47 protein-coding genes and 1 other RNA gene (1 of these 48 only partly in view) are annotated in these 57,671 nt (G+C 64.1%); 21 read left to right on the top strand and 27 right to left on the bottom strand.

Going from position 1 to position 57,671, the window contains the following annotated elements:
* Nucleotides 1-44 precede the first annotated feature (44 nt).
* Entirely contained in the window at nt 45-575 is a 531-nt protein-coding gene (locus CFB17_RS06695; protein ID WP_088560649.1) for a TetR/AcrR family transcriptional regulator, read from the bottom strand.
* Nucleotides 576-729: 154 nt separating this feature from the next.
* On the opposite strand from CFB17_RS06695, the gene CFB17_RS06700 reads away from it, so the two are divergent.
* Complete coding sequence (locus tag CFB17_RS06700) at nt 730-1,134, top strand: nuclear transport factor 2 family protein (RefSeq protein ID WP_088560650.1); 405 nt, start codon at nt 730-732, stop codon at nt 1,132-1,134.
* Between the two features lie 17 nt (nt 1,135-1,151).
* On the opposite strand, the gene CFB17_RS06705 is transcribed toward CFB17_RS06700, so the two are convergent.
* The gene (locus CFB17_RS06705; RefSeq protein WP_243389801.1) at nt 1,152-2,048 is read right to left on the bottom strand and encodes a 2-hydroxyacid dehydrogenase; all 897 of its coding nucleotides are present in this window, start codon (nt 2,046-2,048) and stop codon (nt 1,152-1,154) included.
* Here CFB17_RS06705 and CFB17_RS19585 point away from each other — a divergent pair.
* On the top strand, nt 2,013-2,159 hold the full coding sequence (locus tag CFB17_RS19585) for a hypothetical protein (protein ID WP_243389807.1): 147 nt from the start codon (nt 2,013-2,015) through the stop codon (nt 2,157-2,159). The genes CFB17_RS06705 and CFB17_RS19585 overlap by 36 nt on opposite strands.
* A gap of 379 nt (nt 2,160-2,538) precedes the next feature.
* Here the strand turns inward: CFB17_RS19585 and thpR are convergent, their stop codons facing one another.
* On the bottom strand, nt 2,539-3,144 hold the full coding sequence (gene thpR, locus CFB17_RS06710) for an RNA 2',3'-cyclic phosphodiesterase (protein ID WP_207761962.1): 606 nt from the start codon (nt 3,142-3,144) through the stop codon (nt 2,539-2,541).
* A gap of 15 nt (nt 3,145-3,159) precedes the next feature.
* Between thpR and CFB17_RS06715 the strand changes: the two genes are divergently transcribed.
* From CFB17_RS06715 to CFB17_RS06730, 4 genes are all read left to right on the top strand, one after another.
* Entirely contained in the window at nt 3,160-3,951 is a 792-nt protein-coding gene (locus CFB17_RS06715) for a tetratricopeptide repeat protein (protein WP_088560652.1), read from the top strand.
* 76 nt (nt 3,952-4,027) lie between these two features.
* Complete coding sequence (locus CFB17_RS06720; RefSeq protein WP_088560653.1) at nt 4,028-5,347, top strand: outer membrane protein assembly factor BamB family protein; 1,320 nt, start codon at nt 4,028-4,030, stop codon at nt 5,345-5,347.
* Nucleotides 5,348-5,500: 153 nt separating this feature from the next.
* Entirely contained in the window at nt 5,501-6,883 is a 1,383-nt protein-coding gene (gene der, locus CFB17_RS06725) for a ribosome biogenesis GTPase Der (RefSeq protein WP_088560915.1), read from the top strand.
* Between the two features lie 10 nt (nt 6,884-6,893).
* Nucleotides 6,894-8,936, top strand: a complete 2,043-nt coding sequence (locus tag CFB17_RS06730) for an FUSC family protein (protein WP_165769465.1) — start codon at nt 6,894-6,896, stop codon at nt 8,934-8,936.
* A 500-nt stretch (nt 8,937-9,436) separates the two neighbouring features.
* Here the strand turns inward: CFB17_RS06730 and CFB17_RS06735 are convergent, their stop codons facing one another.
* From CFB17_RS06735 to CFB17_RS06765, 7 genes are all read right to left on the bottom strand, one after another.
* Entirely contained in the window at nt 9,437-10,147 is a 711-nt protein-coding gene (locus CFB17_RS06735) for an SDR family NAD(P)-dependent oxidoreductase (protein ID WP_088560655.1), read from the bottom strand.
* Nucleotides 10,144-11,625, bottom strand: coding sequence for an amidophosphoribosyltransferase (gene purF, locus CFB17_RS06740; RefSeq protein ID WP_243389775.1), 1,482 nt, complete (start codon nt 11,623-11,625; stop codon nt 10,144-10,146). Before purF ends, CFB17_RS06735 begins: the two co-directional genes overlap by 4 nt.
* A 29-nt stretch (nt 11,626-11,654) precedes the next feature.
* The gene (locus CFB17_RS06745; RefSeq protein WP_165769466.1) at nt 11,655-12,302 is read right to left on the bottom strand and encodes a CvpA family protein; all 648 of its coding nucleotides are present in this window, start codon (nt 12,300-12,302) and stop codon (nt 11,655-11,657) included.
* An 88-nt stretch (nt 12,303-12,390) separates the two neighbouring features.
* Nucleotides 12,391-13,791, bottom strand: a complete 1,401-nt coding sequence (radA, locus tag CFB17_RS06750; protein WP_088560658.1) for a DNA repair protein RadA — start codon at nt 13,789-13,791, stop codon at nt 12,391-12,393.
* Between the two features lie 11 nt (nt 13,792-13,802).
* Nucleotides 13,803-14,594: an ABC transporter ATP-binding protein gene (locus CFB17_RS06755; protein ID WP_088560659.1), complete on the bottom strand. Its 792-nt coding sequence runs from the start codon at nt 14,592-14,594 to the stop codon at nt 13,803-13,805.
* Between the two features lie 22 nt (nt 14,595-14,616).
* A complete protein-coding gene (locus CFB17_RS06760; protein WP_088560660.1) occupies nt 14,617-15,390 on the bottom strand; it encodes an MlaE family ABC transporter permease in 774 nt (257 codons plus the stop codon).
* Nucleotides 15,391-15,461: 71 nt separating this feature from the next.
* On the bottom strand, nt 15,462-16,979 hold the full coding sequence (locus CFB17_RS06765; protein WP_165769467.1) for a replicative DNA helicase: 1,518 nt from the start codon (nt 16,977-16,979) through the stop codon (nt 15,462-15,464).
* Nucleotides 16,980-17,411: 432 nt separating this feature from the next.
* Between CFB17_RS06765 and CFB17_RS06775 the strand changes: the two genes are divergently transcribed.
* A complete protein-coding gene (locus CFB17_RS06775; RefSeq protein ID WP_243389776.1) occupies nt 17,412-17,870 on the top strand; it encodes an MmcB family DNA repair protein in 459 nt (152 codons plus the stop codon).
* A 62-nt stretch (nt 17,871-17,932) separates the two neighbouring features.
* Here the strand turns inward: CFB17_RS06775 and CFB17_RS06780 are convergent, their stop codons facing one another.
* Nucleotides 17,933-19,006 (bottom strand): siderophore-interacting protein, encoded by a 1,074-nt coding sequence (locus tag CFB17_RS06780; protein ID WP_165769468.1) that lies wholly within the window; start codon nt 19,004-19,006, stop codon nt 17,933-17,935.
* Nucleotides 19,006-21,081 carry a TonB-dependent siderophore receptor gene (locus CFB17_RS06785; protein ID WP_088560663.1) on the bottom strand — a complete coding sequence of 692 codons (2,076 nt, stop codon included), beginning with the start codon at nt 21,079-21,081 and terminating at the stop codon, nt 19,006-19,008. The genes CFB17_RS06780 and CFB17_RS06785 overlap by 1 nt, the downstream gene beginning before the upstream one ends.
* 408 nt (nt 21,082-21,489) lie before the next feature.
* Between CFB17_RS06785 and CFB17_RS06790 the strand changes: the two genes are divergently transcribed.
* A complete protein-coding gene (locus tag CFB17_RS06790; RefSeq protein WP_088560664.1) occupies nt 21,490-23,835 on the top strand; it encodes a glucose/quinate/shikimate family membrane-bound PQQ-dependent dehydrogenase in 2,346 nt (781 codons plus the stop codon).
* Between the two features lie 16 nt (nt 23,836-23,851).
* Here CFB17_RS06790 and nudC read toward each other — a convergent pair whose 3' ends face one another.
* A complete protein-coding gene (gene nudC / locus CFB17_RS06795; protein WP_088560665.1) occupies nt 23,852-24,772 on the bottom strand; it encodes an NAD(+) diphosphatase in 921 nt (306 codons plus the stop codon).
* A gap of 158 nt (nt 24,773-24,930) precedes the next feature.
* Between nudC and ffs the strand changes: the two genes are divergently transcribed.
* From ffs to truA, 7 genes are all read left to right on the top strand, one after another.
* An RNA gene (gene ffs / locus CFB17_RS06800) (signal recognition particle sRNA small type) lies at nt 24,931-25,021 on the top strand.
* A 143-nt stretch (nt 25,022-25,164) separates the two neighbouring features.
* A complete protein-coding gene (locus CFB17_RS06805) occupies nt 25,165-27,063 on the top strand; it encodes a DNA polymerase III subunit gamma/tau (protein ID WP_165769469.1) in 1,899 nt (632 codons plus the stop codon).
* Nucleotides 27,060-27,383 (top strand): YbaB/EbfC family nucleoid-associated protein, encoded by a 324-nt coding sequence (locus CFB17_RS06810; protein WP_088560667.1) that lies wholly within the window; start codon nt 27,060-27,062, stop codon nt 27,381-27,383. The genes CFB17_RS06805 and CFB17_RS06810 overlap by 4 nt, the downstream gene beginning before the upstream one ends.
* 39 nt (nt 27,384-27,422) lie before the next feature.
* A complete protein-coding gene (recR, locus tag CFB17_RS06815; protein WP_088560668.1) occupies nt 27,423-28,022 on the top strand; it encodes a recombination mediator RecR in 600 nt (199 codons plus the stop codon).
* Between the two features lie 50 nt (nt 28,023-28,072).
* A complete protein-coding gene (def, locus tag CFB17_RS06820) occupies nt 28,073-28,585 on the top strand; it encodes a peptide deformylase (protein ID WP_088560920.1) in 513 nt (170 codons plus the stop codon).
* Nucleotides 28,582-29,529, top strand: coding sequence for a methionyl-tRNA formyltransferase (gene fmt, locus CFB17_RS06825; RefSeq protein WP_088560669.1), 948 nt, complete (start codon nt 28,582-28,584; stop codon nt 29,527-29,529). The genes def and fmt overlap by 4 nt, the downstream gene beginning before the upstream one ends.
* A complete protein-coding gene (truA, locus tag CFB17_RS06830) occupies nt 29,511-30,260 on the top strand; it encodes a tRNA pseudouridine(38-40) synthase TruA (RefSeq protein ID WP_088560670.1) in 750 nt (249 codons plus the stop codon). Before fmt ends, truA begins: the two co-directional genes overlap by 19 nt.
* Nucleotides 30,261-30,281: 21 nt before the next feature.
* Here truA and CFB17_RS06835 read toward each other — a convergent pair whose 3' ends face one another.
* Entirely contained in the window at nt 30,282-31,145 is an 864-nt protein-coding gene (locus tag CFB17_RS06835; protein ID WP_088560671.1) for a DMT family transporter, read from the bottom strand.
* 154 nt (nt 31,146-31,299) lie between these two features.
* Here CFB17_RS06835 and CFB17_RS06840 point away from each other — a divergent pair, with 154 nt between their 5' ends.
* The gene (locus tag CFB17_RS06840; protein ID WP_243389777.1) at nt 31,300-32,670 is read left to right on the top strand and encodes an aminotransferase-like domain-containing protein; all 1,371 of its coding nucleotides are present in this window, start codon (nt 31,300-31,302) and stop codon (nt 32,668-32,670) included.
* Between the two features lie 28 nt (nt 32,671-32,698).
* On the opposite strand, the gene CFB17_RS06845 is transcribed toward CFB17_RS06840, so the two are convergent.
* From CFB17_RS06845 to dapD, 3 genes are read right to left on the bottom strand one after another with little or no spacing between them, the layout of a single operon-like run.
* A complete protein-coding gene (locus tag CFB17_RS06845) occupies nt 32,699-33,307 on the bottom strand; it encodes a hypothetical protein (protein WP_088560673.1) in 609 nt (202 codons plus the stop codon).
* Nucleotides 33,304-34,476 (bottom strand): succinyl-diaminopimelate desuccinylase, encoded by a 1,173-nt coding sequence (gene dapE, locus CFB17_RS06850; protein WP_088560674.1) that lies wholly within the window; start codon nt 34,474-34,476, stop codon nt 33,304-33,306. Before dapE ends, CFB17_RS06845 begins: the two co-directional genes overlap by 4 nt.
* Nucleotides 34,476-35,318 (bottom strand): 2,3,4,5-tetrahydropyridine-2,6-dicarboxylate N-succinyltransferase, encoded by an 843-nt coding sequence (gene dapD, locus CFB17_RS06855; RefSeq protein ID WP_088560922.1) that lies wholly within the window; start codon nt 35,316-35,318, stop codon nt 34,476-34,478. The genes dapE and dapD overlap by 1 nt, the downstream gene beginning before the upstream one ends.
* 122 nt (nt 35,319-35,440) lie before the next feature.
* Here dapD and CFB17_RS06860 point away from each other — a divergent pair, with 122 nt between their 5' ends.
* Nucleotides 35,441-36,871, top strand: coding sequence for an FAD-binding oxidoreductase (locus CFB17_RS06860; RefSeq protein WP_088560675.1), 1,431 nt, complete (start codon nt 35,441-35,443; stop codon nt 36,869-36,871).
* Nucleotides 36,872-36,933: 62 nt separating this feature from the next.
* Here the strand turns inward: CFB17_RS06860 and hisE are convergent, their stop codons facing one another.
* The 6 genes from hisE to CFB17_RS06890 form a co-directional block, all read right to left on the bottom strand.
* Nucleotides 36,934-38,175 carry a phosphoribosyl-ATP diphosphatase gene (hisE, locus tag CFB17_RS06865; protein ID WP_088560676.1) on the bottom strand — a complete coding sequence of 414 codons (1,242 nt, stop codon included), beginning with the start codon at nt 38,173-38,175 and terminating at the stop codon, nt 36,934-36,936.
* Nucleotides 38,172-38,936, bottom strand: coding sequence for an imidazole glycerol phosphate synthase subunit HisF (hisF, locus tag CFB17_RS06870; protein WP_088560677.1), 765 nt, complete (start codon nt 38,934-38,936; stop codon nt 38,172-38,174). The genes hisE and hisF overlap by 4 nt, the downstream gene beginning before the upstream one ends.
* Complete coding sequence (gene hisH, locus CFB17_RS06875) at nt 38,933-39,529, bottom strand: imidazole glycerol phosphate synthase subunit HisH (RefSeq protein WP_088560678.1); 597 nt, start codon at nt 39,527-39,529, stop codon at nt 38,933-38,935. The genes hisF and hisH overlap by 4 nt, the downstream gene beginning before the upstream one ends.
* Entirely contained in the window at nt 39,529-40,110 is a 582-nt protein-coding gene (hisB, locus tag CFB17_RS06880; RefSeq protein WP_088560679.1) for an imidazoleglycerol-phosphate dehydratase HisB, read from the bottom strand. The genes hisH and hisB overlap by 1 nt, the downstream gene beginning before the upstream one ends.
* Nucleotides 40,111-40,234: 124 nt before the next feature.
* Nucleotides 40,235-41,164 carry an ATP phosphoribosyltransferase gene (gene hisG / locus CFB17_RS06885; RefSeq protein WP_165769470.1) on the bottom strand — a complete coding sequence of 310 codons (930 nt, stop codon included), beginning with the start codon at nt 41,162-41,164 and terminating at the stop codon, nt 40,235-40,237.
* Between the two features lie 166 nt (nt 41,165-41,330).
* Nucleotides 41,331-46,604 (bottom strand): beta strand repeat-containing protein, encoded by a 5,274-nt coding sequence (locus CFB17_RS06890; RefSeq protein WP_165769471.1) that lies wholly within the window; start codon nt 46,602-46,604, stop codon nt 41,331-41,333.
* Between the two features lie 282 nt (nt 46,605-46,886).
* Here CFB17_RS06890 and cobO point away from each other — a divergent pair, with 282 nt between their 5' ends.
* On the top strand, nt 46,887-47,546 hold the full coding sequence (cobO, locus tag CFB17_RS06895) for a cob(I)yrinic acid a,c-diamide adenosyltransferase (protein WP_322112128.1): 660 nt from the start codon (nt 46,887-46,889) through the stop codon (nt 47,544-47,546).
* Nucleotides 47,546-49,030, top strand: a complete 1,485-nt coding sequence (locus tag CFB17_RS06900; RefSeq protein ID WP_207761963.1) for a cobyric acid synthase — start codon at nt 47,546-47,548, stop codon at nt 49,028-49,030. The genes cobO and CFB17_RS06900 overlap by 1 nt, the downstream gene beginning before the upstream one ends.
* 42 nt (nt 49,031-49,072) lie before the next feature.
* Here CFB17_RS06900 and cbiB read toward each other — a convergent pair whose 3' ends face one another.
* Nucleotides 49,073-50,065 (bottom strand): adenosylcobinamide-phosphate synthase CbiB, encoded by a 993-nt coding sequence (cbiB, locus tag CFB17_RS06905; RefSeq protein ID WP_088560683.1) that lies wholly within the window; start codon nt 50,063-50,065, stop codon nt 49,073-49,075.
* A gap of 163 nt (nt 50,066-50,228) precedes the next feature.
* Nucleotides 50,229-50,609 carry an NADH:ubiquinone oxidoreductase subunit NDUFA12 gene (locus tag CFB17_RS06910; RefSeq protein WP_243389778.1) on the bottom strand — a complete coding sequence of 127 codons (381 nt, stop codon included), beginning with the start codon at nt 50,607-50,609 and terminating at the stop codon, nt 50,229-50,231.
* 653 nt (nt 50,610-51,262) lie between these two features.
* On the opposite strand from CFB17_RS06910, the gene CFB17_RS06915 reads away from it, so the two are divergent.
* Together CFB17_RS06915 and CFB17_RS06920 are read left to right on the top strand one after the other, a co-directional pair.
* Entirely contained in the window at nt 51,263-54,880 is a 3,618-nt protein-coding gene (locus tag CFB17_RS06915) for a vitamin B12-dependent ribonucleotide reductase (RefSeq protein ID WP_088560926.1), read from the top strand.
* A gap of 407 nt (nt 54,881-55,287) precedes the next feature.
* Entirely contained in the window at nt 55,288-56,514 is a 1,227-nt protein-coding gene (locus CFB17_RS06920) for a BaiN/RdsA family NAD(P)/FAD-dependent oxidoreductase (protein ID WP_322112129.1), read from the top strand.
* A 50-nt stretch (nt 56,515-56,564) separates the two neighbouring features.
* Here the strand turns inward: CFB17_RS06920 and CFB17_RS06925 are convergent, their stop codons facing one another.
* Together CFB17_RS06925 and CFB17_RS06930 are read right to left on the bottom strand one after the other, a co-directional pair.
* Entirely contained in the window at nt 56,565-57,119 is a 555-nt protein-coding gene (locus CFB17_RS06925; RefSeq protein ID WP_165769472.1) for a sigma-70 family RNA polymerase sigma factor, read from the bottom strand.
* 148 nt (nt 57,120-57,267) lie between these two features.
* A protein-coding gene (locus tag CFB17_RS06930; protein ID WP_088560686.1) for a sensor histidine kinase crosses the window boundary here: on the bottom strand, nt 57,268-57,671 show its final stretch. It continues 1,336 nt past the right edge of the window; only the last 404 of its 1,740 coding nucleotides appear in the window; its start codon lies beyond the right edge, outside the window; the stop codon is at nt 57,268-57,270.

Here is a 57,671-nt window from a genome sequence, read left to right on the forward strand (position 1 = left end):
CAATGCCCGCTCAAACCCGTTGACCATCGAGTGGGAGTGAGGGGCTATTTGCATGCTTTGAGCGCTGGTTCGAGCAGCAAGGTCAGTTCCTGGCGCGTGGCGCCGTCGCGAGCCTGAAATGAGATCATCTGCATCACGCCGTGAATGAACGCCGCCATCTGCTGCGTATCCGTGCCCGCACTAAGCTCTCCCTCTCTCCGGCCACGCTCGATTCGCGCCGCGATTAGCTCGCGAGTCTTTCGCCGCTTATCCATCAGGTGCCGCCTCGCGCCTTCGTTGGCGGGCAGGTCATTCACCACGCCCAGGACAAGAAGGCAGCCGCCTGGACGCCTGGACAACGCCACGTCGATGCTTGCCACGAGCATGGCTCGGAGACCTTCGCGAACGGTCGGCGCACTCTCAAGAAGCTGCATGGGAACAGCTCCCACGGTCGCAACGTAGCGGTCGACCGCTTCGCAGAAGGCGGCTTCCTTCGATCCAAACGCCGCGTAGAAGCTGGGCGGCGCTATGCCGGCGGCCGAGGTCAGCTCCGTAAGCTGAGCACCCTCGTACCCTCTCGCCCAGAAGACCTCCATCAGCGCTTCTAACGCGCCTTCTCGATCAAAACCGCGCGGTCGTCCACGAGAGCCCATATGGATCCAATTATGTAAAAGTCACTACATTATTGATTGATCGAGCAGACCGACCAGGATATCTATTCTATAAATATCACTACAAAATTAGGTTGTCATGCAGGTCTTGGAGCCGTTGGCCGTCATCAAAGAGTTCTTCTCGCGGGCAGCGAATGCGGAGAACGTGGAAGAGATCGCGGAGCTTATCAGTGATGACGTCGATTGGTACGTCGCGGGCGATATAGGGCAAGTACCGTGGATCGGGCGCAGGAACGGCAAGTCAGGCGCAGCCAACTTCTACGCGCAAATCCGTGCTGAAATCACCTCCGAACGCTTCGAGCTGAAGGACATGTTGGTGCAAGGGAACCGCGTGCTCGCCATAGGGGAACTTGCGTCTCGCGTGAATCGAACCGGGAAGCTGATCGAATCCGAGTTCATCTTCGATTTCGTCGTAGAACAGGGGGTGATTACGCGCTTTCGCCTCTTCGAGGACAGCTTCGCGGTAGCGCAAGCATGCGTATAACCCGTCAACGCATCGAATTACCCGACTGGGGTTAGCACCGGGCGGCCGCCGAAATGCGCCAGCAGGTTGTCCAGGACAAGCTGGATCGTCGCTTGCACGGCTTCTGGCGAGCGGCCGGCGATATGGGGGGTGAGAATGACGTTCCTCAGCTCCGCCAGTCCGCTTGGCACAATTGGCTCTCCCTCGACCACATCAAGAGCAGCGCCGCCAATGCGGCCATGCTTCAGGGCGTCAATCAGGGCAGCTGTATCCACCACGCTGCCCCGCGCGATGTTGACGAGAAAACCATCGGCACCAAGGGCATCGAGCACAACCGCATCCACGAGGTGCCTCGTCGTTTTGCCACCGGGTATGGCGACGACCATAAAGTCCGACCACGCGGCCAGGGCCGCTGGCGTGGGGAGGTAGAGCCAGGGCGATCCGTCACGACGCCTGCGGCTGTGATAGGCGATCGTCATGCCAAAGCCTCCGGCTCCCCGCCGGGCGATCTGCTCGCCGATATTCCCTAATCCGAGAACACCCAGCTTCTTGCCGGAGATCATGGGGCGCGACTCACGGGACCCCGCCCACTCGCCGCGTCTCACCGCCGCATCAACCTGCACGACACCACGCGCGATCGCCATGAGCAGGGCCATCGCATGGTCCGCAACCGAAGCGTCATTGGTGCCAGGACCATGGGTGACGACAATGCCTCGTGCTTCGGCAGCAACCATGTCGACATTCTCATAGCCTGCACCGAGGGCGCAGATGATTTCGAGTTTTGGCAAGGCAGCTATCTCACCAGCGCTGAATCCCGTCGAACCGTTCGTCAGCACGGCGCGGATGCCGTCACCCCTCGTCGTTATGATCGTCGCCCGTTCTGACGCATTGGATGCATAGTGAACTTCAAAGCCTTCGGCCTCGATCTGGCACAAGCTTTCGGGTGCAAGCTCGGTGGCGACAAGGAGAGGGATCGGCATATGTGGACCTTGCTCAGCGGGCGGCACTGGAACGACCGAACGTTTTTCGAGGGCAATCGCCAATGAGGCAAAAGTTAACCTGGTGAATTGATATTACATATATTGCTTGTGGTAACGTCGGTCCTTGACGGTAAGGAAAACTCCCGAGGATGCCCATAGACGCACCAAGCTGCATTCCAGCGAGCGTCAGCCGGGAGCGACTGGAGCTAGTGGTTTCGCTGTCCATGCCGCGCAAGGGCACCTGGTCTGGGTGATCCGAAATGGGTCTTCAACCTTGGCTACTTCCTGACCGTGGCCGAAGAGCTCCAATTCGTTCGTGCCCCGAAAAAACGCATGTCCATCGATCCGGGCCGTCGCGAAGCAGCAAAGAGCGGGAACACAACCTCTCTCGTGCCCCAGTCAATGCTTGCCGCGCCTGCCCCCGCCTCGAGGCGGCAGCTAGAGCTCAGGCGCGCTCCATGACGCCGCTGACGAAATCATAGGATGCCTCCAGTAGATGGAGGGCGCCTTCGGGGCGCAGCTGGCTCGAATAGAGGTTGAAGGCCGAGACCGGGAAGGCAATGCTGCGAAAGAGCGCGCGGCGGGCGAACCAGGCAGCAAAGCGCGGCTCGGGCGAGGCACTGGTCAGCCGTCCGAGCGTGACGTGCGGAACGAAATTCCGCCTCTCTGGCGGTACTCCGGCTTCCCTTAAGACGCGCTCGATACGGCGCCGCAATGCCATGAGGTGTTGATGGCACCCCTCCTCCAGACCTGCCCAGAGCGTATGCGGCAGACCGCGCGGCGGAAAGACACCAAGCCCCGCGAGACGAAGCTCGAAGGGTGGCGCGACGACGCTCGAGAGAAATTCGCCGATCTCATAGAAGGTCGCGTGGTCGACCTCGCCGATGAAGCGCAGGGTCAGATGGAAATCATCCACGGGCGTCCAGTGGACCCCCGGCAGGCCGACGCAAAGCGGCTCCAGCGCCACTTGAGCTTCCTCGGGCATGGGCAAGGCGATGAAGAGGCGGGGCATGGCCTTCTCCGGCTGCAAATTCATGGCCTTCGGCTGCAAGACTAGGCGTCCTTCATGGCCTTGCCAAACCCCGAGCAGTTCCATAAGGCTCTGCGGGCCTTGAAAAATTGCCCGCGGCATCGCCCCGGGCTCCATCGAACGGACGTCTTCTTGCAGGCCGAGGAACTCTATCGCGAGGTCGACGAGGAGCTGCAGCGGGAAAAGCTGCTGTCTCTCTGGCGCCGCTATGGCAAGCTCGCGATCGCCATCATCGTCATCGCGCTTTTGGCCGTGGGCGGCTATTTCGGCTGGCGCTATTACCAACAGCGGCAGGCGCGTGCCGCCGCCTTTGCCTATGCGGCGGCGCAGGAAACGCTGCAAAAGGGCGATGCCAAACAGGCGGGTCAGGATTTCGCCGGCCTGGCGTCCGGCAGCGGCGGCTATGCCGCCCTCGCCAGCCTGCGCCTTGCGCAAGTGCGCCTCGGTGCCGACGATACGAACGGCGCCATCACGATTCTCGACCAGTTGGCGGACAACGGCTCGGCCGATCCGATCTTTCGCGCTGTTGCCGCCTTGTCCTCCGTTTCCTTGCAGATCGATGCCGGGGATCCCGCGACACTGAGGGCGCGGCTGCAAAAGCTGATCGATGCCGGCGGCCCCTGGCGCTTCAACGCGCGTGAAATGCAAGCGCTGCTCGACATCCGGACAGGCAATCTCAAAGCTGCCGAGGAGAGTTTCGATGCCCTTTCAAGCGACGCTGACGCCCCCCAGGATCTGCAAAGCCGTGCCGCCGAACTGCGCGACGCACTGAGCGCGAAGCTCAAGGCTGAGCCCTCGACGAACCCGACACCACCGGCTACCGAGTGAACCCCAGCCAACACGTCACGTCGGCGAGCTGCCGTTCATCCGCCAAGCGCGGTTCCTGATCCTGGAGCTTTCAACCATGCCATCCCGTCGCCGTCTGCTCCTGGCCACCGCCGCCGCTCTGCCCCTGGGTGCCTGCGGCTGGCTCGGCCAAGATGAGGGACCGCCGCTGCCAGGCGTGCGCAAGTCCGTCCTCATGACCACGCCCGGTCCGGTAGCGGACGTAGCCGCGGCCGGGGTGAGCATCGATCTTCCCGCACCCAACGCCCAACCGGAATGGCCGCAGGCCTTCGCCAATCTCGCCCATGTGACCGGGCGCGCGGCCGGTACGGGCACTTTAAGCGAGGCCTGGTCGACCAGCATCGGTGCCAGCGCCTCCTCGAGCTACCCGCTCCTGGGTTCGCTCGTCGCTGCCCAGGGTCGGATCTTCGGCGTCGATTCCGAGGGGCGGGTCACCGCGCTCGACGGCTCGTCGGGCAAAGAGATCTGGTCGCAGCATATCAGCCGGCTCGGCGACAGTGACCGTGTCGCCGGTGGTGCGGCCGCCTACGACAACGGCCTCCTCTTCGTGACCTATGGCAATGGCTGGGTCGTGGCGCTGGATGCCAATGACGGCAAGGAGGTCTGGCGCCGGCAATTGAATTCGCCGCTACGCAGCGCGCCCACGGCGGCACCGGGCAACGTTCTGGTAAGGACCGCCGACAACCAGCTCTACTCGCTCAATCCCACCACGGGCGAGTTGCGCTGGCGGCATGCCGGCGCCTTCGAGCAGGCCGGCATCCTGGGCGGTTCGCCGGCCGCCGTCCTCGGCACCACGGTCATCGTCGCCTATTCCTCGGGTGAGGTCTTCGCTCTTCTCCTGGACGATGGACGCGAGCTCTGGACCGAAACCGTGCTCGGCGGACGCAGCATCCTGGCCCTCGATACGATCACCGACATCACGGCAGCACCCGTTATCGCCGACGGCACGGTCTACATCGCCGGCGGTGCTGGCGAGATGGCGGCCTTGATGCTGGATCGTGGCACCCGCGTCTGGGACAACCAGATCAGCTCCCTGGAAACGCCCGCCCTCGCCGGCAACGTTCTCTACGTCATCACCGAGGCGGGCGAGTTGGTCTGTCTCCTGCGCCAGAGCGGCGCCGTTCGCTGGGTCCAGCACATCGCGACGCAGGCCGGGCTGACGAAGCTGCCGTCAAACACCAGCTGGACCGGCCCGCTTTTGGTCGGCGATTCGCTGATCGTGGCCGGCTCATCAGGCGACGTTTTGAGCTTCAGCCCCAATGATGGCAGCTTTCAGCAGCACTACGCCGGTGGAACGCCCATCCGCCAGCCGCCCATCGTTGCCAACGGTACTGTCTACGTCCTGGACGACAAGTCGCGTGTGACGGCCCTTCGCTAAGTCCTGGGGCCGAGCGCCTCGCGACGGACTCCCGTCGCGGGGCGGCTTGCTCTAGACTAGGCACTCTTTCAGTCGACGGCCGCGCCGGCGACGTTCGTCCCACCCGCCTCCTCTCATGTGGGGCGGCACGTCCTGAGGCTGTCTTTCAAAGCCATGCGCACGCTCGCCATCCTGGGCCGACCAAATGTCGGCAAGTCAACTTTGTTCAATCGCCTGACCGGCAGCAGGCGAGCCCTGGTGCACGACATGCCGGGCGTCACGCGCGATCGGCTGGAGGCCAAGGGTCGCCTTGGCGAACTCGAGTTCAACGTGATCGACACGGCTGGCATGGACGTGGGCGACACAGGCGGCCTCGAGGCGCGGTTGACGGCTCAAAGCCTGGCTGGGCTGGCCGAGGCCGATGTTGGCATCCTCCTGGTTGATGCCAAAGGCGGCATCACGGGCCTGGATGCCGATCTTGCTAAAATGCTGCGCTGCAAGGCGGGCAAGCCGATCCTCTTGGTTGCCAACAAAGCTGAAAGCCGGGCGGCACAGAGCGGCATTGGCGAGGCCTGGAGCCTTGGCCTGGGCGAGCCCATCGCCATCTCGGCGGAGCATGGCGATGGCATGCCCGACCTCCTGGCGGCCCTGCGCCCCTATCTGGCACCGCCGCCGACCGAGGCGGAGGACGGGGAAGAAAGAGCTGTCCTTGGACAGGATGAGGATGAGGCCGACGACGGCGACGATTGGTTTCGCTTAGCCGTGGTCGGCAGACCCAATGTCGGCAAGTCCTCACTCATCAATCGCCTGCTGCAGTCGGAACGGCTGCTGACCGGTCCGGAGCCTGGCCTCACCCGTGACTCCGTCCAGGTGATGTTCGAATGGCAGGGCAAACGCATCGAGTTGGTCGATACAGCCGGGCTCAGGCGTAAGGCCAGGATCGACCATCAGGTGGAGAAACTCTCCGCCTCCTCGACGGTCCGCTCGATCCGGGGCGCTCATGTGGTCCTCCTCCTGGTTGATGCCACCGCTCCTTTGGAACACCAGGATCTGACCATCGCCAATCTGGCTCTCGACGAGGGCCGGGCGCTGGTCGTGGCCGCCAATAAATGGGACTTGATCGAGGAGCCGGAGGAAGCGCTGAGCGAGCTTCGCTACAAGATCGAGGAGAAGCTGGCGCAGATCAAAGGAGTCGAGTTAGCCGTCGTCTCGGCAAAGACCGGGCGCGGCCTGGATCGGCTCCTGGAAGCAGCCACGGTCGCACATGCGCGCTGGCGCAAGCGCATTCCGACCCACAAGCTCAATCAATGGCTCCATGCGGCACTCGAGCGTCATCCGCCGCCAATGGCGCAGAACCGGCGCATCAAGATCCGCTTCATGACACAGGTGGCGACAAGGCCGCCGCGCTTTGCGCTCTTCGCCAACAAGTCCGCCGACATGCTGCCCGAGAGCTATCTGCGCTATCTGGCAGCGGGCCTTCGCGAGGCATTTGACCTCGACGGCGCGCCCTTGCATCTCATGGTGCGGCACGGCGAAAACCCCTACGACAAGAAATAGGCTCCATGCGGTGAAGTTGCCGCCCGGCATCGCCTGGCTCCTTGCGCCGCGCTGGCCCGCCTTGGCCTTCGCGTTGCGCACGACGGTCACCTCGCTGGTAGCGCTGGCGATCGCCTTCCTCATGGACATGGACGATCCGGGCTGGGCCGCAACCACGGTCTGGATCGTGGCTCAGCCCGAGCGCGGCATGTCGCTCGCAAAGGCCCGTGCTCGAATTCTGGGTACGCTCACCGGCGCCGCAGTAGCGCTCGCCCTTGCGGCTACCTGCATTCAGACACCCGAATTATTTTTGAGCGGCCTTGCGATCTGGATCGGCATCTGCACGGGCATTGCCACGCTTCTGCGCAATTTCCGCGCCTACAGCGCCGTGCTCGCCGGCTATACGGCGGCCATGATAGCCATCGGCGCCGCCAGCCAACCCGAGAATGTTTTCGACATCGCCATCGCGCGGCTGCTCTACGTCCTGCTGGGCATCCTCTGCGAGACGGTCGCCACCTCGATTCTTACACCCGGAAGTGCGGCGCGCGGTCTGGACCGGAAGATCCGCCTGGCGCTCAGCCGCGTCGCCGCAGCCAGCAGTCAGGCACTTCGAGGCAAGCTGCAGCCGGGGCCGCAAATGGGCCGGCTCGTGAGCGAGATCAACGCATTGGACACCGCGGCCGAGTATGCCGCCGCTGCCTCGAGCGAGATCGACCGTCATTCGGGCCACATCCGTCAGATCATCACGAGCCTTTTGATCCAGCTCTCCGCCGCGCATTCGACGAGCCGACGCATCGCCCGGACTCCGCTCTATGCCATAACGCATCAGCGAATCGCCCGCGCTCAGGCCGAAGCGAAGCGCCTTTTCGACGAAATTCCGGGACTTCTGGATCGCCTCGCGGACAAGGAGATCCTGTCACGCGTGAGGACACTTCGGCAAAGTCTCGCCGTCGACCAGCCATTGACCGACGAGGGGAAAAGCGCCGCTGCCACCCAGACGCGCTTTCTCCTCGACCGGCTGGACGTGATCCTGCGTTCGCTCGAGCAGGAACTTGTGCATCTGATCGGCCTGAAGGGTGACGTCCTGGCCTCCCGTGGTCGAACAGTTCACCATCGCGACGTTCAGGGGGCATGGATCAACGGCGTGCGCGCCACCTTGTCGGTCTGCCTTGCATCCTTCCTCTGGATTGCCTCTGCCTGGCAGGATGGCGGCTCGTTTGTGATCATCGTGGCCGTGGTCTGCGCGCTTTTCGCGACCCGCGACAACCCGGTGGCCGGTAGCCTGGCCTTCCTCAAGGGAACGGCGGTAGCTGTGCTCCCGGCTGCCGTCGCCACATTCATCATCCTGCCCAAGATGAGTGGGTTCGCGATGCTGGCTCTGGGCATCGGCCCTTTCCTCTTTCTAGGCGGGCTCGCCTATTTCAGTCCCTATGCCGGGATGGCAGCGGCAGGCTCGATTTTCTTTTGGAACATGATCGAGCCCGAAAATCTCGCGCGCCAGACCGCCACGGGCTTCTTCAACAGCGCGATTTCCCTCCTGGTCAGCATGGCGTTTGCCAGCCTCTGCTTTCATCTGTTCCTGCCCGTTAATCCAGCCCGCCGCCGGAAACGCCTCCTTGCCGCCGTCGTCAGGGACTTGGCGCAGCCTCTGACCGACCCCTATCGCTCGACGCATACTTGGGCGCGACGCATGGCCGACCGGATCGCCCGCGCCGGCCCGACGGTGGTCGACAAGGATCCCGACAGCGAGCGACCGTTTGCCAACCTCCTGGCAGCCCTCGACCTTGGCATCGGCGGTGCGCGCCTGGCGCGCATCCGCCATGAGCAGGAGCTACCGGCCGCCAGCCTGCAACAGCTCGATGCGACGATAAGGCGCCTGCGCGAGATGGCGCAAAGCCCGCAGGCCGCGGTCGATGCCGCCGCCGCGACGGTGGCACTCCTGCGACGCCTGGCACCGAGCCTGCCACCTAGGCAGGCCATGGCCAGTGCCAGGGCCCTCGAGGCCACGGAGGAAGTAGCTGAGCGGCTGCTCGATCATCCCGATCTGTTCGACCCGAGCCTGAAGCGCCCTTGAGGGTCCAACGCGCTTCCTGCGCCGATCGCCATCCATGCGCGAGGATACGACGAGCCTGTTCGCCTCACCATGAGTGGTGACGGCAGCCGAACCAGGCCGGCGACCGTTCATCCAGGCGTCTTCGGGAGTTGGACGCGCCAAGATCTGTCGCCAGCGGCGCCGGCCGATCAGACGCTGAGACTGCCGCCCTCTCGCCGCTCCCGGCTGCGTCAGGCCGACTAGCCCGGCGCTGCTAGCCAGCAATGGCAGGGCCGCACGAAGCGACGGTTTAGTTGCGAGCAGTAAAAGTGGCGAGCATCAGTGGGGGTCAACAGGAAACGGCGCACCTCGTCTTCATATCACCACACGGACCGACAGCGACATTAACGCCCACCTATCCCTGGCGGTTTATTCAAAATAACCCGACAAGATCAAAAAAGCGGGCCAGGGCCAGACACGAATAATTCATCAATGATGATAATTATCTAATATTTTCTGCCGCCAGAAAGACAACGCGGTTCTTAGCTGCAAAGAGAGATGAGCCGACCGTGAGCGGTGCTGGACGGTGCCAGCAGCTCAGCGATGGCCGCCGCATGCACCGACGGGTCCGGTCGATCACCCGCACGTTCACCGGGAAAGGCCCTGCCCCGCAGCCGCGTGTCCATCGGCCCGGGATCGACGAGATTGACCTTGAGGCGAGTCAGGCCCTGTTCCGCCGCATAAGCCAGGACGAGGGCCTCCAAGGCCGCCTTGGCGGCCGCATAGCCGCCCCAATAGGCGCGCGGCGTCCGCGCTGCCTCACACGTGGCAAAGACGGCGCGACCGGCGTCGGACGCCCGCAGCAGCGGATCGAGCGTGCGGATCAGGCGCTGTTGCGCCAGAAGGTCGAGACCCACCGTCCGAGCGAATACGACGGGATCCAGCTGTGCGACAGGCGTCAGGACACCGAGGTCGGCCGCAGCCGAAAAGAGACCGTCCAGGCGTGGACAGCGCTCGAAAAGAGCCGGTCCTAATTTGTCGACCAGGTCGCCGTTCAGGAGGTCCAACGTTATCAAGATGGGCGGCGGCGCGCCCATCCCCCTTACCTCGTCATCCAGCTCTTCCAGAGCGCCTCGGGTCCTTGCGACCAGCACTAAGCTGGCGCCTCCACCGGCGCAGGCCAGGGCAACCGCGCGTCCGAGACCACGGCTGGCCCCGGTGACGAGGACAGTCCGGCCGGTCAGCTTAATCACGAAATGGCGGCTTCCTGCAGTAAGCCCGGTAGGGAATTGGCGGGCGCGTTCTCATGGTCGTAGTCGGTGAGCGGTGTCGGATAGTCACCAGTGAAGCAGGCATCGCAGAAAGCAAGATTGGCAGGGTCGCGCTTGGCCTCGCCGACGGCCCGGTAGAGGCCGTCGAAGGAGAGAAAACCTAAAGAATCGACGCCGATGATCCGCGCCATCTCATCCAACGTATGCCGGGCAGCTAGCAATTTCGAGCGCTCGGGCGTGTCGACGCCATAGTAGCAGCCATGCTGCGTCGGCGGGCTGGCGATCCGCATATGCACCTCGCTGGCGCCAGCTTGGCGCACCATCGCCACGATCTTGGTCGAGGTCGTGCCGCGGACGATCGAATCGTCGACGAGAATGACGCGCTTGCCCGCCAGCATGCTGCGATTGGCGTTGTGCTTAAGCTTCACGCCCAGATGGCGGATCTGGTCGGTGGGCTCGATGAAGGTGCGGCCGACATAATGATTGCGAATGATGCCGAGCTCGAATGGAATGCCCGATTCCTGCGCGTAGCCGATCGCCGCCGGCACGCCGCTGTCGGGCACCGGCACGATAACGTCGGCCGGGGTCGGCTGCTCGCGCGCCAGTTCCTGGCCGATCCGCTTCCTGATGTCGTAGACGCCCCGTCCCTCGAGTGTGCTGTCCGGCCGGGCGAAATAGACATATTCAAAGATGCAAAAGCGATGCTCGCGCGGCTTGAACGGCCGCAGGCTCGTCATACCGCGCTTGTCGATGACGACGACCTCGCCGGGCTCGATGTCACGCACATAGGCAGCCCCCAGGATGTCGAGGGCGCAGGTCTCGGAGGCGAGAACCGAGGCGCCATCCAACTCGCCCAGCACCAGCGGGCGGATGCCCAGAGGATCGCGCACGCCGATGATGCCGTCATCATACATGGCGGCAAGCGAGTAGGCCCCCTCGCACTGCTCCATCGCCTCGATCAGGCGATGGACGATCGTCTTCTTCTTTGAGATGGCCATCAGATGAATGATGGTCTCAGTGTCGCTGGTCGACTGGAAGATGCTGCCGCGCTGGACGAGTTCGCGCCGGAGCTTGCCGGCGTTCGACAGATTGCCGTTATGCGCCAGCGCGAAGCCGCCGAAGGCGAAATCGGCATAGAGCGGCTGAACGTTGCGCATCTCCGAGGCGCCTGTCGTCGCATAACGATTATGGCCGAGCGCGGCGTTGCCCGGCAGCTGCTCGATGACGCTCTTGCGCGAGAAGCTATCGCCGATCAGACCTTTGGCGCGATGCTGATGGAAAAGTTTGCCATCGAAGGAAACGATGCCGGCCGCCTCCTGGCCGCGATGCTGAAGCGCGTGCAGGCCAAGGGCCGTGACGGCCGCGGCATGGCTGGCGCCATAGATCGCGAAGACGCCGCACTCCTCGTGCAGCTTGTCGTCCTCGCCAACCTGCCAGGCCGGCGCTGCCAGGTCTGTCATCGATGCTCCATCATCAGGCTTGCTCGACATCACTGACTTTGCCCTCCTTGCGGGAAAAGCTGTTCCAGCTTGCCGCGATCGGTAGCGCTGGGTCCGTCCTTCGACTTGCCGTCATCGACAGTAGCACCGTTGCGATAACGTTGCGCTCGTTCCATAGCCTCTTCGCCCGCCTGCTGCCCGCGCTCGCGAATGTCGCCTGGCAGCCAAGCGCGGATTATCGAGGCCCCTCGTGCGACCGGTGGCTCGAGATAGGCTGTCGTCACCCAAGTCGGAAACTCTCTGCGCTCGAGAATGAGCGTACCTAATAGATAGGCAAGGCAGACCAAGAGCGCACCCCGCCCAAAACCATAGACTAGCCCGAACAATTTGTCGGCGGTCGTCAGCCTGGAGCCCTCGACGTTGGCGGCGATCATGCCAAAGATGATCTTGAGAATGATCAAGGGGATGACAAAGACCAGGGCTGCCGTGCCGAGATCGACAAAGAGTTCCTGGTGCGTGATCTGCGTCATGATCGGCTTGGCCGGCTCATAGGCGAACCAGGCCACGGCCGCAGCACCGATCCAGCTGAGGAGGCTGGCAATCTCACGCGCTATGCCGCGCGAAAGCGAGAGAAGCGCCGAGATGACGATAACGGCCACCACCGCGATGTCGAACGCGGTGAAGGGAAGCTGATTCATGCCTGCACTCGCAAAGTCCCACGCTCGGGCCATCGGCCCGTTCTCGAGGACGCTCTAGCCCGTAGCCGGGCAACAGGGCCAGGGATAATCACGGTTCGTCCGGCGACGGCACTGGCCGTCGTCCTTCGCCCGCCCTGGCGCCGATGATGGTCACAAGATCGGCCAGCCGCCTGATCGGATGGAGCTTCAGGCCGCTGGCCTCGCTGCCGGCCGGCGCCATGGCCCGGGCAAAGCCCAGCTTGGCGGCTTCCTTCAGCCGACTCGTCGCCTGCGTCACGCCCCGGATCTCGCCTGACAGGCCGATTTCGCCGAAAAGTACGAGACCAGCGGGCAAAGGCGCATCCAATGCGGCAGAGACGAGGGCGGCGGCCACGGCGAGATCGGCTGCCGGCTCCTGGACCCTGAGGCCGCCGGCGACGTTCAGATAGACGTCGCGCGGCCCGATCACAAGGCCGCAGCGCGTTTCGAGGACCGCCAGGATCATGGCCAGCCGGTTGCCGTCCCAGCCGACCACGGCCCGGCGCGGCGTGCCGAGCGCGCTTGGCGCCACCAACGCCTGGACCTCCACCAGGACGGGCCGGCTGCCCTCCATGCCCGCAAAGACGGCGCTGCCGGCGACCTCGGCGTCGCGCTCGGCCAGGAAAAGTGCCGAGGGATTGGCGACCGGCAGAAGGCCAAGACCATGCATCTCGAAGACACCGATCTCGTTGGCCGGCCCGAAGCGGTTCTTGACCGCTCGCAGGATGCGGAACTGACCGCCGCGTTCGCCCTCGAAATAAAGGACGGCATCCACCATGTGCTCGAGAACGCGCGGCCCCGCGATCTGGCCGTCCTTGGTCACATGGCCGATGAACAAGACCGCCGTGTGGCGCCGCTTGGCAAAGCCGATCAGGCTCTGCGCGGCGGCGCGAAGCTGCGTTACCGTGCCAGGCGCGGAATCGACGGCCTCGCTCCACATCGTCTGAATGGAATCGATGACGAGCAGATCGGGCGCTCGTCCATGCTCCAGCGTCGCCAGGATCTCGGCCACCGAGGTCGCGGCCGCCAGTCCCAGGCCCGGTGCTTCGAGGCCAAGCCGCGCGGCACGAAGCCGGATCTGATCTGTCGATTCCTCGCCGCTCACATAGGTGACCTGCCGGCCGGCCGCCGAGAGGGCCGCCGCGGCCTGCAGGGTCAGGGTCGACTTGCCGATGCCAGGATCGCCGCCCACGAGGATGGCTGAGCCCTGGACGATGCCGCCACCCAGTACCCTGTCCAGTTCCTCGATGCCCGTGCCAAGGCGCGGCGGCGGTTGCTCCAGGGGATCATGAAGGCGCACTACGTCCAGCCCCGGCGCACCTCGCTTGGGTACCAGGCTGCCCTTGGGCCGACTCGCCTGGATTTCCTCGACGATCGAATTCCAGGCGCCACAGGCCTCGCATCGGCCGGCCCAGCGCGGCGACGTGGCGCCGCAAGCCTGGCAGACATAGGCAGCGCGCGACCGGGCCATCAGCGAGCGCCCTACCCGGCCCGGCGCTGCGGTGCCTGGATCGTGGCGATCGGCCCGTCCGCCCGGCCATGCACGAACTGATCGACAAAGGGATTGCCGCTGGCATCAATGTCCTTGGCCGGCCCTTCCCAGATGATGCGGCCCTCATAGAGCATGGCGACACGATCGGCGATCTTTCGCACCGAGGCCATATCATGGGTGATGGAAAGAGCGGTGGCGCCGAGATCGCTGACGACGCTGCGGATCAGATCGTTGATGACATCCGCCATGATCGGGTCGAGCCCGGTCGTCGGCTCATCGAAGAAGAGAATGGCCGGACGCGTGGCAATGGCGCGCGCCAGGCCGACGCGCTTTTGCATGCCGCCCGAGAGTTCGGCTGGAAAAAGATCGGCCACAGGTTCGCCCAGCCCCACGGCTTCCAGCGTCTCGACGGCGCGGACCCTGGCCTGGTCGCGAGGTATTTTCGCCTTGGCCATCAGCCCGAACGCGACATTTTCCCAGACGGGCAGGCTGTCGAAGAGAGCCGCACCTTGGAAAAGCATACCGATCTGCCCGCGCAACGCCTGCGCCTGCCGGCGCGAGGCGGCCAGAACGTCTTGACCATCGATCAGGATCTGCCCGGCATCGGGCTCGACGATCCCGAGAATCGACTTGATGAGCACGGACTTGCCCGTGCCCGAGCCGCCGATGACCACGACCGACGTGCCGGCCTCGACCTCGATGTCGAGGCCCCTTAGCACATGATTGCGGCCAAAGGCCTTGGCCAGTCCCTTGACGCTGATCTTCGTCTCTCGTGCCGCCATCGCGGTTGCTCCCGGGCTGCCGCTAGTGGCTGAAGAAAATCTCGGTCACGATATAGTCCGAGGTAAGGATCAGGATTGAGGCCGCGACCACGGCCCGGGTCGTGGCCGTACCCACGCCCTGCGCTCCGCCCCGGCTCATATAGCCCTGATAGCAGCCCATCAGGCAGACGAGGAAACCGAAGACGGCCGCCTTGACGAGGCCCGAGACGACATCGCCCGTCGAGAGGAAGCCAAAGGTGCTGTTGACGTAGCTGACGGGGTTGAAGCCCAGTTTCACCGTGCTCACGAGCCAGCCACCCATGATGCCGATCACATCTGCCACCAGGACAAGAGCCGGCAGCATCAAGACTCCGCCCAGAAGGCGGGGAAAGACGAGATAGCGGTAGGGATCGGTCGAAAGGGTCGAGAGCGCGTCGATCTGCTCGGTCACGCGCATCGTGCCGAGCTCGGCTGCCATCGAGGCGCCGACGCGCCCAGCCACCATCAGGCCGGCCAGGACCGGGCCGAGCTCGCGCGTCATCGAAAGGACGACGATATTGGGGATGGCGCTTTGGGCCTGAAAGCGGGAAAAGCCGGTATAGCTCTGCAACGCCAGCACCATGCCGGTGAAGATCGCCGTCAGCCCGACGACCGGCAATGAATAATAGCCGATATCGAGCATCTGCCGGAGAATTTGTCGGGGGTACCAGGGGCCGACGATGCCGCGGGAGAGTGCTCGCAGGGCAAACGTCACGAGGCCGCCCAAGGTCGAGACGATGCCAAGGACAGCAGCACCGGTCAGCGCCAAGGGGTTCATGCGCGATCCATAGCTAGAGGCATAGCGAGGCTGCGGGTTAGCAGCCGCTCGGCGGCCCGTCAAACCGGCAATCAGTAAAAGCCTTCCTCATAACCACCCTGCTCAAGGTTGCGGAAGCGGCCGAACGTGGCGTCGAACTGGAGCTGGACATTGCCGATAGGCCCGTGCCGCTGCTTGGCGATGATGACCTCGGCCTTGTTGTAAGCCTGCTCGCATTTCTGCGACCAGAGATCGTAGCGCTCGCGGAATTTGTCCGGGCCCTCGTTCTCGCGCTGCGTCGGGATGGCGCGGGAGAGATAATATTCCTCGCGATAAACAAACATGACGACATCCGCGTCCTGTTCGATCGAGCCCGACTCGCGCAGATCCGAGAGCATCGGCCGCTTGTCCTCGCGGCTCTCGACAGCGCGGCTGAGCTGCGAAAGTGCCAGTACCGGAATGTTCAGTTCCTTGGCGATCGCCTTCAGGCCCTGGGTGATCTCGCTCACCTCCTGCACGCGGTTGGCGAGACTGGAGGCGCTGGTGCCGCGCAGAAGCTGGAGATAATCGACGACCAGGAGATGGAGGCCGTTCGTGCGCATCAGCCGTCGCGCACGGGTGCGCAACGCGGCGATCGAAAGAGCCGGCGTGTCGTCGATATAGAGGGCCCGTTCGGCCAGACGCTGCGTGCCCTGAACGAGACGCGGCCAGTCTTCCTCCGAAATCTGGCCGCGACGGAGCTCGTCGGAGGGGATCTGCGCCTCGGCCGAGAGAAGGCGTGTCGCCAACTGCTCGGCGGACATCTCGAGCGAGAAGACACCGACAGAAAAAGTCGGCGCGCGGCCGGGCTCCACCTGGTCGTCCCCAATGAGAGCGGTCGCAGCGTTGGCGGCCATGGTCACCGCCAGTGCTGTCTTGCCCATGCTGGGACGGCCGGCCAGGATCAGGAGATCGGAATTCTGCAGGCCACCCAGCTTCTCATCCAGGCCTTGCAGGCCGGTCGGCACCCCCGTGAGTTGCCCCGCCCGGTGGTAGGCCCGCTCGATGATCTTGACGGCTTCGGTCAAGACGGTCGGGAAGGCACGGAAATCGCCCTTGACCTCACCTTCCTGGGCCAAGCCGAACAATTCCCGCTCGGCTTCCTCGATCTGCTCCTTGCCCGACAGTTCCGCGTGCGGATCGAAGGCACGCGCCGTCAGATCCTCGCCCACCCGGATCAGGCCACGCCGCAAAGCCAGGTCATGGATCATGCGGGCATAGTCGACGGCGTTAGCGACCGGCTCGGCACCCATCAGGAGTTGCTTGAGATAGCGCGAGCCACCCAGTTCCTTGAAGCCCGGATCGGCGTCGAACTGCGGCCCCAGCGTGTTGGTGTCGGCCAACTGCCCCTTGAGCACCCGCCCCGCTATCGCGTCGAAGAGACGCTGATGGCAGGGATCGTAGAAATGCTCGGCCTTCAAAAAGTCGGCCACCCTGTGGAAGGCCTCATTATTGCTCAGCATCGAGCCCAGGAGGCTCTGCTCCAGCTCGATGCTGCTGGGCTGGACGCGAAATCCGGCTGGTCCGGCCGCCTCCATCAATCCGTTCGTACGCGTCGCCAATTCATGCATGGGTTCGTGTCTATCAAGCTCGGGCCGCTCGCGCGAGCCCGGATAACATCAATTTTTAGGGGTCTCGCAAAAGGCAGGACATCTTCACCTTGGCAGCCCGTGCTCGCATGGCGAGCACGGGCGCAGATGCTGCCTGTCCCGCCAGGAATGACGCGATCAGCATGGTTGACATTGCAGCACCTGCGCGGGCCTCCTTCCTGCCCTTATGCACGAGGCAACGAGACAGAGGCGCATCCGAGCCAGGCTCCGAAAGGCCAAGCCGGGTGTCGCGCATGGTCGACGCCCTGCACTCGCATGCCGTGGTCAAACTCGATCTGCCGCTCGTTGGCAAGGCGGCCTGAAGACGCCCGCCACCTGTCGCCGGGTTGGGTTGCGGGCCGCCCGCCGGCCATGGCATTGTTCTTCTTTCGTTCCAGATGACAGGGTCTCGCGGTGCAGGCTTCAGAGATCGGACGGCTGACGGCAGCTAAAATCGCTCGCGGCGTCATGCGCCTCATGATCGCCATGGACGTAGCTCCCCTCCAGGAAGTGGGGCTCAAGAGCGGGCGCCGGCCCGATATTCTGGGCCTGGGCCGTGATGGCAGCCTGACGGCGATCGAGATCAAGAGCAGCAGGGCGGATTTCATGGCGGACGGCAAATGGCATGAATATCTGGACCATGCCGATTTCTTCTTCTTCGCCGTCGCCCCTGACTTTCCGACGCGCATCCTGCCGGAGGCCGAGGGACTGATCCTGGCCGATGCCTATGGCGGCGAAATCATCCGGCCCTCGATCAAACGGCCCCTGCCACCGGCACGGCGGCGTGCCCTCACCTTGCGCTTTGCGCGTCTGGCAGCCATGCGCGCGCAGTCGCTGGAGGATCCAGAGGGTCGCGCTTGGGAAGGGCTTTAAGCGCTAGAGCGGAATATCCGCTCCCGTCGGGTCGAACCCGGCCACGGGCGTAAGCGCAGGGTTTAGTTGCCCTTCTCGCCTTCCTTCAAGCCACGACGCCAGAAGGCGCCCACCAAATGCTGCTCCTTGGTCAGGTTCAGCTCGTCGCGGCAATAGCGCCGGATCGCCTTGAAGGTGTCGAACTCGGCCGCAGCCCAGATAAAGAAACGCCGGTCGCCTGGCAGGGAGACGGCACGCACCGCCTCCTCCAACGACGTGCCGCGGCCCCGATGCAGCCAGCGCACTTGCACGCCTTCGGGGTACTTGAGCGGCAACTCGTCCGCCGGATCGTTCACCTCGATGATCACCGTGCCCTGCGCCTCGGGCGATAGCTCTTCGAGCATGCGCGCGATGGCCGGCAGTGCGGTCTCGTCACCGGCCATCAGATACCAATCGGCGGCCGCGAGATCGCCGCCGCCTGGCCCCATCATGCCCACGGGATCGCCGGGCTTGGCGCGAAGCGCAAAATCCGAACCGACACTGTCCCCGGCGTGCACGACGAAATCGACGTCGATAAGCCCCGTCGCGACGTCGATCCGGCGAATCGTGTAGGTCCGCGTCTCCGGTCGATCCGGCCCCTGCGGAAAGCTCGGCAGGCCCTTGCTGCCCATGGTAGGCCAAATGGGATCGGCCACGCCCGCGGGCGGAATGACCAGGCGAACATGCAACCCGCCCGTGGCGAAACGCTCGATATCCGGGCCGTTGAGGGTGAGGCGGCGCATGTGTGGCGACAAGGTTTGTGCCGCCGCAACCCGCAATGCCCGGAAATAGGGCAGCGGACCGACGTCACAGCCATCACCTTCCCATGTGAGAGCAGGCGGCTCCGCCTCGTCCAGCAGCTCCATGTGATGCGCCATGCTGACCCGCAGATAAGCGAGCGAGGCCAGATCGGAGGCAAGCGCCTCGATATGTAACGATCCGTCGCGATTGGCGAGGTTTGCCGTGCCGAAGGAAAGCTCGATCAGGCCCGCCTCGTCCGACCAGGCGGCCTTGCGGGCGTGCTCCTGGTAATGCTGGCAGAGGATATCCAGGCCCCGCCCCGGATCCGCCAGCTTGATGCGCGTGGTCGAGCGGAAGGTGCGCTTGAGAGGTGCCATCACCATTTGACCGCGGCCGTCAGCATGGTCCGCCGTCCCTCGCCGTAGAAACAGGAATAGACTCCGTTACATGCGGCCGTGTAGTGCTTGTCCATGATGTTGGTGACGTTGAGCGCCACCCGCCAGCCGGCGCGCTCGTAGTGAATGGCGGCATCACCCAGCAACGCGTCGTCGACACGATAATCGTTGGCCTCGTCGGCGTAGGACTGACCCTGATAGCGAACGCCCAGACCAGCCCCCAGGCCCTTGAAACGGCCGTTCGGGTGCGTGTAGTCGGCCCAAAATGCGCCCAGCACCTGCGGCTGGCCCACCGGTTTCTTGCCCTTGTCCTCGCCCGTGCTCTTTGTCACCTCGAGATCCATCGCGGTGAAGGAGGCCAGGAGATTGAGGCCCGGCATGGGCGAGGTGACACCTTCGAGCTCGACGCCGTTCGAGCGCACCTCGCCTTTCTGGATCTGGTTCAGCGAATTGGTTGGATCGGGCGTCAGGACGTTCTTTCGCGTGAGGCTGAAAACCGACGCCGTTACCTGGGCATTCAGGTTGGGCGGCAGATATTTGACGCCCGCCTCGTATTGATGGCCCTCCTCCGACTTGAAGGCCTGGCCGTCGGCGTTGACGCCCACGGTCGGGTTGAAGAAGGTCGACACCGAGGCATAGGGCGTGATGCCGTTCTCGAAGAGATAGTTCAGGCCGACCTTGCCGCTCCAGTTGTCCTGGTCGCGCTGGCTGGTGATCGCGGTCAGGCGATTATCCGTCTCGAGCGTCGTCAGGTCGTAGCGCCCGGCCAGCGTGAGGACCAGCTTCTCGGTCAGCTTCGCCTGATCTTGCAGATAGAAGCCGACATCGTTCAGCGTCTGCTGGTTGAAAATGTAGCGTTGATAAGTGGCATCCTTGACCGGCTGGTTATAGTCCGGCTTGTCGATGCTAAGCGGAAAGCCGACGTCCCATGCTGTCGCTTGATCGTCGGCTATATGATAGCGCTTATAGTCGATGCCCAGCAAAAGCGTGTGGTCGACAGGCCCGGTCGCGAAATCGGCCTGGACCTGATTGTCGACCGTGAAAAGGTGAACCTCCGGCGAGGTCTTGAAGTTGATGCGGTAGAGCTGCTTTTGCGCCGCGTCATTGTAGCCATAGGGATAAAGCGAGCGATAATAAAGGTTGAGATAATTGTAGGCCAGGTTCTGGCGGACCTGCCACGTATCGTCGATGCGATGCTGAAACTCATAGCCGACCATCGCCTGATCGCGGTGATATTTGTCGCGGTCCTTGTCGCTTGTGAAGAAGTCGCGCGGGATGCGTTGGCCCGAAACCGTCTGTCGCTCGACGCCGTCATAGGGAAGAAAGCCGCCGAGCGGCGCCGTATTGTCCTTTTGATAGAGCGCCATCACGGTAAGCGAGGTGTCGAGATTGGGCTTCCAGGTGATAGCAGGCGCGATAAAGACACCCTGATTGTCCACGTGGTCGATCATGGTGCCGCCGGTATGGCCGCGCCCGGTGAGGCGGTAGAGGAAGGTCCCGTCCTTCGTAGCTTTGCCGCCGAAATCATAGCCGGCCGTGGCCTGGCCGTAATTGTCGACGCCAAATTCCAGATAACGCAGCGGCTCTTCGGTCGGCCGCTTGCTGATCAGATTGATCAGGCCGCCCGGTGCCGAGGCGCCGAAACTGGCCGACGCCGGGCCCTTCAACACGTCGATCCGCTCAAGGCCGAAGGGGTCGACCCGCCAACTGGCGAGGCCCGTCGCGAAGAGTTGGAGGCCGTTACGGTAAAGGCCCGTCTGCGTGACGTCGAAGCCGCGAATATAGAACCAGTCATTGCGGGTATCCGGGCCGAAGGGCTGAGCCCGTACGCCGGCGGAATAACGCACAGCCTCGTCGACCGTCTGCGCGGCTTGAGCAGTCATCTGCTCCCGGCCGACGACGGAGATCGCCTGCGGCACCTCGGCGATGGGCGTGTCGGTCTTGGTGCCAACCGCGCTGCGCCTGGCTACGTAGCCGTTGACCGGCCCGGTGGAGCTACCGGCCTGGCCACCCGCCCCCTCGACATCCACCGTCGGCAGAATGGAGGTAGCAGGCACCGGAGCTTGTTGTGCTTTAGCGTCTTCAATAGCAAGAACAGCACCTAGAATGGCAAAGGAAGAACAACCGACCAGTGCAAACGCAGATAACGACCAGCTTTTCGAAGATTTGGCTACCACGACGAGGCCCACGTTCTTGATAAAGTGCGGCGCGCACTCACGGGGTCGGCGTTCAAAGCTTGCCTAAATTGAGATATTTCTCAAAATTAGAACTAGATTAATGTATTGATGCTTCTTTTCGGCCGTCCCAACGCGCCATAACAATAAGCCTTGCCCCTCGCAAGCGCGATCTGCACATGTTCTTGAGTATCAGGGATATATACCATTCGGATGCTGGCCGCGGCTCAGCGGGGCGTTTAAAGCCTTAATGCGATTGAAAGCCGCCCGCGGCAGTATTGAGGAGTAGGCATGAAAACCCGGCCCGCGAGTCGAACGCTCGTCATTTCCGGCATTCTGATCGCCCTTTTGGGCCTGCTAATCGGTGGAGGCGGTGCTCGCCTCGCCGCCCTGGGTGGCAGCTTTTATTATCTTGCGGCCGGCATCGGCATCGTCCTGACCGGGCTGCTCCTGATCGTCCGTTGGCGTGCCGCCTTATGGGTCTATGCCCTCGTCGTCCTGGGCACTCTCGGCTGGGCGGTCTACGAGATCGGCTTTGACTGGTGGCAATTGGCCCCGCGCGGCGACATCATCTTCCTTTTGGGTGTCTATCTCCTGATGCCCTGGATCACGCGCCGCCTGCCCAGGGGCGCAAGCCTCCCGCTCGCCGCGACACTCCTGCTCGCGGCGGCGGTGGGCATCGTCGCCCTCCTCACCAATCCGCATGACAAGAGCGGATCGATCGAAGCCGCCTCGCTCGACCTACCGGCCAATGCCGGAATGCCCGATGACGACTGGCGGCACTATGGCCGCACGCTGGCTGGCGATCGTTACAGTCCGCTCAAGCAGATCGACGGTGGCAATGCCGGCAAACTCGAGGTCGCGTGGCAATATCAGACCGGCGATGTTCGCGGTCCGAGCGATCCGATCGAGACGACCTATGAGGTGACGCCGATCAAGGTCGACGATACGCTCTACCTCTGCACGCCGCATAACTACGTGATCGCCCTCGATGCGGAGAGCGGGCAGGAAAAATGGCGCTATGATCCCAAAGTGCCGATCGTGCCGGGCCTGCAGCATCTGACCTGCCGCGGCGTTGCCTATCACGAGGCGGCCACGGCGACGGGGCAGACCTGCCAGAAGCGGATTTTCATGCCTACCGCCGATGCCCGACTCCTCGCCATCGATGCCACCGACGGCCGGCCCTGCCAGGATTTCGGCCAGAACGGCGCGGTCGATCTGACGCAAGGCATGCCCAACATGACGCCCGGCTATTACTACTCGACCTCGCCGCCGGTCGTCGCCAACGGCGTGGTCATCGTCTCGGGCAATGTGAGCGACAATGTCTCGACGACGGAGCCATCCGGCGTCACGCGCGGCTTCGACGTCAATACAGGCAAACTTCTATGGAACTGGGATTCCGGCAATCCCGAAGCGACGACGCCGCTGCCGGCCGGCCAGCATTACACAGCGAATTCGCCCAACTCCTGGAGCGTATCCAGCGCCGACGAGAAACTGGGCCTCGTCTATATCCCCATGGGCAACCAGACGCCCGATCAGTGGGGCGTCCAACGAACACCGCAGGCCGAACTCTATAGTGCCTCGATCGTGGCGCTGGATATCAAGACCGGCAAGCTGCGCTGGGTCTTCCAAAGCGTGCACCACGACCTTTGGGACATGGATATCGGCGGCCAGCCCAGCCTGGTCGACCTCGACACGTCCACGGGACGCAGGCAGGCCCTGATCGCCTCGACCAAACGCGGCGACATCTATGTCCTCGATCGCACCAACGGCCAGCCGATCGTCCCGGTGCATGAGCGGCCCGTCCCTCAAGGCGACATTCCAGACGAGCGCTATTCTCCGACCCAGCCCTTCTCGGATCTCACCTTCCTGCCGCGCCGCCCGCTGGAGGAGCGCGACATGTGGGGGGCAACGATGCTCGATCAGATGGTCTGCCGCATCATGTTCAAGAGCGCGCGGTATGAGGGCATCTTCACGCCACCCTCGACGCAAGGCTCGATCGTCTATCCCGGCAATTTCGGCGTCTTCGACTGGGGCGGCGTCGCTATCGATCCCGTCCGCCAGTTGATGATCGCCAATCCCGACTACATGGCGTTCTACTCGCGCCTGATCCCTCGTGCCGCGAACGACACAGGCGTCGCACCGGGTGAGCAGAAAGCGAATGAGGCAGGCACCAACGAGATGATGGGCACCCCCTATCGAGTTCAGCTCAATGCCTTTCTCTCGCCCCTGGGCCTTCCCTGCCAGGCCCCCCCCTGGGGTTACATGGCCGGCGTCGACCTCAGGAAATCGGAGATTGTCTGGCAGCATAAGAACGGCACGATCCAAGACAGTTCGCCCATCCCGCTGCCCATCAAGATGGGCGTGCCCAGCCTTGGCGGGCCGATCACCACCGGCGGCGGCGTGGCCTTCCTGACCTCGACGCTCGATAGCTATATCCGGGCCTACGACGTCCTGGACGGCACGCAGCTCTGGCAGGCCCGGCTGCCGGCTGGCGCCCAGACCACCCCCATGACCTATCGCTCGGCCAAGAGCGGGCGCCAGTTCGTCCTGGTCGTGGCGGGCGGCCATGGCTCGCTCGGCACCAAGGCCGGCGACCACGTGATCGCCTACGCCCTGCCGAAAGCCAGCAGCTAGGCCGAATGGCCGGGGCTCAGGCCTCGGCCAGCCATTCCTCGATGAGCCAGCGGGCAATGCTGTCCGCATTCGGGAACTGCACCGGCCGGGCATCCGGATCGCGAAGATCGGCCCGGTCGAACCAGCGCGCATCCTCGATCTCATCGGGCTCGATGTTCAGATCATCGCTCAGGGCCTCGGCGCGAAAGCCCAGCATGAGCGATTGCGGAAAAGGCCAGGGCTGCGAGGAGCGGTAGCGCACGTCGCCGATCACGATGCCCACCTCTTCCTGCACCTCGCGACGCACCGCCATCTCGAGCGTCTCGCCCGGCTCGACGAAGCCGGCCAGCGTCGAGTACATGCCGGTCTTGAAGTGGGCCGAGCGGCCAAGGATGCACTGATCGCCGCGGGTCACCAGCATGATCACGGCCGGATCCGTGCGGGGGAACACCAAACGGCCGCAATGCGTGCAGCGCCGGGCGTGGCCGGCCTCGATTGATTCGGTAAGGGCGCCGTCGGCGCCGCAATGGCGGTGAAGACGGTGCCAGTTGGCGAGTGCCCGGGCATAGGCCAGCATGCCGGACTCGGTCGCCGGCAGCATGGGTCCAACGCTGCGAAGATCGGCAAAGCGCGCCGTCTCGGTCAAAAGATCCGCGTGATCAATCCCGGTAGCACCGGCGCCGACTGCGAAGATCGCCCGCTCTTCCTCATCCAGACCGAGAAAGATCGCGTCGTCGTCCTTGCCAAGATTGATCGCCGTCGGATTGGTCCTGAACGCGCGGGGGCCTTCCGGATGCTCGATGATCGCAACTTCCAGGTCCTTGAGGACGAGCACCCAGCTCGCGTGGTCACGCCGCCGCGCCTCCAGCCAATCGCTGTCCTTGCGTCGCTCCGAGGCGCGATTGATCCCCACCCCAGCATAAACGTGCGGCGGCGGATTGGGGGGTTCGCGGGTCATGGCGCAGCTTGATTCCTTGGCACTGGTTAGAAGTGGTTGAAGACCAAGCAACGGTCGGAGACAAGGCCATTGGCGGTGCAGACGAGGTCATCACGTCGCGCGAACCTCCCCTTGGGGGTTGCGTCGCATGCCGGTTGCGACGATATAAGCGCGCGGAAGGTTGGCGGTGGACGGTGCCCTCGCCAAGTCGGTCAGGTCCGGAAGGAAGCAGCCGTAACGAGTTTCGCGTCGGGTCGCACGTCAGCCTTCCACCCTCCAAAGGTCGCCCGCCACGCTTTCGACCTCAAATGCGCGTCTTGCCATTTGCCGGTTGGACATGGGTGCCAAAAAAGCCTTTCATCCGACCGGTTGGGTCAGGATTTCCTCTTGGCGGCTGGGTCGATCTGGAAACCATGGACGAAGATAGCGCACCCGCATTGTTCGCAGGCACTGCCGCGTCATCGGGACCCGCTGGCGCCTATCGGGTCATCGCGCGCACCTATCGCCCCACACGCATGTCCGAGCTTATCGGCCAGGACATGCTGGTGCGCACGCTGGCCAACGCCCTGGCCTCCGGGCGGATCGCGCATGCCTTCCTCCTCTGCGGCATTCGCGGCGTCGGCAAGACGACCACGGCCAGGATCATTGCCCGGGCACTCAACTGCACCGGTCCCGACGGCCAGGGCGGTCCGACGCCCGAGCCCTGCGGCCAGTGTTCCTCATGTCGTTCAATCGCCGCCGACAGTTCGCTCGACGTCATCGAGATGGATGCGGCGACGCGGACCGGCATCGACGATATTCGCGAGATCGTGGACAGCGTCCGCTATGCCCCCTCAGCGTCGCGCTACAAGATCTACATCATCGACGAAGTCCACATGCTCTCGGAAAAGGCCTTCAACGGCCTCCTGAAGACGCTGGAGGAACCGCCGCCGCACGCCAAGTTCGTCTTCGCGACGACCGAAGTCAGGAAGGTGCCGATCACCGTCCTGTCGCGCTGCCAGCGATTCGACCTGAAGCGCGTCGAGCCGGACGTCATCGAGGCCCATCTTGCGCGCATCTGTGCCAAGGAAGGCGTTGGCGCCGAACCGGATGCCCTGGCACTCATCGCCTCCGCGGCAGAGGGATCGGTGCGTGATTCCCTCAGCCTGCTCGACCAGGCCATGGCCCTGGCCCAAGGCAGCATCAAGGCGCAGAGCGTTCAGGACATGCTGGGTCTGGGCGATCGCACGCGGATCATCGAGATTGCCCAGGCCCTGCTCAACGGTGATGCGCGCCAGGCCCTCGGGCTGTTCGGCGAGCTCTATGCGGCCGGTGCCGATCCCGTTGCCGTGGCGCAGGATCTGCTCGAGATCGCGCACCGTTTAAGCCGCCTCAAGACCGGCGTCGGCATGGGCACCATCGGCCGGCCGCTTTCCGCCGAGCTCGAGGCAAGGCTCGCAGCCCTGGCCGACACCGGCACGATTCCTGTCCTTGCCCGTCTCTGGCAGATGCTCCTCAAAGGGATCGAGGATATCAGGACCGCGCCCAACGCCGTGGCGGCGGCCGAGATGGTGCTCATGCGCATTGCCTGCGCTGCCGACCTACCGCCGCCGGGCGAGTTGGCGCGACTCTTGCGCGAACGCCAGGCCGGCAGTCCGAGCCCCGCGGCAGCGGCCGGCCGCCCCGCCAGCCTGCGCAGCCCCGCCGTCCCCGATACCGTGCGGGGCGCCTTGCAGCATCAGACCGCGCCTCTGAACATCAAGCTGCCGGGCCCACCGCGCGGTCTGGCCCCGGCCGCGGGGGCGCCCCCGACGTCGAGGGTTGTGTCAGGACCACGTGCGGCTCCTCCCATGCAGCCCACACGCTCGCCCAACGACGAGAGCGGAAGAAAAGCCTCCGCTTCGGCCAAAGAGTTACCCAGGACTTTTGCCGACCTCGTCGACTATTTGAGTGAGCATGGCTACCGGCCGCTCGCCGCTTGGCTGGAGCAAGGGGCGCATCCAATCCGCTACGAAGCAGGTCGCAGCGTGGAGTTTAGGGTCACTGCCGCTATGCCGGCCGACATCGCGGGCCAGCTCAATGACGCGATCACGGCCCTGTTCGGCCAGCGCTGGGGCGTCGTGGTCGGCCAAAGCGAGGGCGAACCGACGCTGGCCGAACAGCGCGAGCGTCGACGCCAGGCGCGTATCGAGGAAATTGGCCGTGAAGGCCGGCTGAAGCGACTGCTCGACGCCTACCCGGGCGCTACGGTAATCGACGTGCGGCCGGTTCGGGTCTTGGCCGAGGAACCCTCCGCCGAATTATCCGCCATCAAGGAAGCGAGAGACGCATGAAGAATATCGGCAACATGCTCAAGCAGGCGCAGCAACTCCAGGGCAAGATGGCCGAGATGCAGGCCAAGCTCGCCGAGTCCGAGGTCGACGGCCAGTCGGGCGGCGGCCTGGTCACCGTGACGCTCAATGGCAAGGGCGAAATGCGCAGGATCAAGATCGACAAGTCGCTGGCCGATCCCGAGGAGATGGAGATCCTTGAGGATCTGGTGGTCGCCGCCACCAATGACGCCAAAGCCAAGGTAGAGGCAGAATTGCAAAGCGAAATGAGCAAGCTGACGGGTGGCATGTCGCTTCCTGCCGGCTTCAAGATGCCGTTCTAACTAATTGATCTTACGATAATAAAACGCCTCACTTAAACCATGTCGACAGCTGAGATCGATCAGCTGGCGCGGCTGCTGGCAAAGCTGCCGGGCTTGGGCGCGCGCTCGTCCAGGCGTGCCGTGCTGGCCCTCTTGAAGCGCCGCGAGACGTTGGGCGAGCCGCTCGTGCGCGCCCTGCGCGAAGCGTTCGACAAGGTGCGGGCTTGCGGCGTTTGCGGCAATCTCGACAGTATCGATCCTTGCGGCATCTGCGCCAGCCAGCGCCGCGACCGCCAAACGATCCTGGTTTGCGAGGAGGTCGAGGATCTGTGGGCCATGGAGCGGGCCCAGAGCTATGGCGGCCTTTACCACGTGCTGGGCGGCAAGCTCTCGGCGATCGATGCTGTCGGGCCCGAGGATCTGGGGATCGATCGCCTGATGGCCCGCATCCAGGCCGATGACGTCAAGGAGGTCATCCTCGCCCTGGGTGCCACGGTGGACGGGCAGACCACGGCGCATTACATCGCCGAGCGGCTGGCCGGCCTCGCGGTCAACGTGTCTCGACTGGGCCACGGGGTTCCTGTCGGCGGCGAGCTTAACTATCTAGATGAAGGTACACTGCAGGCAGCCTTGCGCGCACGGCAGAAACTCACGCTTTGACCACCCACGGACCCTGGCTTGGCGAGCCCGCCTCCTCTTTGGACCCGACGATGACGCTCCTTTCCATTCTTGAGGTGCCGGATGCACGGCTGAAGGCAAAAGCCAGTGCCGTCGCTGTCGTGGATGACGATCTACGCCGCTTCATGGATGACATGCTGGAGACCATGTACGCTGCGCCTGGCATCGGCCTCGCGGCGCCGCAGGTCGGCGTCCTGCGGCGCGTCATCGTACTGGACGTGGCCCGTGAGAGGGAAACGCCCGCGCCGATGCGTCTCGTCAATCCCGAGATCCTCTGGGAATCCGAGGAAAAGACGATCCAGGAGGAAGGCTGTCTCAGCCTGCCCGAGCAATATGCCGAGGTGCGTCGGCCGGCCGCCGTCAAAGTCTCCTACCTGGATGAGCAGGGTGTCGCGCGAGAGGTGGAAGCCGAGGGCCTGCTCGCCCGCTGCCTGCAGCACGAGATCGACCATTTGAACGGCATTCTGTTCACCGACCACATCTCGGCGCTGAAACGCAACATGATCCTGCGCAAACTGGCGAAAGCGCAAAAGCTGCGCGCATGAGCATCCGCCCGCCGCTCCGGCTCATCCTGATGGGGACCAGTCCCTTCGCCGTGCCTGCGCTCCGACGGCTGCACGCGGGTCCCCATCGAATAGAGGCCGTCTACACGCAGCCACCGCGTCCGGCCGGACGTGGTATGAAGGAGCGCCCATCGCCGGTGCACGAGGCAGCGCTCGAACTCGGCCTGCCGGTCCTGACGCCGGCTTCCTTCAAGACCGAGGCGGCCCTGGCCGAGTTCACGGCCCTCGCGGCCGATCTCGCCATCGTTGCGGCCTATGGCCTGATCCTGCCCCGTCCGGTCCTGTCGGCGCCGCGCCTGGGCTGCATCAACCTGCACGGCTCAAACCTGCCACGCTGGCGGGGGGCCGCCCCCATCCAGCGCGCCATCATGGCCGGCGATGCCACAACCGGCGTCGATATCTTTCAGATGGAGGCGGGCCTGGATACCGGCCCCGTCCTCGCCAGCCGTACGGTGACGATCGGCCCGCACGAGACAGCCGGCTTCCTGCATGATCGTCTGGCGGCGATCGCGGCCGACATGCTGCCTTCCCTTCTGGAGGGCCTGGCGAACGGGACGGCGCAGGCAATCCCGCAGCCATCCCAGGGTGCCACCTATGCCAGCAAGATCCAGAAGGATGAGGGTGCCATCGATTTCGGCCAATCGGCCATCGAGATCGATCGGCGCATCCGCGGCCTGACCCCGTGGCCGGGGTGCTTTGCCTATCTGGGCAAGGAGCGCCTCGGTATCCTTGCGGCGGAGCCAGTGGCGGGCAGCGGCGAGCCTGGCACCGTCATCGAGCTGCCGTTGACCGTCGCCTGCGGCGAAGGGGCGCTGCGCATCACCAGCGTCCAGCCGGCCGGCAAGCGGCCCATGCCGGCCGAGGCCTTCGCGCGCGGCAGGCGGCTCGGTGTCAGTGACCGGTTGGCATGCCGCGCTATCGCCTGACCATAGAATATGACGGCATCGGCTTTCACGGCTGGCAGATCCAGGCCGGCCTGCCTACCGTGCAGGCGGCGCTGGAGACAGCACTGTTTGCCATCACCGGCGACCCCACGCCGGTCACGGGCTCGGGGCGAACCGATACCGGCGTGCACGCGCTGGGCCAGGTCGCCCACCTGGATACAAGACGCGACTGGACGCCAGACCGGCTCATGGGCGCCTTGAACGCCCATCTGCGGCCGCAGCCGATCAGCGTCCTGCGCGTCGAGCAGACGCATCCCCAATTCCATGCGCGGTTCGATGCGAGACGTCGACGCTATCGCTACCGCATCCTCAACCGGCGGGCACCGCCCGCTTTGGCCACGGGTCGGCTGTGGCACCGGCCCCAGCCACTGGCGGCCGACCTGATGCACGCGGCGGCGCAGGCACTGGTCGGGCGGCACGATTTCACGAGCTTTCGCGCTGCCGAATGCCAGGCCAAGAGTCCCTTGCGCACGCTCGACCTGATCCACGTCCATCGCCAGGGCGAAGAGATCCTGATCGACCTCGCCGCCCGTTCCTTCCTCCACCACCAGGTCCGAAACATTGTGGGCACGCTGGTGCCGATCGGCCAGCGTCTGCGGCCCGTGGCCCACATGGCGGAGGTTCTGGCGGCACGCAATCGCGTGGCCGCCGGCCAGACGGCGCCGCCCGATGGCCTCTATCTCGTCGACATCGCCTATGAAGAGCGCACTTAGTCTGTCGACCACCCGCCCCGCCTAGCTGGCATGGCGTCGGGCGGCGGCGACGCAGGCAATGACGGCAAGCGAGACAGCCAGCATGGGCCAGGTGACGCGTTCGTCCAGTATGAGGGCTGCCAAGGTCAGTCCCATGAAAGGTTGCAAGAGCTGCAACTGGCCGACCGCGGCAATGCCACCTCGCGCAAGGCCGCGATACCAGAAGAAAAAACCGATCAGCATGCTGAAAAGCGAGACGTAGACAAGGCCGAGCCAGGCGGAGAGACCGACCTGCGCGAAGCTGTCGGGCCAGTCGAGGAAAGTCAAAAGCACCATCGGCGGCAGGGAAATGACGAGCGCCCAGGAAATGACCTGCCAGCCACCCAGCCGGCGGGACAGGTGACCGCCTTCTGCATAGCCGAGCCCGCAGGCGATGACCGCTAGCAGCATCGCCAGATCACCAGTACTTGACCCGCCTTCGCCCTGCGCCAAGGCGAAGGCCGCGACGAGCAGGCTGCCCAGGCCGGCGAAGAGCCAGAATGCCGGATGCGGCCGCTCGCCGGCGCGCAACACGGCGAACAAAGCCGTGACAAGCGGCATCATGCCGATGAAGACGATCGCCCGTGCCGCACTCAGATGCTGAAGGGCCAAGGCCGTCAGCAAAGGAAAACCGACGACCACACCCAAGGCAACGATCAGAAGCGAGGCCAGATCCGCCCGCCTCGGCAGACGCTGCCGGCAGACGAGCAGGATGCCGGCCGCAAGGAGGCCGGCAATCGACGCCCGCGCCACCGTCAGGAAAACAGGATCGAAGCCCGCCACGGCAAGCCTCGTCGCGGGCAGCGAGCCACTGAACACGGCAACACCAAGCATGCCGTAGATAAATCCTTCAGTAGTCCTGCCCATTCGGTCGCTCCGTTGCTGCTTGCCTCCTCCTTGCGACAAACATCGCTGGCGCCGCCAGTCACAATGCCATACAATTTTACCGAATCGTTATGATCACTATATCAATACAGTTTGGATGTTCATGGCGAACAGTGGAACCAGGACGGTAGCAGTGATGACGGCGATACGGCAGCGCATCGCGGCGCGCAGCCTGCCAGCCGGCGCACGATTGCCCTCCATCAGGGCGCTGGCGCTGAGCATGAGGATCTCGCCCTCGACCGTCGTCGAAGCCTATGAGCGGCTGGTGGCGGAAGGCGTCATCCGCTCAAGACCCGGCGCCGGCTTCTTCGTCACCGAGCAGCCGGCGCCGCTCACTCTGGCCGCGATCGGGCCGCGTCTGGACCGTGAGATCGATCCGTTCTGGGTCTCGCGCGCCTCCCTGGAGGCAGTACCGACCCTCCCCATGCCCGGCTGCGGCTGGCTGCCCGCCGACTGGCTGCCGCAGGATGCCCTGCGCCGCGGCCTGCGCGGCCTCGCGCGGGCCCAGCCGGCAATGCTCGGCGATTATCCTTCGCTGCTGGGACTTTTGCCGCTGCGCCAGTTCCTGGCTCGCCGTCTTGGCACCGTCGGTGTGGAGGTGCCGCCGCAGCAGGTCATGTTGACCGACAGCGGCACGCAGGCGATCGACGATATCTGCCGGCTTTGCCTGGAGCCCGGCGACGCCGTCCTGGTCGACGATCCCTGCTATTTCAATTTCCTGGCGCTGCTGCGCGCGCACCGGGCCCGTATTGTAGGCATACCGCGCACGCCGGCCGGCCCTGACCTCGAGGCCATGGAGACGGCCATCGCCCGGCACAAGCCGCGCCTCTACATCACGAATTCGGCCCTTCACAATCCGACCGGCGGCACGCTCTCGCCGGTGATAGCCCACCGCGTCCTGAAGCTTGCGGCCGAGGCCAAGCTCACCATCGTCGAGGATGACATCTTCGCCGATTTCGAGGACGAGCCCTCGCCGCGCCTTGCCTCCTTCGACGGACTGGAGCGCGTGATCGCCATCGGCAGCTTCTCGAAGACACTATCCGCCTCGATCCGCTGCGGCTACATCGCCGCCCGTCCAGACTGGATCGAGCGGTTGGCCGACCTCAAGATTGCCACACGGTTCAGCGGCAACGGCGCTTCGGCGGCGCTTGTTCTGACCGTTCTGCAGGAAGGTGGCTACCGGCGACACGTCGAGGCGCTGCGCGCGCGCCTGCGCCGCGCCATGCAACACACGATCGGGGCCTTGGCCAAGCTCGATATCCAGCCCTGGCTCGTGCCCAAAGGCGGCATGTTTCTCTGGGCCCTACTGCCGAACGGCATCGATGCCGAAAGCCTTGCGCGAGCTTCGATCGAGGCCGGCATGGTGCTCGCGCCAGGCAATGTGTTCAGCCCGGGCCTGACCGCTTCCAATCGGATGCGCTTCAACGTCGCTCAGTGCCAGGAACCGCGCGTCTTCGCTCTTCTGGAGCAGGCCATGGCGCTACAATCGTCGCGGCGGGCCGGATGACGAACGAGGCTGTCGGGCGCGTCGGCCCTCAAACGCCAAAGAGCAGCAGCATGACCTGAGAGAAGATGACGGTCAAAAGAATGTCGGCAATGACGAAGCCCGCGGCGATAAAGCCGGTCGTCTGCAGAGCACTGCGGACAACATGCCATTCATAGAGGAGAACCAGAAAGACGCTGACGAGCAGGAAGAGGGCACCGCCATTACCCGCTCCCGTGGCCTCGCCCAGCCATCGCGCGCCCATCAGCACGAGCGCCTGGAGGACGCTGCTCCAATTGGTGGCGACGATCAGCGGGACGTATCGAGATGTCAGGCCCGTCAGACGGGTCAACAGGATGGCCACGAGAGGAAAAACCAGCCAGCCCGCAACATAGCTGACGGCCTGCGCGAACCCCAGATAGATGCCGTCCATTGGCACGGCCCCGCTTGGTCCCATTACCGTTGGCCAGCCGCCGTGCAGCAGCGAGCCCACGGCTTGCAGGGCGTAAGCCGGGGCGGTGACGAGGGCGGCCAGGAACGAGCGATAAAAGCCGTCGACGGAAAGATCGAAGCTCTCCATGGCAGCCGGATCGCGCCGCGCCAGCCTGAAGGCGCCACGAATGCCCTGATCGATCGCCAGCCAGCAGTTTGCCAGGGTCATGAGCGGGCGAAATAGCGCCTGAGAAAGACCTCGTAGATCCGCGCAAGGCCAGTAATGTCCTCGAGCGCCACATGCTCGTCGACCTGATGCATGCTGGGACCGGGCAATCCCAGTTCGACCACGGGGCAATAATGGCAGATGAAGCGCGCATCCGACGTGCCCCCTGAGGTGCTGAGTACCGGCGTCCGGCCGGTCACCTCGCCGACCGCTGCCGCCAGGGTCTCGCTCAAGGGTCCGGGCGAAGTGAGGAAGGCATCGCCCGAGGATTTCAATTCGAGATCGTAGCGGCCGCCCACCGCATCGAGACGGTCGCGCACCCAGACTTCAAGCGAGCGGGCATTGTGAAGATCATTGTGGCGGATGTTGAAGACCGCGCGGGCCAGCCCCGGCACCACGTTGGTCGCGGCATTGCCGATATCGATCGTCGTGACCTGAAGGCTGGAGGGCTCGAAGAACGCATTGCCTGCATCGAGCGGCTGGGCCAGCAGCGATGCCAGCATGGCCACCAGCCGATGCGCCGCATTATCCGCTCGGTGCGGATAGCCCACATGGCCCTGACGGCCATACACGCTGAGCCTGCCCGTGAGCGATCCGCGCCGGCCGATCTTCATCATGTCGCCAAGCTCGCTCTGCGAGGTCGGCTCGCCCACCACGCAGGCATCGAAGCGATGGCCCCTGGCCGTGGCCCATTCGAGGAGCTTGACGGTGCCGTCCACCGCCGGCCCTTCCTCATCGCCGGTCAAAAGAAGGCTGATCTTGCCCGGCAAGGGATGGGTCGTCTCCCGCCAGTTGGCGACCGCCGCGACAAAAGCCGCAACGCCGCTTTTCATGTCGGCCGCACCTCGGCCGAACAGCCGGCCATTCACGATCGTGCCGGCGAACGGATCTTGGCCCCAGGCCTTCACATCGCCGGGCGGCACGACGTCGACATGCCCGGCGAAGGCCAGATGCAGACCATTGCTGCCGGGTTCACCCAAAGTCGCCAGCATGTTCTCGACCGGCTCCGCGCCCGGACCAGCGAAGCTCACCCGCTCGACTTCAAAACCCAGGGGCCGAAGCACCTCCTCGAGCAGGTCGAAGCACGCCCCGACCTTTGGTGTGACCGATGGAATACGAACCAGATCCTGGGTCAGCCGGACAGGATCGAGGGCCGATGGCGCATCGCCCATCAGTCGCGGAGCAGATCGTTGATCGAGGTCTTGGCGCGTGTCTGCGCGTCCACCCGCTTGACGATCACTGCACAGGAGAGGCCCGGGCCGGGCGACCCGTCCGGCAGCGGCTTGCCCGGCTGGAAGCCGGGCACGACGACGGAATAAGCGGGCACGCGACCGCGGAAGACCTCACCGGTCTCGCGATCGATGATCTTGGTGGAGGCGCTGATGAAGACGCCCATGGATAAGACCGAGCCCTCTTCGACAATGACACCCTCGACCACTTCCGAGCGTGCGCCGATGAAGCAGTCATCCTCGATGATGACCGGATTCGCCTGCAAGGGCTCCAACACGCCGCCAATGCCGACACCGCCCGAGAGATGGCAGTTCTTGCCGATCTGCGCGCAGGACCCGACGGTCACCCAGGTATCGACCATCGTGCCCTTATCGACATAGGCGCCCAAATTGACGAAGGACGGCATGAGCACGACGCCCGGGGCAATGTAGGCGCTGCGACGGACGACACAGTTGGGCACCGCCCTGAAGCCGCCCTCGCGGAACTCGGTCTCGCCCCAGCCCTCGAACTTGGACGGCACCTTGTCCCACCAGGTGGCATGGCCGGGGCCACCCGGAATCGGCTCCATGTCGTTCAGGCGAAACGACAGCAGGACCGCCTTCTTCAACCACTGGTTAACGACCCAGCCGCCCTCGCCTTTCTCGGCGACCCGCAAGGCGCCCCTATCCAGCGCCAGAAGCGCCTCGTTGACGGCCTCGCGGACCTCGCCTTCGGTCGTGGAACCGATCGTATCTCGAGCGTCGAAGGCACTCTCGATGACGTTTTGCAAGCGGGCCGTGTCCATGAGTCTCGTCTCCAAGCGGGAAAGCGCGCGGCAAGCTAGCGGATGCCGCCCTTCTGTCAACGCGATCTAGGTGCTACCTAAGGCGCCGCCCCCGAACTTATGATGGACGCTGCGCCCTGGCCATGGCGAAGAACAGCCCGCTACCCCCGTTGCCCGACGCTTTCCTCGCCGGCTGCCGTACCCTCCTTGATGCGAAAGGCGTTGTCGACGACCCCGACGAGATTGCCTCTTATACCGTGGATTTCTGGCGGCAATGGCGGGGCCAGAGCCCCCTGGTGCTCAGGCCCGCCAGCACCGCCGAGGTCGCGGGCATCGTCGCACTGGCAGCCACATCGGGCGTTGCGCTCGTGCCGCAAAGCGGCAATACGGGCCTCGTGGCCGGCGGCATCCCCGATCCGAGCGGCAGCCAGGTTGTCTTGAGTCTCGCCCGCCTGAACGCCATCCGCCACGTCGATCCAGCCGGCGATCACCTGATCGTCGAAGCTGGCTGCGTGCTGGAAACTATCCAGGAAGCCGCCCGCGGCATCGAGCGCTATTTCCCTCTCTCACTCGGTGCGCAGGGCTCCTGCCGAATAGGGGGCAATATCGCGACGAATGCCGGCGGCTTGAACGTGCTGCGCTATGGCATGACCCGCAATCTCGTGCTCGGGCTCGAGGTCGTGCTGCCGGATGGGCGCATCTGGAACGGCCTGCGCGCGCTGCGCAAGGACAATACCGGCTTCGATCTGAAGCAGATCTTCATCGGCTCGGAGGGCACGCTCGGTATCGTCACGGCGGCGGCACTCCGGCTGGTGCCCCTGCCGCGCGAGACGCAGACGCTCTGGCTCGGCATCGACAGTCCCGAATCGGCGGTCGAACTTTTGACGATCTTCGCCCGGGAGCTGGGCGATCTGGTCTCGAGCTTCGAGCTGCTCTCGGGCTTTGGCGTGGAGACGGCGGTCCGCTTCCTGGAAGGCGTCCGGGCGCCGATCGAGGGCAGCCATCCCTGGCATGTCTTGATCGAGGTCGCCTGGAATTTCACCGAGGGCCTTGGCCAGCGCGTCGAGACGGCGCTGACCGCCGCCATGGAGAGCGAACTCGTCCGCGACGGCACGATCGCCCAAAGCGAGGCACAGCGCGCCAATATGTGGCGAATCCGGGAGGGCCAGAGCGAGGCGACGCGCGAACTCGGTTTCATCGTGCGCAGCGACGTCACGGTCCAGATCAACGACATTCCAGTCCTCTGCAAGCGCGTGCGCGCCTGGACCGAGGCCGAGATGGAAGGTGTCATCCTCGTACCGTTCGGCCATGTGGGCGACGGCAATCTTCACTTCAACTTCATCATGCCCGAGGCACGCGTCGCCGAGCTCAAACCAATCCTTCTTGGCCGTCTTTATGACGAGGTGACGGCGCTCAATGGATCGATCAGCGCCGAGCACGGCATCGGTCGATTGAAGCGCGACGATCTGGAGCGCCTCAAGGACCCGGTTGAACTGCAGCTCATGAAGACGCTCAAGGCGACCCTCGACCCCAAGGGCATCATGAATCCCGGCGCCATCCTTCGCGCCGAGTGATCACCGCGCGCCTCAGCGGTGACGCCTCGCAACCGAGCGGGGTGAAAAGGGCTTTGGGGACCCTAGTCGCGCCTTGTCACCTTGAGTGCCCGCCGATCCAGATGACGCTCGACCTCGGCCAGGTCGATGCCCTCCTTGGCCAGTCGCGTGAGGGTGAAAAAGATGACGTCGGCTGCTTCCCAGACAACCTCGTCACGCGTGCCGGCGGCGATCAGCTCGGCCGCCTCCTCGGTGGTCTTGGCAGCCAGGAGGGCTGGATCGTCGAACAGTCTTGCCGTGTAGGAACCGGCGGGGGCATGCTCACGACGCGCTGCCAAAGTACGCATCAAGCTGCCGAGGCCCTCCTCCTCGCCCCAGCAGGTGCGGGTGTCCAGATGGCAAAAGCCCTTGCCCGCCTGACGGACGACGAAGCGCGGGCTGTCGCGGTCGCAGTCGAGGTCGATGCGAAGCAGTTCCTGCACGGCCCCCGAGGTCTCGCCCTTGACCCACAATCCGCGCGTGCGTGACTGGTAGACACCGACCTTGCGCTTGACCGCCTCGCGGATGGATTCCTTGCTTGAATAGACCAGCCCCAGTGCCAGGCCGCGCTCGTCGGTGACGACGGTCGGATAGAGCCCATCCGGCCGGTCGGTCACCAAGGGTGCAGCAATGGCGTCGCCAAGATCGAGCCTGCCCGTATAGAGGGCCATGCCCACCTGCGCGTCGGCACCGATGGCGTCGAGCTCGCGGATCTCCTCAGCCGTGGTGACACCGCCGGCGATCGTCACGCGCGCCGGGCTCGCCGCCGCGACGACCGCCTTGGCCAGCGCCATGTCGGTGCCGCCCATGCGCCCCTCACGCTCGACGAAGGTAACGAGAAAGCCATCCACGAGATCGCGGAGCTCATCGATGCGATCAAGAAGGGCCGCACCCGTGCCCGTCTTCCAGCCCTCGATCACGACCTCGCCGTCGCGCGCGTCTAGCGCGGCGATGACCCGGTTCTTGGGCAGCTTCGCCAACAGGTCGGGCTTGGCCATGGTGCCGAGGATGATCTTGGCCGCACCGCGATCCAGCCAGGACGTCGCCGTCGCGAGCGAGCGGATGCCGCCGCCGACCCGGCAGGGAAAGCGCTGCACGAGCGGATCGATCAGATGCGCGTTCGATCCGGTGCTCATCGCGGCATCGAGATCGATCACGGCAATCTCGCCCGCGATCGCGAAACGCTCGGCGATCGGCATCGGGTCGCCAGCATCGATCGCCTTGGCATCGCCGCCGACGAGCTGGACGGTCTGGCCTCCCTGCAGATCGATCGATGGAACGATCATGGCCGTACCCTCACCTGATGCTCGAGAAGATAGGATTTGACGTCGCCTACGGTGAGGTCGCCGTCATGGAAGATGGAGGCCGCAAGGACGGCGTCCGCGCCGCAATCGAAGGCTTCCTTGATGTGCTTTGCACTGTCGGCACCGCCCGAGGCGATGACGGGCACATGCACGGCAGCAGCGACGGCGCCGGTCAGCGCCAGATCGAAACCCTCGCGCGTGCCGTCCCGATCCCAGGAGGTCAGGAGAATCTCCCCTGCGCCCAGCGCCTCAGCCTCTTTAGCCCAGGCGACGGCGTCCTTGCCCACGGCCTCGCGGCCGCCCTTGATCAGGACCTCAAAGCGCTGCCCCTGGCTGCGTGCATCGATCGCCAGGACGCAGCATTGACGACCGAAGCGGGTGGCGATGTGGCTGAGAATCTCGGGGGAGAAGACGGCGGCCGTGTTCACCGAGACCTTGTCCGCACCGGCTTCCAGGAGCTCGAAGGCATCCTCCTCGGTGCGGATGCCGCCGCCCACCGTCAGCGGAATCGAGAGGGCCGCCCGCACGCGGCGCACGGTCTCATGCTGGTTGCCGCGCCCCTCGGGCGTGGCCGAGACGTCGAGGATGACGATTTCGTCGGCCCCCTGCGCCTGGTAGAGGGCCGCCCGTTCGGCAGGATCGCCGGCATCGCGCAGACCCTGGAATTTCACCCCCTTGACGACCCGCCCATGGCTGACGTCCAGGCATGGAATGATCCGATGCGTGAGACCCGTCCGGCTCATTGGCCAAGCTCCATGAAGCGGGAGAGGATGGCAGCGCCATAATCGGCGGACAGCTCGGGATGAAACTGGCAACTGACGAGGTTGCCGCGCTCCATGGCGGCAACGAAGCGTTGGCCGTGGAGAGCTCGCGCCACCTGCCAACCCGGCGCCTCCAAAGCGCGAAACGAATTGGCGAAATAGGCAAAGCCGCTATCCAGGACCTGGGCGTCCTCCAGGGCCGTGACCTCGTTCCAGCCAAATTGCGGCGCCCGGACGTCCGTCTCGAAGGCGCCCACATGCGTGGCGATGAGGCCCAGGCCATCGACGCCGGGACTTTCGTCGCTGCTGGCGAATAGCAGTTGATGGCCAACACAGATGGCGATGGTCGGCCGGTTCGCCAGCATGCGCGCCTTTAGCGGCCGGTCGAACCCCTGCTCCCTCAGGCGCGCCATCGACGCACCAAACGCACCCACACCCGGCAGCATGACGTGGCTCGCCTGCGCGATCGCCTCGGCGCTGTCGGCCAGCCGGGTCTCGACCCCGAGCCTCGCAAAGGCCGCTTTCACGCTCGCCATGTTGGCCGTGCCGGTCGGCACGATGGTAATGGCCGGCATCAAAGAACGCCCTTGGTGCTGGGCACGTCGTCGCGGTCGGTCTTACGAACCGCCTGCTTCATGGCCAGCGCCATGGCCTTGAAGGCCGCCTCGGCGCGATGATGGTCGTTCTCGCCCTTGAGCACGTCCACATGCAGCGCCATGCGGCCCGTATTGGCGAAGGATTGGAAGAAATGGACGAGATTCTCGGTCGCCACCTCGCCGATCATCGCCCGCTTGAAACCCATGTCGACCGCGTGCGACGGACGGCCGGACAGATCGACGACGACACGGGCCAGAGCCTCGTCGAGCGGGGCATAGGCATAGCCGAACCGGCCGATGCCGCGGCGCTCGACCAGGGCCTGGTCGAAGGCGCGGCCCAATGCCAGCGCCACGTCCTCGACGGTGTGATGGTCATCGACCTCGAGATCGCCCTCGCAGGAGAGCTCCAGGTCGAAGCCGCCGTGGCGGGCGAACGCCACGAGCATATGGTCGAGGAAGCCCAGGCCAGTCGCGATGTTGGCTTCGCCCTGGCCATCGAGATAGAGCTGCAGGGTGATGGCCGTTTCATTCGTCCGGCGCTCGATCAGGGCACTGCGCAAGGTGGTCCTGCTCCGTCAGGTGATAATGAACGCGTCAAGCCGTTGATGTGGACCAAGGGCCGGCCGCTGTCGACGCCCGATTTAACGTTGCTGCCAGCCGAAAGGCTGGCGGCCGGCCCATTGGCTAGGCCACGATCTGCGCGATCTCGAAGACGACGATATCCGTGCCACCCCGCTCCTTGATCCGGCGGATGATGTCGGGCAGCTCGGCCCGGGGCACGGCCGACTTCACTGCGAATCCGATGTCGCCATGCAAGGGGGCCATGGTCGGCTCGCGCATGCAGGGCACGACGGCAATGACGCTCTCGAGGTCCGCCCGACCGACATTGAACTCAACCATGACACGCTTGCGCGCATCGAGGACGGACTGCAGCAGCAAGACGAAATGCTCCACCGTCCGTCGCTTCACGGCATCTTCCATGGCGCGGGGATGCGCATAGAGCCGGGTCGAGCTCGTCATCACCTCGTCGATGATCGTCAGCCCGTTGGCCTTCAAGGTCGCGCCGGTCGCCGTGTTGTCGACGATGCAGTCCGCGTCCTCGGGTGGGAAGACCTCGGTTGCGCCGTAAGAGCGGACGACGCGGGCGTCGTACCCGGCACGCTCGATCCAGCCGTGCGTCAGACGTTCATATTCGGTGGCGACCCTGAAGGGGCGCTTGGGCAGCCGGCCATTCTCCAGGAACTCCGTCGAGGCGGCGCAGACGATGCGTACGGGATCGAGACCGGTATCCAGGAGCTGGACCAGCTCGACTTCCTTCTCGGCAACCCAGTCCGCGCCGGCAAAGCCGATGTCGCGGGAGCCCGCATGCAGCATCTCAACGATGTTCTGTGGCTTCAGGATCTTGGCCTCAAAACCTTCCAGAGAAAGCCTCGGTCGATACCCACGACGATCGAAGGTGAGGTTGATGCCGGCATCGCGTAGAAGTTTGAGGATGTTCTCCTGCATACGCCCCTTGGGCAGGGCCAGATGCACGAGGCCATTGGCGTGGCCGGCATGCGGCCCCCCATCGGCAATGGTCCTGGGCCCTGACACTGGCAAAGAAGCGGCGCTCACGTCCATTGATCCTCGAAAGCTGATCCGCCTCCTATAGAGAGCGGGCGACATTGAGGGCCCGGCTGGCAAGGTGCCGGTCAGGCCGTTCCGCTGGCCGGTCCGGCCGTGGATCGCGCTTATAGGGTGCGAGTCACCTCGACGTAAAGGCGACGCCGCCGGCGCTACTTCAGGCGGCCTTATGCAATTCCTCCACATGCGTCGCGGTCTGCGTGGCACCGGTCTCGACCGGATGGAAGAGATCGGTGCTGGTCGAGAGCGTGTGGACCGCCGCCGTGTCCAGGACATGGTTAATCGCCGAGACGGCGGCACTGTTGGTCGCATGGCCGCCATTCGCGGCCTCGGTGGAGACGGTCTGCGCCTGGCTCACCTCAGCCGTACTGGGCGTGGAGCCGCTCAGAATGTCGCTGCCGGCAGGCGCGGCCGCGGCATGCGTCGCGCTCGAAGTGCCCTGGGTCGTAGTCGTGGTCAGCTGATCGCCCAGGATGTCGCTGCCGTTCCCCGTGTCCAGCGATGTCGTGGCGCTCAGAAGGGAAACCTTGGCCAGCGAGGCGACGCTGCTGGCCGGTGTCACGACGAAGTCGTGTTGGCCATCGGCCGTCTCGAGGCCGGTAATGCCGGTCGCACCGCTGCCATAGTCCTTGATGGTGGCGAACTGCTTACCGTCATAGCTGAGTGCCAGATCATTGCCGGAGAGCGCGCTGCTGACCTTGCTCCAGGCACCGTCGAAATAGACCTTGTTGAGATCAAGGCCGCTGGTCCCGCGCGTGTCGATGATAGTGGCGATACCGGAATCGGTGCTCCGCAAATAATAGGAATCGTTGCCGGCGCCGCCCGCCAACACGTCATTGCCGCCACCACCCACGATGACGTTGGCACCGCTGTTGCCGACCAGCAGATTGTCGTGCGCGTTGCCCCAGAGGCCAAGATTGTCGGATCCCTTGAGCAGCGCGTGGTCGATACTGGCCGAACTGACCGGCCATGCGGTGCCCACGAGGCCAGCCGGCGCCGTCCCGGTCGCCCCGGCCAGCTTGATATAGCCGGCGATGCCGAAATTCGCATTGTAGCTGACGGCATCGACACCGGTGGCGGCCGTGCCGGCGAACGCGGTGGCAAAGCTGGGCGACCAGACATGCGTGCCGGTAAAAAAGCTCGTGATGTCAGCGCTGCTGGTGGGCAGCGCCGTCGCATCGTGCGGCGCGAAGGACGAGAAGGCCTGGGTGCCGCTGCCGATGTCGATGCCGCTGAAATTCGCCTCGTGCCCGACATAGTCCTTGATCGTGGCGATCGTCGTGCCGTCATAGGCCAGCACCATGTCGCTGCCGCCGGCGGTCGCCACCAGCTTGCTGGCATTGATCCCGGTGAGCTTGAGCAGGTTGACGCCGTCCGTATCGGTGATCGTCGCATTGCCGCCGACGCTGAGGACATAGGTGTCGTTGCCGAGGCCGCCTTTGAGCGTATCCGTGCCGCCATTGCCCGTGAGCACGTCCTGGCCGGCGCCGCCGACCAGGGTGTCGTCGCCCGTCGTGCCGGTCAGCGACTGGCTGAAGGTCGAGAGCACGCGCGTGCCCGCGCCGTCACCAAGGTCGATCCCGGCAATGGCCGATGGATGGCTCGCATAGTCGGCCATCGAGGCGATGGCCGTGCCGTCATAGAGGACGGTCAAAGCGGCACCGGTCAGGGCGATGACCAGCTTGGAGGCATCCCCGCCCGCAAGTTTCAGGACATTGCTGCCCTCGCCGTCGGTGATGGCGACCTTGCCCGAGGCATCGAGGATATAGGTGTCGCTACCGGCCCCGCCGACGGCCTGGTCCACACCGCCCTTGCCGTCCAGGATGTCATTGCCGGGGCCGCCCACGAGGCTGTCGGAGCCGCTCGTGCCGCTCACATACTGGGCAAAGCTCGCGAACGGCTTGACACCGCCGCCGAGATCGAGCCCGGCGAAATTCTCGGTGTGCAGGCCATAATTCTTAATCGTCGCGATCGTGCTGCCGTCATAGGAGAGGACGAGGTCATAGCCGTTCATCGCGACCAGCACCTGGCCGGCCTCGCCGCCGGGCAGGCTCAAAACATTAAGGCCCTGCTGGTCGATGATCGTGGCGTTACCGGCGCTGGAGAGCACATAGGTGTCGCTGCCGTAATCGCCGATGAGCGTATCGGTGCCGCCATTGCCAAGAAGCGTGTCATCGCCGCTGCCGCCGGTCAGCGTCTCGTTGCCGGACGTCCCCGCGATCGCCTGGCGGAAGGTTGAGAACGCCACCGTGCCGCTGCCGAGATCGATGCCCGGAAAGCTCGCAGGCGCGCTCGCATAACCAATGATGGTCGCGATCTTGGCCCCGTCATAGAGGATGGAGAGATCACTGCCCGCGAGCGAGACCAGGATCTTGCCGGCATCGCCGCCTGCGAGCTTGAGGGTCGAGATGCCCTGCCCGTCCGTGATCGTGACAACCCCCGTCGTCGAGAGAACGTAGCTGTCCGCCCCGGCCCCGCCCTGGAGCGTGTCGCTGCCGCCCTTGCCGTCCAGGACGTCATTGCCCGCGCCGCCCTGAAGGACATCGTTGCCGGTCGTGCCCGTCAGCGTCTGGTTGAAGCTGGTGAAATTGGCGACGGTACCGCCATTGACCGTCAGGCCCGGAAACGCCGACGGATGAAGGGCATAGTCCTTGATCGTGGCGATCTGCCGTCCGTCATAAGCGATCAGCAGATCGTCGCCGCTCGGGCTGATCATGATCTTGGCGACATCGACGAGGCTGGTCGAGGTGCCGAGCTTGAGCGTGTTGATGCCTTCCTTGTCGACGATGAGGTCGGCTGCCTGGGTCGTCGGGCTGAGGATATAGGTGTCGTTGCCGGCACCTCCCTGGAGGATGTCGCCGCCACCCAGGCCGGTTAGGGTATCATTGCCGGCATCGCCCATCAGATTGTCAGCCCCCAGGGTCCCGGTGAGCGACAGATCGCCGACCGGCGGCTTGCCGAAGCTCGAAAAGGCCACGACGCCGCTGCCGAGGTCGATGCCGGTGAAATTGGCGGCACGATCGGCGAAATCGCGGATCGTCGCGACATGCGCGTCGCCCACATAGATGTCGAGATCGCTGCTGCCCTGGACGACATAGACCGAGGAGGGCTTGAGATCGCCCAGGAGCCGGATCGTGTTCTGACCGCTCGCATCGTCGATGACCCAGGCCGGCGTGGCGGCGTTGCCGGCCTTGAGTATGTAGATATCGTCGCCGACACCACCTTTGAGGACCTGGCCGGTGCCGAGCTGCGTGCCGCTATCCACCTGGCCGTTCACCGCCGTGGGGTCGATGACGTCATTGCCGTCGCCGCCGGCCAGCGTCGAACCCCATTGCGAAGTGATGTACTGGCCCTCGATCGGCGGCTTGGGGAGGCTGGCGATCGATACGACCCCGTTGCCAAGATCGATGCCGACGAAATTCGCCTCGTGGCCGACATAGTCGGAGAGCGTGGCGATCGTCTTCTTGACCAAGGCGGCGTTGCCTGCCGGATCGGTGCGCGAGGTGTCGTAATAGGCGTAGCTGATCTCGAGGCCCGTGCCGACCAATTGCGCATAGAGGCTGGCCGTCGCCGGCAGATTGCTGATCTTGATGGTGTTCAGGCCCTGCGAATCGATGATCGTGTCGATTTCACCCCTGGTGGCGCGCGTCGCGTCCAGAAGGTAGGTGTCGTTGCCAGCCCCCCCCTGGAGCACGTCGCTGCCGCCATTGCCGTCCAGCGTGTCGTTGCCCGGTCCTCCCGAGAGCGTGTCGCTGTAGGTGGTGCCGATAACGACCCGGTCGCCGCTCGATGGGGCGGCAAAGCTCGCAAAGCTGCGGACACCCTGGCCGTCGCCAAGGTCGATGCCCGCGAAGTGGGCGGCGTTGGCGGCGTAATTGTCGATCGTCGCGATGTCGCGGCCATTATAGGCGATGACGAGATCGACGCCGCTGGCGGCGATCGTGACGCGGGCGGCATCGCCGCCCGGGAGATAGATCGTGTTCAGGCCTTCAGTATCGAAGATGCGATCCGAGCCGTCCTCGGCCAGGCCCAGGAAAAACCCGTCATCGCCCTCGCCGCCATAGAGGACGTCATAGCCGCCACCGCCGGCCAGCACGTCGTTGCCGGCGTCGCCATAGAGATAGTCCGTGCCGGCTTCGCCATAGAGGACGTCGTTGCCGCCGCCGCCATGGACGATATCGTCACCGCCGCCAGCGGCGATCTGATTGGCGCCGTCATTGCCGTAGAGCAGATTCGCCTTGTCGTCGGCCCAGATGTCGTGATTGTCCGAGCCTTCGAGGCGGAGGTTCTCGATATCGGTCGCGACCTGTTGCGTCGCCGTGTTGAAACCGGCCGGAACTGCCGCCAGGCTGGCACCCATCTTGAAGGTGACGGTGCCGTCGCCATAGACCGAGGATGAGAGGCTCGCGGCATTGGCCCGCCAGTCGCCGGCGATGACCAAGGTGTCGTTGCCGGCACCGCCATTGACAAGGTCGGTCGGCCCATGACTGTAGAGGACGTCGTCGCCCTCGCCGCCATCCAGGATATTGGTGCCGGAGCCGCCATCCAGGATATCGGCGCCAGGGCCGCCATGCAGGATGTCGTTACCCTCCTCGCCGAAAAGCTGGTCGTTGCCCTCGCCACCCTCAAGCAGGTCGCGGCCCGCACCGCCATGGATGACGTCGTTGCCGTCATCGCCATAAAGCTTGTCGTCGCCATCCTGGCCATAAATAATGTCATTGCCGACATTGCCATGGACGAGATCATCGCCGGCACCGGCATAGATGATGTCGTCGCCGGCGCCACCATCGAGATTGTCGGCGAGGTCGGTGCCATAGATAACATCGTTGCCATCGCCGCCTACCGTGACATCGCCGATGCTCGGCCGGTTGCTGGCATCTGTCGAGCCGTCGATGGTCCCACTTGCATCGTCGAGGGCCAACGTCGTGACATCGGTGTTGGCCGAGGCTGAGAGCTTGATGCTCATGTCACCCAGATTCTCGCCGAGCGGCAAGGGCGCGAGGGAGTAGCCGGTGTCGATCACGGGCTGCGGCGCGGCCGTCCCATCCGCCTGGCCGGCGATCATGAAGCCCTGCCCCGAGGCCGTGACGTCGAGCGGCACATCGCCGGAACTGCCGACAAGGAGCGCCCCGGGGACGGCGGGAGCCAAGACAACCGGCTGGGCCGGCGCCGGAGTCGTCGACATCTCGGCACCGGCCGGGTGTGGAGAAGGCTCATGGTTCGGTGCAGCCGTACTGGCGGCCTCGCCGGCCTCGGCCGCGGCCCGCGTGGTGAACATCGCCAGGGCCACGCCCAGGAGCGAGACGCCTGCCGGTCCCATGAGATAGGGTCTGCCCGCCGACCGCCTCGGTCGCCGAGCCTGGCCGGGTGCGGCCGGCACTGTCGGCGCTGTCGGCTGTGAGGGCTCGCCGGCATCGAGGCCGGCCGACATGCTTGCACCAGACTTTGCCATTTACCTACCAACCTCTGCTGGACTTGATAAATCCTGCTGTTCCGTCATTCGGCATCGGGCGGCTGGAGCGCTGCGGAATGCGAAGCATTAACTATCTTCGGGATTGTCGCCCTCTAGCTTTCTCAACCTATGATAGCAATAAAATTAATTTTTTTGACGAGTACGGGAAACCGATGCGTGCGGGTTGCGACAATCCTGCCGGCCAAGTCTGCCGGCTGAACGGACCGGGTATGAGGGCTGGACGGGACAAAGGCGGACAGGATGGCCGTCCATGTGCGAGGATGCGGGCCCCGAACCGGATGGATCGCTTCGATGACGCTTGAGGAGGCCGATGATCTGCATCGGCAAAAAAAGGCCAAGATCGCGGCCGCTAAGGAAAAGCTCTATGCCGACAAGGTGATCGAGAAAGGCCTGTTGATCGTCCATACCGGGACGGGCAAGGGCAAGAGCACGGCTGCCTGGGGAATGGCGATGCGCTGCCTGGGCCATGGGCTCAAGCTGGGCGTCGTGCAGTTCGGCAAGGGCAGCCGCGATTCGGGCGAGCGCGCGCTCTTCACGCGCTTTCCCGACCTCGTCCGCCTCGTCGCCGTGGGCGAAGGCTTCACCTGGGAGACGCAGGACAAGGCGGCAGACATCGCAGCCGCGAAGGAGGCCTTCGCCGCTGCTTGCGCCATGCTGCAGGATCCGAGCTTCCACATGGTGATCCTGGACGAGCTCAACATCACGCTCCGCTACGAATATCTGCCCCTGGACGAGGTGCTGGCAGCGCTGCGAAGCCGCCATCCCGCCTGTCACGCCGTCGTCACCGGGCGCAATGCCAGGCCCGAATTGATCGAGATGGCCGATCTCGCCACCGAGATGACCCTCTTGAAGCATCCCTTTCGCGACGGCGTGAAGGCGCAGATCGGCGTCGAGTTCTGATGCGCCCCCGGGGTTTGATGATCCAGGGCACCTCCTCCAACGCCGGCAAGTCGCTGCTGGTGGCAGGGCTGGCGCGCGCCTTCACCTTGCGCGGCCTGAACGTGCGCCCCTTCAAGCCGCAAAATATGAGCAACAACGCCGCCGCTACCTTGGAGGGTGCCGAGATCGGCAGGGCACAGGCCCTGCAGGCCAGGGCCGCCAAGGTCGCCCCGCACGCGGACATGAACCCGGTCCTCCTGAAGCCCGAGAGCGAGCGCGGCTCACAGCTCGTCCTCCAGGGCAAGGTGGTGGGCCGGTTCGATGCGCTGGCCTATCAGGCGAAGAAGGCCTCGCTCCTGCCAGCCGTGCTGGAAAGCTTTCATCGCCTGGCACGATCAGCCGACCTCGTCCTCGTCGAGGGTGCGGGCAGCCCGGCCGAGATCAATCTGCGCGGCGGCGACATTGCCAATATGGGCTTTGCCCAAGCGGCCGCCCTACCCGTCATCCTGCTGGGCGACATCGAGCGCGGCGGCGTCCTGGCTCAACTGGTGGGCACGGTGGCCCTCCTCGAGCCGGCCGATCGCGCCTGCCTCGTCGGCTGGATCGTCAACAAGTTTCGTGGCGATCCCACGCTCTTTGCCAGCGCCGTGCCGATCATCGAGGGCCATACCGGCCTGCCCGGCCTGGGAGTCGTTGCCTGGTGTGACGCCGCTGCCGATCTGCCCAAGGAGGATGCCCTGGGGCTGGACGAGCTGGCGATCGGCCGCAAGACAGGGGCGAGGCTGCGCATCGCCGTCCTCCGCCTGCCCCGCATCGCCAATTTCGACGATATCGAGCCCTTGGCGATGGAAGAGGCCGTCGACCTGCGGATCCTCGATCCCGGCCAGGCTTTGCCCGGCGACATCGATCTCGTCATCCTGCCCGGCAGCAAGTCGACGCGTGGCGACCTGGCCGCCTTGCGCCGGGCCGGATGGGATATCGATATCAAGGCGCATCATCGACGGGGCGGCCACGTGCTCGGGCTATGCGGCGGCTACCAGATGCTGGGCAGGACGATCGCCGATCCGCTCGGGCTCGAGGGGCCGGCCGGCAGTGATCCTGGTCTCGGGCTCCTGGCGATCGACACGGTCCTGGAGGCCACGAAGACCGTGATGCCACGCCAGGCACTGGATGCAGAGGACGGCACACCGCTGCAAGGCTACGAGATCCATCTGGGGTCCAGCAACGGACCCGATCGCGACCGGCCCATGCTCGTCCTCGAAGGTCGCCCCGAAGGGGCGCGATCGGCGGATGGGCGCGTCTTTGGCACGTATCTGCACGGCCTTTTCGCCAATGACCGTTTCCGCGCGCGCTGGCTCCAGCGGCTGGCCAAGGGCAGCGCGTCCGAACTCGCCTACGAGGCGCGCGTGGAGGCTGCCCTCGATGGGCTGGCCGCCCATCTCGAGCGGCATCTCGACCTCGACAGGCTGCTGGCACTGGCCAGCCCCATTCAGCAAAATTCTTGATGCATGCGTGAACGGTCAAATATCAATTTATTTGATTGGTTATTAAGCCGCTGAATTACCAAGAAAAAACAGTATAGCAGCCAGCCCCAACAGGGCAGCGATCAGGATCAGATAGGCATTGCGGCAGAGGCGAATGGCCCGCTCGATGTCCCCCGGACCGACGTCTGGCGACCCCTCGCCCATCCACCCGTCGACCTCCATGCTGCCGTGATAGACGCGCGGGCCGGCCAGCCTGAGGTCGAGCGCCCCTGCGACGGCGGCCTCGGGCCAGCCAGCATTGGGCGAGCGATGCAGGCCGGCCGTTCGCCGCATGCTTTGCCATGCAGCGTGAAAGCGCCCGCTCAGGAGGCCGCTGACAGCAATCAGGGCGCCGCTGAGTCGAGCAGGCACGAGGTTCAGATGATCGTCCAGCCGAGCCGCGGCCCACCCGCAATGAAGATATCGCCGGCTCCGGTGGCCGATCATGCTGTCGGCCGTGTTGACGGCCTTATAGAGAAGGAGTCCGGGTAGGCCCAGGAGCAGGGCATAGAAGATCGGCGCCACGACGCCGTCGGAAAAATTCTCCGCCAGCGATTCGACCGCGGCCCGGCCGACTCCCGCCGCGTCGAGCGCCTCGGGGTCGCGACCGACGATGGCGCTCACCGCCCGCCTTCCCTCCGGCAGCCCCTGCAGGAGCCCGCGCCGCACGGCCTCGACATGCCGGACGAGGCTCCGCCAGGCAATAAGCGTCGCCATCAGGCAGCCCTCGACGATCCAGCCGGACGACCATCCAGCCAGCCCCGCATGGACGAGGCCGCCGACCAGCACGCAAGTCGACAGGAGAAGACAGAGCGCCAGGACGCCCGCCAATCGCTGCCGGCCAGGCGAGCGCTCAGGGTCGAAGAGGCGCTGATCCAGCCAGCCTATCAATCGGCCCAGAAGCACGACCGGATGCGGGAGACGACGCCAGAGCCAGGCGGGCTCCCCCAGTAGGGCGTCGAGGCCGATCGCCAACAGGAGAGCCAGAAGGCTCGTCAGAGGATCGGCCAGCAGCATCGACGGATGGTCTCGTCAAAATAGCGGGCATGCGAACCCGCATTGTCAAAATACCCGGCATCCCGGCCGGATGCACCCAACGCCGGAACATGGAAAAGCCGCGCCCTTGAGGCGCGGCTTTTCTGACGATGGCCACGATGGCCAGCCCGGAGCCGAGCAGTCTTTAAGGTCGCCAGGCCTCGTAGTCGCCGGTGGCGGGTGCGCGCTTGCCACCGCGTAACTCGTGGCCGGCCGGGACATAAGCCTGCGGCGTGCCGGTCAGATTTGGCAAATAGGGCTTTTCCCACCTTTTATGCGGGAGATTGGCAGCAGTCGGCACTTCCTGGATGCTATGATGCAGCCAGCCATGCCAGCCTGGCGGCACCATGCTGGGCTCGATCTCTCCGGCGCCCGCATAAACGACCCAGCGACGCTCCTGGCGCCAGTCGCTCCCACGCGCCTGACGATAATATTTGTTGCCGAACTCGTCCTCGCCGACGAACGCGCCGCGAAATCGCGTCATCAGAAAGGTTTGGAGCGCATTATCGCGCAAGAATCTCAGCAAGCCCTCTGCTCCCGTCTTGCCGCCCGCCGTAAACGCGCGGGCGCGCCTCATCGACCGCCCCATTATGCCCTGCCGCTCAGCACTCCGCCACCCTGTGGATAACAGGGGATAACGCCAGGACCGCAGGCGAACTGTGGATAAGAGGGGAAATCTGTGTGCCGTGATAACTCTCAGCAAAAATCAGCGAAACACTGAGATGCGGTCCTGCCGATGCACCAATCCGGATTCGGCCATGAGAACAAGACTGAACTCCAGCTCAGCTGACCTCATGCCGATAATTCCACCCTGGCGTGCGTGTTCTGCCTGTCACACCAACCCACCCAGGACGCGAAATCCAGCCTTTCAGGCCAAAGAGGGGCTTCACGAAACCCGCGAGAAGGAGGAATGTTCAGGGGCAGCGATATCGCTCGGCACCATATATTGGTCCGGAAGGATTCAGGCACTCAATATATAGCGAGCACGCGGAGTGAATGAGCTGCCGTCGCCTTGCCCGGGCGGCGACTGTCAACCTTGTATCAGTCAACGGTCAGGCATCTATCAGCGTCGCTTGAGTATCAATCTATGGGTACAAAAGGCGGGTTGAATCAGCCGATTTGAATTGACGAACAAGACGAGAACACGCATTTTGCGTCGTAAGGAGGAGAACAATGCCGCTGTCGATCACGCGGAAATTCACCAGCGACGGTGAGAGCCCTTACGCGGCCATTCCCTTCCGCACGACCTCGAGCGAGATCCGCAATCCGGACGGCTCGGTCGTCTTTAAGCTGGATCGTGCCGACGTCCCTGCCGCGTGGTCGCAGGTTGCCGTCGACGTTCTTGCCCAGAAATATTTCCGTAAGGCCGGTGTTCCGGCGCGCCTTAAGAGCGTGCCGGAAAAGGGCGTGCCCGCTTGGCTTTGCCGGCGTGTCGCCGACGAAAGTGCGTTGGCAAAGCTGCCCGAGGACGAGCGCTATGGAAGCGAGACAAGCGCCGCCCAGGTCTTTGATCGCTTGGCCGGTACTTGGGCCTATTGGGGTTGGAAGGGAGGCTATTTCAGCACCGAGGCGGATGTCCGCGCCTTCTATGACGAATTGCGCTGCATGCTCGCCAGACAGATGGGCGCGCCCAATTCGCCACAATGGTTTAACACGGGCCTGAACTGGGCTTACGGCATCGATGGGCCGGCGCAGGGCCATTTCTATGTCGACGAGACGAACGGCAGCGTCCTGGCGTCGAGTTCCGCCTATGAGCGCCCGCAACCGCATGCCTGCTTTATCCAAAGCATCGCCGACGACCTGGTCAATCAGGGCGGCATCATGGATCTCTGGGTGCGCGAGGCCCGTCTCTTCAAATACGGCTCGGGTACCGGAACTAATTTTTCCGCGCTGCGCGGCATCAACGAGCCGCTCTCCGGTGGCGGTCGTTCGTCGGGCCTGATGAGCTTTCTCAAGATCGGCGACCGGGCGGCCGGCGCCATCAAGTCGGGCGGAACCACGAGGCGTGCCGCCAAGATGGTGACCGTCGACGTCGATCATCCCGACATCGAGGACTATATTCTCTGGAAAGTGCAAGAGGAGCAGAAGGTGGCCGCCCTCGCCGCGGGCTCCAAGCTGCTCCAGCGGCATGCGCGTGCGGTGATGGCCGCCTGCCAGACCGACGGCATCGAGGGCGATCGCTTCGATCCCAAGAACAACCCCGCCCTTCGCAAGGCGCTCAAGGAAGCGCGCAAATCCCTGCTGCCGGATGCCGCCATGCAGCAGGTCCTGTTTTATGCGCGACAGGGCTACAAGGACATCGAGATCCGTACCTACGACACGGATTGGGACAGCGACGCCTACCTCACCGTTTCCGGCCAGAACTCGAATAATTCGGTGCGGCTGTCAGATGATTTCGTCCGAGCGGTGCTGGCCGATCGTGACTGGCGGTTGATCCGCCGAACGGACGGCAAGCTCGCCAAGTCGATCAAGGCCAAGACGCTGTTCGACAAGATCGCCTATGCCGCCTGGGCCAGCGCCGATCCCGGCGTGCAGTACGACACGACAATCAATGATTGGCACACCTGCCCCAGTGCCGGGCGGATCAATGCGTCCAATCCTTGCTCGGAATACATGTTTCTGGACGATACGGCCTGCAATCTGGCCAGCTTGAACCTGATGATGTTCAAGCAGACGGATGGTCGCTTCGCGGTCGATGACTTCATCCATGCGGTGAGGATCTGGACGATCGTGCTTGAGATCTCGGTCTTGATGGCGCAGTTCCCGAGCGAAAAGATAGCCGAGCTGTCCTTTCGGTTCCGCACCCTGGGCCTTGGCTTTGCCAATCTGGGCGGTCTCCTGATGGCCTCGGGCCTGGGTTATGATAGTGATGGCGGCCGAGCCTTCTGCGCGGCGATCACGGCGCTGATGACCGGTACCGCCTATGCCGTCTCGGCGGAGATGGCGGCGGCTCTCGGACCGTTCCCAGGCTTTGCGCCGGATCGTGAAAATGCGCTGCGCGTGCTGCGCAACCACAAGCGGGCCGCGTTCGGCGAGGCCACAGGGTACGAGTCGCTGAATACCCCGCCCGTCCCTCTGGATGCTGCCATCTGTCCCGACCCCGATCTGGCGCAAGCGGCCCGGCAGGCCTGGGAGCAGGCCGTTGTGGCAGCCGAACAACACGGGCTGCGCAACGCCCAGGTCTCAGTCATAGCGCCGACGGGTACGATTGGCCTCGTCATGGATTGCGATACCACCGGCATCGAGCCCGACTTCGCTCTGGTGAAGTTTAAGAAGCTGGCGGGCGGCGGCTATTTCAAGATCATCAATCGGATGGTCCCGGACGCACTTCGCACACTGGGCTACGGCACGGCTGAGATCGAGGCGATCACGCTCTATGCCGTCGGTCGCGGTACCCTCAAGGACGCCCCAGGCATCAATCACGAAACCTTGAAAATCAAAGGTTTCACGATGGAAGCTCTGGAAAAGCTTGAACAGAGCTTGCCGGCCGCCTTTGACATCAAATATGCCTTTAATCGCTTCACTCTGGGCGAGGACCTCTGCAAGGACGTCCTGGGCTTCACCGATGCGCAACTGGCCGAGCCAGGTTTTGACATGCTAAAAGCCCTCGGCTTTACCAAGGCGGAAATCGAGGCAGCCAATAATTACTGCTGCGGCACTATGACGATCGAAGGTGCGCCGCATTTGAAGCCCGAGCATTATGAAGTCTTCGATTGCGCCAATCCTTGTGGGCGACTGGGAAAACGCTTCCTGAGCACATCCAGTCATATTCGCATGATGGCGGCAGCTCAGCCATTTATTAGCGGCGCCATCTCGAAGACAATCAACATGCCGGCCAATGCCGGAATCGAAGATTGTGCCGAGGCTTATCTCGAAGGTTGGAAGCTCGGCCTCAAGGCCTTGGCCCTCTATCGCGATGGCTCGAAGCTCTCGCAGCCGCTTTCCTCACAACTGATTGAGGAATTGGATGACGAGGAGGACGATGTCGAGCCGGTTGTCTTGAGCCAGGTCGACCGGGTCAAGGAAGTAACGGAGCGTATTGTCGAGCGCTTGATTGGTGAACGGCGACGTCTACCCTCCCGCCGCAAGGGCTACACGCAAAAGGCTGTCGTCGGCGGACATAAGGTCTATTTGCGTACCGGCGAATACGAAGATGGCACGCTCGGCGAGATCTTCGTCGACATGCATAAAGAGGGGGCTGCCTTCCGCTCATTGATGAACAGCTTCGCGATCGCTGTTTCCATCGGCCTTCAATATGGCGTGCCGCTTGAGGAGTTTGTCGAAGCTTTTTCGTATACGCGGTTCGAACCGTCGGGAATCGTTAGCGGAAACGATACGATAAAGCTTGCAACTTCAGTTCTGGATTACATTTTTCGTGAGTTGGCTATATCTTATCTTGGACGAACCGACCTAGCTAATGTAGAACCAGCCGATGTACGGCATGATGCGATTGGAAAGGGTTTGCGTGAGGGCGAGCGAATCGAACAGCCGGCGACGGCCTTTGCCAGTTCGGGCTTCGTTCGCGCCAATCTTCGGCTCCTGGCCGGTGGCGGCCAGTCCGGGGTCAATACTGTGGCAGAGAAGTCATCTGTCATGAAGAGATCAGGTCACAGCGGCTCTCAAGGCCTTGCCGAGCCAGCTGCGACCTTTACCAATAGTCGCACCGAGCAGGTGCAGATCGCCAAGCTGAAAGGCTATGTGGGTGATCCCTGCTCGACTTGCGGCAACTTCACGCTGGTGCGGAATGGCACCTGCCTGAAATGCGATACCTGCGGCTCCACCACTGGGTGCAGCTAGGGTACGCATAGCGTCCCGTCGGGCAAGCGGGGCGTTTCTCTTGTATTCTCCTCCAACATGCTTAGGCCCGGGGTTTCCCCGGGCCTCTTTTTTTGTCCCCGGCCGAGAGCGATCGCTGCCGGCTCATCGATAGACGAAACAGCCACCTCACGATCCTGACCGCAGCCAGAGATCAAGATGGCTGATCCCACGTCAGTCTTCTCTCATCCCCCCGAATAATCCCCAGGCCTGCCCCAAGGCGCGGATTTTACCCACGCTTCATCCACAAGGCGGTGGGGATAGGACGCTGCGTCGGCAATGAGTTCGGAAAAGCCACCGACGACCTCCACAGTATGCTTGTGATCGCCAGCGTTGCCCGGCAAAAAGCTGCGATGAACGATCCTGTTGTAAGACCGAACTCTCTTGATTTGCTGGTCGTCGGCGCCGGTCCGGCCGGGTTGATGGCAGCCGAGATCGTCAGCGCCCAGGGCTATCGGGTGGCGGTGGTCGATCGCATGCCCTCGCCGGGGCGGAAGTTTCTAATGGCCGGCCTGGGTGGCTTGAACATCACCCATTCCGAGCCCTTGGCGGCTTTCATCGAACGGTACGGCAACGCACGCCCCTTTCTCGAGCCGGCAATCCGCCGCTTCCCACCGGCGGCGGTGCGTGAATGGGCGATGGAGCTTGGTGAGGAAACCTTTGTCGGCTCCAGTGGCCGAGTGTTTCCGAGATCCCTCAAGGCCTCACCATTATTGCGCGCCTGGTTGCGGCGCCTTGGAAGCTTGGGCGTAACCTTTCTCCCGAATGTCAAATGGGATGGTTGCACCTATGGCAATGTACATAAGTTGCGAACATCGACTGGGCGATTGGATGAGGTTTCACCCAGGGCAACAATTCTCGCTCTTGGTGGTGGAAGCTGGGGGCGCCTTGGCAGTGATGGGAGTTGGCTTGAGACCCTGGAAACGCTGGGTATAGGTTGCGCCGCATTCCGGCCAAGCAATTGTGGTTTCGGCATGGCCTGGAGTGACTCTTTTCGTCAGCGCTTTGCCGGAACGCCACTCAAACGTTTGCGCCTACGTTTCGCGCAATGGGAGAGTCAGGGCGAGTTGGTTGTAACGCAGGCAGGGCTGGAGGGAGGCGCGCTCTATGCTCTAAGCGGGCCGATCCGTGATCAGGCGGCCCTGACAGGCAGCGCTTCGGTCACGCTCGACCTCCTGCCCGATCGGGACGAGGCGGCATTGACACAAAGACTGGCGAAGCAGCCGACGCAGCAATCGCTCAGCAACCGGTTACGCAAGGCGACCAGCCTGCCACCGGTCGCCATTAATCTGCTGCGTGAGGTCAGGGGCTCGGATTTGCCGCGTGAGCCAGCGGCTTTGGCAGCACTGATTAAGAATCTACCTTTGCGCCTGTCCGGGCCTATCGGCCTGGAGAGGGCGATTTCGACGGCCGGTGGCGTACGGTGGGAGGAAATCGATCCCTCGTTCATGCTCAGGCGCCTGCCGGGCGTCTTCGTGGCGGGCGAGATGATCGACTGGGAAGCGCCGACGGGTGGCTACCTGCTGCAAGCCTGTATGGCGACCGGCGCCGCGGCAGGTGAAGGCGCGCTGCAATATCTGGCGCGTTCGCCAGAAAATCCCCAGCATGCCCCATGAAAAAGGCGCCAGTCGACTTTGGCGCCCCGTTCTGCTGGCCGTGCTAGGGATCAGGCGTAGAGACGATACTCCGGCGCGATCCTCACTCGCCCCAGCTTGGACGCCTCAGTGCGACTATCGATCTCGGCCTCGTCGTCGAGGAGCATGGCTTTGAGCAGATTACGGGCGCGATTAACCCGGCTCTTCACCGTGCCAACCTCGCAGCCGCAGATATCGGCGATATGCTCGTAGGAATAGCCATGGATCACGGCAAGTACGAGGACCTCCCGATGGGCGGGACTGAGCTTCACGAATGCCTTCTTGAAGGCCATGACCTCGATCCGGCTTTCCTGGTGCGCCGGAACGGTGGACAGCCGCTCGAGATCGTCGTCACCGATTTCCGATTTGACATGTTTGCGCGCTATAAGACTGCGGAAGCGATTGCGCAGGATGGTAAAGAGCCAGGCCTTCAGGTTCGAGCCTTCCTCGAACTGCGACTGCGCCTGCAGGGCGTTGACCACGGTGTCCTGGACGAGATCGTCAGCGAAATGTGGATCGCCATTCGTCAATGTCCGCGCAAATGCGCGCAGATGGGGCACGATCTGAAGAATGTCTTCGCGGAACATGCTCGTCCTTCTTTCCTCGTCGAGGGGTGCCTCGCCCCTCTTATCTAGTGGCCCAGGACATGGCCCTGGCAATTGCATCAACCGTCGAGGCCAATCTACGTTCCCGGAGATACATCACCATTTTGATATTCGTCGCGGATCGCAGAAATCAAGCAGCCCTGACGAGACTTGTTGCCTCGCGTCGCAGGACGAAATCGATCCGCAAGCGCGTGCCCGCCCCCTCCTCGATCTCGAGCTTGCCCCCCATCTGCTTGGCCAACAACGAGATCAAGGTCAGGCCGATCCCCGCCCTCTCGCGCGCAGCCCCTCGCGCGCGGCCGGCCGCTAGGCCGATCCCGTCATCGCTGATGAGCAGCCTTGCCTTGTTGTCACCCTCGTGCGTGAGTTCGACCTTGACTTGGCCACTGGTCCGATCGGGAAAGCCATGCTGGAAGGCGTTGCTCACGGCTTCCGTCACGAGGAGTGCCATGGGTATCGCCTGATCGGTCGAGATCGAGCCCGTCGGTGCCTCGACGCGAAGGTCGATCCCGCCATCGCCCTCACGCCTGAACT

Origin of the sequence: Arboricoccus pini, from assembly GCF_900187945.1 — a bacterium.
Taxonomy (GTDB): Bacteria; Pseudomonadota; Alphaproteobacteria; order Geminicoccales; family Geminicoccaceae; genus Arboricoccus; species Arboricoccus pini.

Coding starts and splice junctions, on each gene's coding strand:
- CFB17_RS06860 (WP_088560675.1), top strand. CDS start 35,441: ATGGCGAAGAACAGCCCGCTACCCCCGTTGCCCGACGCTTTCCTCGCC.
- CFB17_RS06900 (WP_207761963.1), top strand. CDS start 47,546: ATGCGCCCCCGGGGTTTGATGATCCAGGGCACCTCCTCCAACGCCGGC.
- CFB17_RS06925 (WP_165769472.1), bottom strand. CDS start 57,119: ATGTTCCGCGAAGACATTCTTCAGATCGTGCCCCATCTGCGCGCATTT.
- CFB17_RS06890 (WP_165769471.1), bottom strand. CDS start 46,604: ATGTCGGCCGGCCTCGATGCCGGCGAGCCCTCACAGCCGACAGCGCCG.
- def (WP_088560920.1), top strand. CDS start 28,073: ATGACGCTCCTTTCCATTCTTGAGGTGCCGGATGCACGGCTGAAGGCA.
- truA (WP_088560670.1), top strand. CDS start 29,511: ATGCCGCGCTATCGCCTGACCATAGAATATGACGGCATCGGCTTTCAC.
- recR (WP_088560668.1), top strand. CDS start 27,423: ATGTCGACAGCTGAGATCGATCAGCTGGCGCGGCTGCTGGCAAAGCTG.
- CFB17_RS06845 (WP_088560673.1), bottom strand. CDS start 33,307: ATGACCCTGGCAAACTGCTGGCTGGCGATCGATCAGGGCATTCGTGGC.
- CFB17_RS06695 (WP_088560649.1), bottom strand. CDS start 575: ATGGAGGTCTTCTGGGCGAGAGGGTACGAGGGTGCTCAGCTTACGGAG.
- CFB17_RS06755 (WP_088560659.1), bottom strand. CDS start 14,594: ATGGCGGCACGAGAGACGAAGATCAGCGTCAAGGGACTGGCCAAGGCC.
- CFB17_RS06835 (WP_088560671.1), bottom strand. CDS start 31,145: ATGGGCAGGACTACTGAAGGATTTATCTACGGCATGCTTGGTGTTGCC.
- dapE (WP_088560674.1), bottom strand. CDS start 34,476: ATGGGCGATGCGCCATCGGCCCTCGATCCTGTCCGGCTGACCCAGGAT.
- CFB17_RS06765 (WP_165769467.1), bottom strand. CDS start 16,979: ATGCATGAATTGGCGACGCGTACGAACGGATTGATGGAGGCGGCCGGA.
- CFB17_RS06790 (WP_088560664.1), top strand. CDS start 21,490: ATGAAAACCCGGCCCGCGAGTCGAACGCTCGTCATTTCCGGCATTCTG.
- der (WP_088560915.1), top strand. CDS start 5,501: ATGCGCACGCTCGCCATCCTGGGCCGACCAAATGTCGGCAAGTCAACT.
- CFB17_RS06745 (WP_165769466.1), bottom strand. CDS start 12,302: ATGAATCAGCTTCCCTTCACCGCGTTCGACATCGCGGTGGTGGCCGTT.
- CFB17_RS06805 (WP_165769469.1), top strand. CDS start 25,165: ATGGACGAAGATAGCGCACCCGCATTGTTCGCAGGCACTGCCGCGTCA.
- cbiB (WP_088560683.1), bottom strand. CDS start 50,065: ATGCTGCTGGCCGATCCTCTGACGAGCCTTCTGGCTCTCCTGTTGGCG.
- hisH (WP_088560678.1), bottom strand. CDS start 39,529: ATGCCGGCCATTACCATCGTGCCGACCGGCACGGCCAACATGGCGAGC.
- CFB17_RS06760 (WP_088560660.1), bottom strand. CDS start 15,390: ATGAACCCCTTGGCGCTGACCGGTGCTGCTGTCCTTGGCATCGTCTCG.
- CFB17_RS06780 (WP_165769468.1), bottom strand. CDS start 19,006: ATGGCACCTCTCAAGCGCACCTTCCGCTCGACCACGCGCATCAAGCTG.
- CFB17_RS06715 (WP_088560652.1), top strand. CDS start 3,160: ATGGCCTTGCCAAACCCCGAGCAGTTCCATAAGGCTCTGCGGGCCTTG.
- cobO (WP_322112128.1), top strand. CDS start 46,887: ATGGCCGTCCATGTGCGAGGATGCGGGCCCCGAACCGGATGGATCGCT.
- CFB17_RS06840 (WP_243389777.1), top strand. CDS start 31,300: ATGACGGCGATACGGCAGCGCATCGCGGCGCGCAGCCTGCCAGCCGGC.
- nudC (WP_088560665.1), bottom strand. CDS start 24,772: ATGACCCGCGAACCCCCCAATCCGCCGCCGCACGTTTATGCTGGGGTG.
- hisF (WP_088560677.1), bottom strand. CDS start 38,936: ATGAGCCGGACGGGTCTCACGCATCGGATCATTCCATGCCTGGACGTC.
- radA (WP_088560658.1), bottom strand. CDS start 13,791: ATGGCCCGGTCGCGCGCTGCCTATGTCTGCCAGGCTTGCGGCGCCACG.
- fmt (WP_088560669.1), top strand. CDS start 28,582: ATGAGCATCCGCCCGCCGCTCCGGCTCATCCTGATGGGGACCAGTCCC.
- dapD (WP_088560922.1), bottom strand. CDS start 35,318: ATGGACACGGCCCGCTTGCAAAACGTCATCGAGAGTGCCTTCGACGCT.
- purF (WP_243389775.1), bottom strand. CDS start 11,625: ATGACAGACCTGGCAGCGCCGGCCTGGCAGGTTGGCGAGGACGACAAG.
- CFB17_RS06810 (WP_088560667.1), top strand. CDS start 27,060: ATGAAGAATATCGGCAACATGCTCAAGCAGGCGCAGCAACTCCAGGGC.
- CFB17_RS06700 (WP_088560650.1), top strand. CDS start 730: ATGCAGGTCTTGGAGCCGTTGGCCGTCATCAAAGAGTTCTTCTCGCGG.
- CFB17_RS06720 (WP_088560653.1), top strand. CDS start 4,028: ATGCCATCCCGTCGCCGTCTGCTCCTGGCCACCGCCGCCGCTCTGCCC.
- hisE (WP_088560676.1), bottom strand. CDS start 38,175: ATGATCGTTCCATCGATCGATCTGCAGGGAGGCCAGACCGTCCAGCTC.